The organism is Paraprevotella clara YIT 11840, assembly GCF_000233955.1.
GTDB classification, from domain to species: domain Bacteria; phylum Bacteroidota; class Bacteroidia; order Bacteroidales; family Bacteroidaceae; genus Paraprevotella; species Paraprevotella clara.
The window spans coordinates 115,344-173,014 of the sequence record NZ_JH376618.1 but is presented as its reverse complement, the minus strand read 5'-3'; the positions used below and the strand labels follow the sequence as shown (position 1 = coordinate 173,014).

Here is a 57,671-nt window from a genome sequence, read left to right as displayed (position 1 = left end):
GTCATCGAAGAACACTGATTCATGACGGACAAGCCAAACAGCGAAAAGATAATCCTGGGCATAGACCCAGGCACGAACCTCATGGGATATGGCGTGCTGCGTGTGACCGGAAACAAGGCAGTCATGGAAACCATGGGCGTCATCGACCTGCGCAAATATGCCGGGCCATACCTGAAACTCGGCCGGATATTCGAAAGGGTGACAGGCATCATCGAATCGTACCTGCCGGACGAAATGGCCATCGAAGCGCCTTTCTTCGGCAAAAACGTACAGAGCATGTTGAAATTGGGACGCGCACAGGGGGTGGCTATCGCAGCGGCTATCCATCGTGACATCCCCATCACCGAATATGCGCCGCTCAAAATCAAAATGGCCATCACCGGAAACGGGCAGGCCAGCAAAGAACAAGTGGCAGGCATGCTGACCCGTATGCTCCATATCCGCGAGGAAGACATGCTGCCGTATATGGACGCCACGGACGGACTGGCTGCCGCCTACTGCCATTTCCTGCAGATGGGGAAGCCGGCCGTGGCCCAGCCTTACCACAGTTGGAAAGATTTCATCCGGAAAAACCCGGATAAGGTGAAAGGACAGATATAACACGAACACAATGCAACACATCATCGAAATCACGAACGGGGTGCCTCGTCATCCGCTTTACCGCATGAACCATCCGGTAAACCTGACCATCGCATCCGGGGAACAGGTGGCCATCGTAGGAGCCAACGGGAGTGGTAAATCACGACTGGTGGACATCATCACCGGACGCTATCCGCTTCTGTTGAACGAAGTCCGTTACGACTTTTTTCCCTCACCGTTGAAATTAGTCAGCGAAAATATCAAATATATCACTTTCCGCGATTCTTACGGAGACAGCGACGGCAGTTACTACTACCAACAACGTTGGAACCAACACGACATCGACGAGAAGACACCGACCGCCGGACAAATGTTGGAGGAGGCTTTCACCGCAGCCGAAAACAGTACGGGATACGGCATGGACGAAGAGGAAAAGCAACAGATGCACGAGCGGCGCACGATGCTGCGAGATAAACTTTATGAGATGTTCCACCTCTCCACCTTATTGGATAAATATATCATTACCTTGTCCAGCGGAGAGTTACGGAAATTCCAGCTCACCAAAACGTTGCTTTCCGGCCCAAGGCTTTTGATTATGGACAATCCTTTCATCGGACTGGATCCACAGACGCGGGAGCAACTGGCCGGACTGCTCCAAACGCTGATCCGCGAAACGGACCTGCAAGTCATATTGGTCCTGTCGAAAACCGATGATATTCCGGAGTTCATCACCCATGTCATTCCGGTGGAACATCTGGACATCCTGCCCAAAGTACCGCGTACGGAATACATCGGACAACGTCCTCGCATCCCGGTACGTGTGCTCGAAGAAGACAAAACCGCCCGCATCCTGGCGTTGCCGGAGAAAGAAAACCGCCTGACCACTACGGACACGGAGGGTTGCATGCTGCGGTTCAACCACGTGAGCATCCGCTACGGACAGCGCACCATCCTGAAAGACTTGGACTGGACGGTGAAGCAAAACGAGAAATGGGCTTTGGGCGGCGAAAACGGTGCCGGGAAATCCACCCTCCTCAGTCTGGTATGTGCCGACAATCCGCAAAGCTACGCCTGCGACATCGAACTGTTCGGACGGAAACGAGGTTCGGGAGAGAGCATTTGGGACATCAAACGGCATATCGGCTATGTCAGCCCGGAAATGCACCGCGCATACCTGAAAGACCTTCCGGCTATAGACATCGTAGCCAGCGGACTGAACGACTCCGTAGGGCTTTACGTACATCCTCGTCCGGAACAGCGAGCCGTCTGCGAATGGTGGATGGACATTTTCGGTATCGCTGGACTGAAAGACCGTACTTTCCTGAAACTCTCCAGCGGAGAGCAACGGCTCTGTCTGCTGGCCCGCGCGTTCGTCAAAGACCCGGAATTACTTATCTTGGATGAACCGTTGCACGGATTGGACGACCGTAATCGTCAGTTGACGCGTGAGATTATTTCGGCTTTTTGCCGACGAAAAGACAAGACCATGATTATGGTAACGCATTATGCCGAAGAGCTGCCCGATGTCATTACGCATAATCTGTTCCTGAAAAAGAACAAGTAGCATGCAGTTCGTCACAAAAAAGCAACGAAATGTAAGCAAAATACGTTTTTTCATGTTACTTTATCCCATCTGTCAACTAAAATTAGTATATTTGCAGACATCAAAAAAAGACAGAGTATATTAAAAGATGAATGTAGCCATCGTAAAGTATAATGCAGGAAACATCTATTCCGTAGTCAACGCACTGAAACGGTTGGGGATTACGCCGGAACTGACCGACGACGCAGAGCGGTTGTCGAAAGCCGACCGTGTGCTTTTTCCGGGACAAGGAGAAGCCGGTAGTACGATGGCTTACCTGCGTTCGCGGGGATTGGACCGTCTGATACGCGACCTGAAGCAACCCGTTTTGGGCATCTGTATCGGCCAACAACTGATGTGCAGCCATTCCGAAGAAAGCGATACGGACTGTTTAGGCATTTTCGACACGGAAGTCCTGAAGTTCCGTCCGGAAAAGCACGAAGACAAAGTGCCCCACATGGGATGGAACACCTTGACACGTACAAGCAGCCCGCTGTTCAAAGGCCTCGGCACGGACGAATTCGTTTATTTCGTACACAGCTATTACGTGCCGGTCAACCCGTACACCATAGCCGTGACCGATTATGTCGTGCCGTTCAGTGCCGCCTTGCATAAAGACAATTTCTACGCCACGCAATTCCATCCGGAGAAAAGCGGAAGCGTGGGTGAACGCATATTGAAAAACTTTTTAGATTTGACTGTATGATCGAACTGATACCGGCCATAGACCTGATAGACGGCAAATGCGTACGGCTGACCAAAGGAGATTACGCCACGCAGAAGACCTACAACGAAGACCCGGTAGCCGTGGCGCGGGAATTTGAAAGTTACGGCTTCAAACGTTTGCACGTCGTGGACCTCGACGGGGCACGTTCCAAACATATCGTCAACCACAAAGTACTGGAGCGTCTGGCTTCGGCCACCGGCTTGACGATAGACTTCGGTGGCGGCATCAAGGCCGACGAAGACCTCCGCATCGCCTTCGAAAGCGGTGCCGCACTGGTCACGATAGGCAGTGTGGCAGCCACCCGTCCGGAATTATTCCTCGGATGGCTCGGGCAATATGGGTCAGACCATATCATATTGGGCGCAGATGTCAAAGACGGACTGATTTCCATCAACGGTTGGAAAGAGGAAAGCACGCAGGAGTTGCTTCCTTTCCTCCGTCGTTATATGGACGAAGGCGTGCGGCATGTGCTCTGTACGGACATCAGCAAGGACGGCATGTTGCAAGGCCCCTCCACCGACCTCTACCGGAAAGTCATGGCAGAGTTTCCGGACTGCGGACTGATAGCGAGCGGAGGGGTCAGTTGCCTGCAAGACCTCATCGGCCTGAACGAAGCCGGCATCCCGGCCGTAGTGTTCGGAAAAGCCATCTACGAGGGCAGAATCTCATTAAACGAATTGGCCGAATGGGCTGAAAACAAAGGATAAGTATGGCATTGGCAAAACGTATCATCCCCTGTCTGGATGTCAAGAACGGACAGACGGTAAAGGGAACTAATTTCGTGAACCTGCGCCAAGCCGGAGACCCGGTGGAACTGGGCAAGGCTTATAGCGAACAGGGGGCGGACGAATTGGTATATTTGGACATTACGGCCAGCCACGAGGGCCGTAAGACATTCACGGAAATGGTACAGCGCGTAGCAGCAGAAATATCCATCCCCTTCACCGTCGGCGGCGGTATCAATGAACTGGCCGACGTGGAACGGTTGCTGAATGCCGGAGCCGACAAAGTGAGTGTCAACTCGGCAGCCTTGCGTAACCCTGGACTTATCAATGAGATTACGGGACATTTCGGGTCGCAAGTCTGCGTGGTGGCCATTGATGCCAAAGAGACCGAAGAAGGTTGGTTCTGTTATCTGAACGGCGGACGCATACGCACAGAACGCGGTCTGTTCGAATGGGCGTGCGAAGTATGCGACCGGGGAGCCGGTGAAATCCTGTTTACGTCCATGGACCATGACGGAGTGAAAAACGGCTACGCCAACCAAGCTCTTTCACGTCTCGCCGAAGAGTTGAGCATTCCGGTTATCGCCTCGGGAGGAGCCGGAAGCAAAGAGCATTTCCGGGACACTTTCATCGAAGGAAAAAGCGATGCCGCATTGGCTGCCAGCGTCTTTCATTTCGGAGAGATTTCCATCCCGGAACTGAAAACGTGGCTAAAGTCGGAAGGCATTAACGTTAGAATTTAAAAAAGACATATCAAACACCTATTATATATATGGAAATAGATTTCGACAAGATGGACGGCCTCGTACCGGCTGTCATCCAGGACGCCGAGACTAAAAACGTCTTGATGCTGGGATTCATGAACCGTGAAGCCTATGACAAGACGCTGGAAACCGGAAAGGTAACATTCTTCAGCCGCAGTAAAAACCGGCTATGGACCAAAGGTGAGACCAGTGGAAACTTTTTGCATGTCGTTTCCATCAAAAACGACTGCGACCATGATACGCTACTCATTCGGGTACATCCCGAAGGCCCGGTGTGCCATACCGGCACCGATACTTGCTGGGGAGAGAAAAATGAAGCCAATCCTTTGACGTTCCTTAGCGAGTTACAGGATTTTATCGAAACCAGACATAAGGAAATGCCCGAAGGGTCATACACTACGAGTTTGTTTAAGGACGGTATCAACCGTATGGCACAAAAAGTGGGCGAAGAAGCCTTGGAGGCTGTCATAGAAGCCGTTAACGGCACAGACGAACGCCTCATTTATGAAGGTTCGGACATGCTGTACCATCTCATCGTCCTGCTTACCTCCAAAGGATTACGTATAGAGCAGATGGCAGCAGAATTACAGGCACGCCACAAGCCGGGGTGGAAAAAACATTAATCTCCTAAAAGAAACATATATGCGCATCGAATATCAAAATGTGGATATCGCCCAAGAAGAACATGTCATTCTGAAAGGCGTGAATTTCCAGGCGGAAGCTGGGGAATTCGTTTACCTGATCGGTAAAGTGGGTACCGGTAAAAGTTCCCTGCTGAAGACGTTCTATGGCGAACTGGATGTGCATACGGGAAGTGCGCGTGTGCTCGATCGCGAAATGACCAAAATCAAACGCAGGCACATCCCGGCACTACGCAAACGGCTGGGTATCGTATTTCAGGATTTCCAGTTGCTCAACGACCGTACCGTACGGGCCAATCTGGATTTCGTACTCAAAGCGACCGGATGGAAAAAGAAGAAGGAACGGAACACGCGCATTCATGAAGTGCTTGAACAAGTGGGCATGACGGCCAAAACCGACCAAATGCCCTATCAGTTGTCGGGTGGAGAACAGCAATGCGTGTGTATCGCAAGAGCCATCCTGAACCACCCGGACATTATCCTGGCTGACGAAGCGACCGGAAATTTAGACAAAGAGAACGGTCGTCGGGCCGCCGCAATATTGTACGACATCAGCAAAGCGGGTACCACCGTCGTGCTGAGCACGCACAACGAAGAACTGATATCCGAATTTCCGGGCGTAGTCTATCGTTGCGGAGAAGGACGCTTGCAGGAATGCACAGACGCCTACACTCCCCTGCTGGCTCCTGACGCCATCGAATCGAAAAGCATTGAAGAAAATATAAATGAGAATAACTAAAACCCAATATTCGATATGAAAGTAATGAAGTTCGGCGGAACATCTGTGGGTTCCGCACAAAGGATGAAAGATGTATGTCGGTTGATTACGCAGGACAGTACGCCCAACATGATTGTGCTTTCCGCCATGTCCGGTACAACGAATACGTTAGTCGAAATATCCGATTACCTTTATAAAAAGAATCCGGAAGGTGCAAACAACGTCATCAATCAGTTGGAACAAAAATACCGCCAGCACGTAGATGAATTGTATGCCACGGAAGAATACAAACAGAAAACATTAGACTTTTTGAAAGACGAGTTCGACTATTTGAGAAGTTTCACTAAAATCCTGTTCACTTCGTTCGAAGAAAAAGTAGTCTTGGCCCAAGGAGAGGTCATCAGTACCAACATGGTGACGAATTACTTAAAGGAATGTGGTGTAAAGACTATCCTGTTGTCGGCACTCGACTTTATGCGTACGGACAAAAATTCCGAACCGGATTTCAATTACATCAAAGAGAAGATCAACGAATTGTTGGCGGCCAACCCCGGATACCAGATTTACATCACACAAGGCTTCATCTGTCGTAACGCATACGGCGAGGTGGACAACTTGCAACGTGGCGGTTCGGACTATACCGCCTGCCTCATCGGAGCGGCGATAAAGAGTGAGGAAATCCAGATATGGACGGATATCGACGGCATGCACAACAACGACCCGCGCATCGTAGACAAAACGAAGCCCGTGCGTCAACTTCATTTCGAAGAAGCGGCGGAATTGGCTTATTTCGGAGCCAAAATCCTGCATCCGACCTGCATCCAACCGGCTAAATTCGCCGGAGTACCCGTACGCCTGCTAAACACCATGGACCCGTCGGCTCCCGGAACGATAATCAACAACGAGTTTCAGGAAGGAAAAATCAAAGCCGTTGCGGCCAAAGACAACATCATCTCCATACAAGTACACTCCAGCCGTATGTTGCTGGCCTACGGTTTCTTACGCAAAGTGTTCGAAATCTTCGAAAGCTACAAAACGAGCATCGACATGGTAAGCACCTCGGAAGTTGGTGTGTCTGTTACGATCGACAACAAGTCGTATCTGAAAGACATCGTGGCCGACCTGATGAAATACGGAACGGTGACCGTCAAAGAGAATATGTGTATCATCTGTGTAGTAGGCGACCTTTCACGAGACAACGTCGGTTTTGAAAGTCAGGCTGCAAAAGCGTTGAAAGACATCCCCGTACAAATGATTTCATACGGTGGAAGCAATCATAATATCTCATTCCTGATTAACGAAGAAGACAAGAAAAGTGCACTTCAGGCGCTCAGCGACACGTTGTTCAACAATTAATATGAGGATATGAAAGGCTCATTTCCGATAGAAAAATTCAATACGGTAAGAACACCGTTCTATTATTACGACACGGAGTTGCTCCGTAAAACACTGGATACCATCAAGGCAGAAACGGGCAAAAACGATAATTATCATGTACATTATGCCGTAAAAGCCAATGCCAACCGCAAACTGCTGCGCATCATCAGTGCGGCTGGATTCGGAGCCGACTGCGTAAGCGGCGGAGAAATCAAAGCCTGTCTGGACGCCGGATTCCCGGCGGAGAAAATCGTGTTTGCCGGCGTAGGAAAAAGCGACTGGGAAATCAATGTAGGCCTGGATGCCGGTATAGCCTACTTCAACGTGGAAAGCATACCGGAACTGGAAGTCATCAACCAGTTGGCTGGCGAAAAAGACAAAATCGCCCGCGTCTCATTCCGTATCAATCCGGACGTAGGAGCACATACCCATGCCAATATCACGACCGGACTGGCCGAAAACAAATTCGGCATAGCCATGGCCGACATGGAGAAAGTCATAGAAATCGCCGCATCGTTAAAACATGTGGAGTTCGTCGGGCTGCATTTCCATATCGGTTCACAGATACTTGAAATGGGAGATTTCGTGGCATTGTGCAACCGCGTCAACGAACTGCAAGCCCAGTTGGAACGTCATCACATTACGGTGAAGAACATCAACGTGGGTGGCGGATTGGGCATCGACTACCAACATCCGAACGAAGTGCCGGTTCCCCATTTTGCAGACTATTTCCAAACCTACCGCAAGCATCTGAATCTGCGACCGGACCAACAGCTCCATTTCGAACTGGGACGGGCCGTCGTGGGGCAGTGTGGCAGCCTGATTACACGTGTACTCTATGTCAAACAAGCCACATACAAGCAGTTTGCTATCGTAGACGCTGGCATGACAGACCTCATCCGCCCGGCCCTCTATCAGGCTTTCCATTCCATTGAGAACCTGAGCAGCGACGAGCGCAAGGAAACCTACGACGTTGTAGGCCCTATCTGCGAGTCGAGCGATGTATTTGTCAAGGCATTCGACCTCAACCGTTGCCATCGCGGCGACCTTTTGGCTCTGCGTTCGGCCGGGGCTTACGGTGAAATCATGGCTTCAAGATATAACTGCCGCGAATTGCCGGTCGGATATACTACTGAAGATTTCGTATAATGTACCCACTCATAACTTTCCTTTTGGAAAATGCTGCCTACGCCGGTTTCGCACTGACGTGGGCAGCACATTTCTGTACCGCCCGTTCCTATAAACGGACGGCACGCATGGTAAGACAGCAAGAAACGGAGACACAAACCTCGGACAGCCGTCCGAAAGAGGCCATTTCCGTCGTCATCGCCACGCACAACCAAGCCGACGCGTTACGCCGCAACCTTCCCCGGATACTGGAACAGGAATACGAGCGTTTCGAAGTTATCGTGGTGAATGACGCATCGACCGACGACACGGAAGACATACTGAAAACCTTGGAACTGAAATACGCCAACCTGCATCATACCTTCACCCCGTCCGGTGCACGCCATATCAGCCATAAACGCCTGTCGCTGACCATCGGTATCAAGGCCGCCCAATACGAATGGCTGCTGCTGACCGAGCCGGACAGCCATCCGTGTTCTCCTCATTGGCTTTCCACTATGGCCGAACATTTCCACGACGGCGTACAAATCGTATTGGGATATGCCAACTATATGCCGGACAAGCGCCTGCTTTCCCGTAAAGCCATTTTCTTCAACCTCTTCCACCAAATGCAATACCTGCCTTGGGCCACTCGGCATAAGGCCTACCGTTGCAACCCGGCCAATATAGCCTATCGCAAAAGTCTGTTCATGGCTCATAAAGGATTTGCCGACGACATCAACCTTATCGGCGGAGTGACGGAACTGCTGGTCAACCGCCACAGCCGTATCGGAAATACCGCCGTCTCCCTCCATCCGGACAGTAAAGTGGAGTGTGAGAACATGACGTCCGGAAAACAATGGAGGCTCAAGCGCACTTTTTATATGGAAACCCGGCGACATTTCAAGAAAACATGGCGTTATCGACTGACATTCAACTTGAAACAAGCCGTCGTACCTTTATTCTATTGCGCCACGGCCCTGTCCCTCGGATGGAGCGTATGGCGGCAGCAATGGGCAGCCACGGCCATCATATCCCTGTTGTTCGTCCTCCTCTGCGTGTGCAAGACCGTATGGTTCAACCGTTCGGCACGTGCATTGGGAGAACGCCCCTACCGCCTGTCTTTCCTCTGGTACGAAATGCGGCTGCTCGGATGGCACGCTTGTTCGTGGATGGACTACCGGACCGCTCCACGCACACGGTTCTACCGCAAAGCTTTCTGAAGCAGAACAGAGGAATCGTTTGCACATAAGCCTGATAAATCGTAACTTTGCGGCCTAAAATCACGACTTATGCAAGCATCCGATCAGGCTATCACGTACGGCAGGCACATCCGTGCCTTGGCCATATTAGGCATTCCCATCATTGTAGGGCAGTTAGGTACCATCATACAAGGACTGGCTGACACCATCATGGTGGGTCATTTCAGTGCGCACTCCTTGGCCGCCGCAGGCTTCGTCAACAACATCATGGTGTTGGTGTTGATTTTTGCCTTGGGTTATTCTTACGCCATCACTCCGGTCATAGGCCCCATGCACGCCCGGGGAGAATTCGAGAATGCCGGCAAGGCATTGAAAGCCGGACTTCAAGTCAACGGCGCATTGGGCATGGTGCTGTTCCTGCTGATGGGGATACTCTACTTTTTCTTGGGGCACATGGGACAGCCCGAAGAGCTTCTCCCCGAAATCCGGCCGTACTACATCGTCGTCGTGCTTTCCATACCCATCCAATCCCTTTTCAACGCCTTCAAACAGTTCTTCGACAGCATCGGCAACACCCGTACGCCGATGTGGATCATGATCAGTGCCAACCTGTTCAACATCGTGGGAAACTACCTGTTGATTTACGGTATAGGCCCCTTCCCGCAACTCGGACTGTTGGGCGCCGGCATCTCTACCACCCTGTCGCGCATCCTCATGTTGGTTGTCATTTACGGCATATTCATCTCGAACGAAAAGTATAAAAAATATCACTCCGGCTTCCAAGCCAAAGGCGAAACCACCGACATGCGCCGTTTGCTGCATAAATTGGGCCGGCCGCTCGGCCTGCAAATGGGTATGGAGACAGCCTCATTTTCTTTGTGCGCCGTAATGCAAGGTTGGATTGGTGCCGATCCCCTCGCCGCCCATCAAATCATGACGAGTGTCGGTTCTACCTGCTTCATGATTTATTATGGCATCGGGGCAGCCGTAGCCATACGGGTCAGCCATTTCCACGGAGTAAACGACATCAGGAACGTGCGCCGCAGTTCCCTCACCGGTTACCTGATGATTCTGGCTATCGGACTGACATTGGCCATTACCATCAGTACTTTTATCAACGAGATATGCGCCTTCTTTACCAATGACACGAACATACGGCATATCGTCGTCAGTCTGGTCATCCCGTTCGTATTATATCAATTCGGCGACGGTCTGCAAATCAATTTCGCCAATTCACTACGGGGCATTGCCGACGTACGCCCGCTCATGCGTTACGCGTTCCTGTGCTACATTGTCATTTCCCTGCCGCTGAGCTATCTGCTGGGCTTCACATTCCATGGAGGACCGGCCGGAATATGGATGGCTTTCCCTGTGGCATTGACGTTGGCCGGAGCACTCTTCTGCCGCCGTTTCCTCCGTAAAACACGTACGGTGGCCGCCGGATGAAAATAAAACGAAACATCAAAGTTGTGAAATGCTTGACATGGCCATACTTAAAAACAGTCTAAGTGATATGCTTTAAATTGAAAACAAATAAAATTGGATGTATCCCCGAAACAATCCTAACCATTATATCCAATTTTTAAAGTATATTTCTTATCTTTGTTTATCAAACTTATTTTATGAATCAAAAATTAAATACAAAACACTTAATAAAAAGTGCAAAAGAATTTTGTGCCACACAAAGTAAGGTCTACCGCACTGAATTATATGGCATAACTGATGGGAAAGCAGTGGGAACATTCGTAGAGCATTTATTTAAAGACTTTTTAGCACAACGTTATGATTTAACGATTGGTAACTCTGCGAGTGGTTTGGACTTACCTTCTATAAATACGGATATCAAAGTGACTTCAATTAAACAGCCTCAATCAAGTTGTCCGTATAAAGATAGCAAACAAAAAATTTACGGTTTAGGTTATAATCTCATTATCTTTGTATACAGAAAAGAAGATGATGATATACAAAGAAAAGGAATGTTGGATTTCCTCTCTTGTACATTTGTAGATTCAAAACGTACTGCCGACTACCAAACCACAACAGGGTTACGGAATATAATCAACAATAAAGGGAACGTCGACGATATTTATGCTTTTCTATCCGACCATAAAATACCTGCAGATGACGTGACGCTATATAACATGGCGGAAGATATTCTAAAACGACCTCCAGAAATAGGCTACCTAACGATTTCCAACGCTTTACAATGGCGGCTTCAATATGGAAGAATTGTATCTTTAAATGAAAACATTCCAGGTATCACCCGCATTATATAATATGACAGCAAACAGTTGTATAGAAACCATAAGAAATCTACCCCAAGCATCGGCCAATGCCCACATGCAAAGGCTTTGCGGCATCTCTCACTTCTTTGAAGACGGCTATGATTTTCATTCAATCATACACTCCCCTGCCATTGTAAGAGAAGACAAAGAAGAATACGGTGACTGGCAAACCAATCAAGACTTGGCATTGTCCATATGCCATCTGTTAAAAAAACAAGGTATCCGTCCACAAGTTATTATAGAACCGACATGTGGAAAAGGACACTTCATATTGGCTGCCTTACAAACATTTGACAACATCGAGGAAATATATGGAATAGAAATATATAAACCCTACTTACAAACTTTGAAATTGGATATTCTCCAACATTACCTTGACCATCCGCAAGCCAGCAAATCCACCATCCATTTACTGCACCGGAATTTTTTTGATTTTGATTTCCAACCTATCAAAACATCCTTCAAAGGAAAGGATATATTGGTCATAGGAAATCCCCCTTGGGTTACAAACAGTAAATTAGGAGAGATACAAAGCAACAACCTTCCTCCTAAAAGCAACTTTAAAAAAGCCAAAGGTTTGGAAGCAATAACAGGAAAGGGAAACTTCGATATTGCCGAATACATTTGTATTCAAATGATAAAGCTTTTATCTGGAGAACAAGCGCATTTGGCTTTGTTACTAAAGAATTCTGTCATTAAAAACATAGTTGCCGGACAAAATCAAGAACAATTCCCCATAAGGCGTATCGAACAATATAACATAGATGCCAAAAGGGAATTCGGTGCCACTGTGGCCGCTTCCCTTTTGCATCTCACAATGGGAGACAATGGTGCCCAACGCTGCCAAGTGAATGACTTCTACACATCAACCCCTTCACATGAATATGGATGGGTAAACGGATGCTTCGTTGCCGACGTATCCTCCTACGAACAATACAAATACATAGATGGCACTTCACCTTTGAAATGGTGGTCCGGAGTAAAGCACGACTGCGCAAAAATCATGGAACTGACGTTACAAGACGGAAAGTGGGTAAACGGATTCGGACAAGTTGCAGATATAGAAGATACAGCCGTCTATCCGTTAATCAAAAGTTCCGATATAAAAAAAGATAAGACATCCACATCACGTAAATTTATCATCATAACGCAAAAATCCACATCAGAAGAAACCGAATGGCTGAAATCCAAATGCCCTAAGACCTATCAATATTTAATCGAAAACGCAGAACTTTTAGACAAAAGGGGCAGTAGTATATACCGAAACCGACCACGCTTCTGCCTTTTCGGCATTGGAAAGTATTCCTTCAAAAGATACAAAGTCGTAGTTTCCGGACTTTACAAACATACCTATTTCACTTTGGTTGAAAGTCCCAATGGAAAACCTATGATGTTGGATGATACTTGTTACTCCTTAGGATTTGACGAATACGATAATGCATTTGCGGCACAGTGCCTGTTAAACAGCATTCCCATACAAGCATTCATCCGTTCTCTACTTTTTTCTGATGCAAAACGGGTTATTAACAAGGATTTACTAATGCGTATCGACCTATTAAAAGCGGCACAACACTTAAAGGGAAAAGACATTGGACTAAATGAATCCATTTGGAACCGTTTTATTTCCTTTCTCAAACTGAATGCCATCCCCAAACAACATTCTTTGTTTTGACAGCTTCATATAAATGTATTATCTGCCAAAATGGCAGTCTGAATCCTTACAAGAATCCCGTATTTCCACCCTTTCGGCTCACCGGACGGAAATACGGGATTCTCGTGAAAGAACACTTTGACATAAAGAAAGCATTCGACACTTCCCTCGGACAAACCGACACGAAACCGAAGCCTCTATCCTTATGGCAAGAGACAAACGGTCAGCAAAAAGCAAAAATCACTTTCTTCAGGCAAAGAAATCTCGCATGGAAAAAAGAAGCAAATAGAAAAAACAAAACTGAGAAACGAGGCTTTCCTTCCCGTCACAGCCCGTTTTTATACCATTTGAGGCGCCCCCGAAAATCAATCTCAGCCAAACGAAAAATCGCTTTCAGCCGAACGATTTTTCGTTTGGCGCAGAAAAGCGGAGATACTTACGCCGGAAAACAGCATAAAAACCGTATAAAAATTCATTTTGAAGCATTTTTTCTTTCCAGAACAACCTTTTTCCCGTTTTTTTAGCGCCTAAAAACAATAAAAGTCTGCCATTTTGGCAGACTTTGAACATCCTTTTATAAAATCCTGTCGCTAATCACTCCCCTTCCACATCCACCACCAAACCGTCGTAAGCCATCCGTACGCCTTCGGGCAGGCGGTCATCCTCCACGGCATGCAAATCGATATGGTGCCCCATGTGGATGAGGTAAGTGCGCGGCACACATAAGCGGCGGGCAAACGCACAAGCCTCCTCTATCGTCTGGTGGGAATAATGAGGCTCGTGACGAAGACCGTTCAGGATGAGCAAATCCAACCCTTGAAGGTAATCCAACTCGCTGTCCGCTATCGTTTTCATGTCCGTAATATAAGCCATGCGCCCCACACGGTAGCCCAATATGGGCAGCCGGGCGTGCATCACTTCTATGGGAGTGACCTGCAATTCCCCCACCCGGAACGCTTCGTGCGGACGGACGGCATGAAGCCGGAGCTGGGGCACGCCGGGATATTTATGCTCCACAAAACAATAAGGCAGGCTTTGGCGCAACTGCCCGCCCGTACGCTCCGACGCATAAAGCTGCACGTCGCCGAACACGCCGAAAGGGCGCAGGTCGTCTATCCCTCCCACATGGTCGTAATGTTCGTGGGTAAGCAACACGGCGTCTATACGACGGAAATCCAACGGCAGGATTTGTTGGCGGAAGTCCGGGCCGCAGTCCAACAGGATTCTTGTCTGCTCCGTCTCCACCAATACGGAAGTCCGCAAACGTTTGTCACGGGCGTCCGTACTGCGGCACACCTTGCACGAGCAACCGATTTGCGGCACTCCCGTACTCGTCCCCGTACCCAAAAACGTGATTTTCATGCGCATCCTCCTATAATGTTTACTTCCGGACTGATGGAAATGCCGAAGCGGGACAGCACGTCCGCACGCACGGCTTCGCACAACGCCAGGATGTCGCGCCCCGTCGCGCTGCCCTTGTTCACCAACACCAATGCCTGCCGGTCGTGCACCGCCGCCCGTCCGAGCGACCGCCCCTTCCAACCGCACCGCTCGATGAGCCATCCGGCCGGTATCTTCACCCGTTCCGCGTCCACCTCATAATGGGGCACGTCGGGATAATCCCCTTTTATCGCCTCATAGACCTCGCGCGGAACCACGGGATTCATGAAAAAGCTGCCGGCATTCCCCTGTACCTTCGGGTCCGGAAGCTTGGCCTTGCGTATGGCAATCACCACACGGCGCAAATCCTGCGCCGTGACCTCCTCCGGACGAATGCCCTCGGCACTCAAAGCCTCACGTATCCCCCCATAATCCAGGTTCGGGCGAAATGTGGCCGACAACCGGAAATGCACGTGCGTCACCGCGTAACGTCCGCGCCACTCTTCCTTAAAGATACTTTTCCGATAAGCGTAACCGCATGCCGAAGCATCGAACATCCTGACTTCGCCGTCCCGTAAACCGACGGCCTCCACCGCTGTAATCACATCTTTGGCTTCCGCCCCGTACGCACCGATATTCTGCACCGCAGAGGCACCCACTTCGCCCGGTATGAACGAAAGATTTTCCAGGCCGTAGAACCCATGCTCCACGCAGTAGGCCACCAAATCATCCCACACAACGGCCGCCCCCACACGAAGCCGTATCCCGTCCGGCCGTTCCTCACACTCGATTCCGCCGATGGCGGAATGCAGCACCACGCCCTTGAAATCGGACAGGAACAAAAGGTTGCTCCCGCCGCCGATATGCAACACCGGCACGTCGGGACAGTCCGCCCGCAGGCGGCGCACGACTTGCCGCAGGTCTTCTACGCTGTCGTATGCGACAAAACGGTCTGCATACGCTTCGATGCCGAACGTGTTATGAGAAAGTAACGGATAATTATATTCTATTCTTGCCATAAAGCGGTTTAATTTTCGTACGAAACCAGTTTCCACTCCCCGTCTTTCTTCCTGAAGTCGAGGATGTCCATCAGTCCATTAGAGATTCCGGCCTTCACCAGAATCATACCATCCGAATTGTCATACGTCTGGCCGTAACGGATATTGGTAATGACCCCATCCGGCAACTGGGGTTTGAAGGCATCCCACTGGTCGTGATCCAACGTGCCCTCTATCGTATTGAAATCATCATCGGGGTCTGTCGTGACGTAGCGCAAAGGATTCGACACGCTTCTTTGCTGAAAGGCGGCATCCGACACAAATCTCCTGTAGAAATCCATGAACTTATCCAAGGGTTCGGCGGCCGTGAAATCACGTATGCTCTCCTGCGTCAACCGCCATTCCCCTTTCAGCCGTTGGAAACGACACGTCTTGACCAACCGTTTTTCCAAATGGATTTGTTCTACATCCACCCGGTTCAGATCCGTACGTTTCTCCAGTTCCATCTGTTCTTCATCATTATAAAATACGGTATAATAATCCTGGTTCATGAAAAGCGATTCGTATTTCCACTGCTTCTCCGTGAGCCACGCCGTATCTCCCCGTACAATCGAAAGCAATGGAAATTCGACACGTTCGAGCTGGACTTTTTTAAGACGGGCAAACTCAAAAATAAAATCATCAAAAAGTTCATCAGCCCTTTTAGGCAATTCCTCGTCCGACGACCCGGATGAGAAAATAAGTGAATCTGGCGAATCAAACAATGAGTCGATAACCGAGTCGTCTGCATAGTCTACTTCCGAGACCGCCTTTTTTCGGTCGCATGCCGCCAGCACAGCCGACAACACCACGCACCACACAAAATTTTTTCTCATACCAACACAGGATAAAATCCTCTTTAAAAAACATGCAAAAGTACACTTTTATTTTCAATACCGGCAAGTTTTTGGGGATAAATGATTACCTTTGCAGAGTTTTTTAAAGCGAACAATATCTTAGAAGATTATGATAGCAAAAATCCAAGAACTTCTGGAAGAAGTCGAGAAACTGAAAGCCTCAAATCTTGAAGAAGTAGAAGCGTTGCGCATCAAATACTTGAGCAAGAAAGGAAGTCTGAACGCCCTGATGGCGGACTTCAGAAATGTCCCTGCCGAAATGAAGAAAGAGGTGGGAATGAAACTGAACGACCTGAAGGCCAAAGCCCAGGAAAAAATTGCGGCTTTGAAGGAGGCTGTGGACACGCAAGACTGCGGCACCGGCGAATTGGACCTGACCCGCACGGCTTACCCCGTCTCGTTAGGTACGCGCCATCCGCTCACCATCGTGAAGAATGAGATTGTGGATATCTTTTCGCGCCTCGGCTTCACACTGGCCGAAGGACCTGAAATCGAGGACGACTGGCACGTGTATTCGTCGATGAACTTCGCCGACGACCATCCTGCCCGGGACATGCAAGACACCTTCTTCGTAGAGGCTCGTCCGGACATCGTGCTCCGTTCACACACGTCCTCCGTACAGGCCCGTGTCATGGAAAGCCAGCAGCCTCCCATCCGCGTGATTTGTCCGGGACGCGTGTACCGCAATGAGGCCATTTCAGCCCGTGCACACTGTTTCTTCCACCAAGTAGAAGGACTGTATATCGACAAAAACGTCTCATTCACCGATTTAAAACAAGTCTTGTTGCTCTTCGCACAGGAAATGTTCGGCAAAGACACGAAAATACGTCTCCGTCCGTCTTATTTCCCCTTCACGGAACCGTCTGCCGAAATGGACATCAGTTGCAACATCTGCGGCGGAGAGGGTTGTTCCTTCTGCAAGCATACCGGATGGGTGGAAATTCTCGGATGCGGCATGGTAGACCCGGCCGTACTCGAAGCCAACGGCATAGACAGCAGCGTCTATACAGGATATGCTTTCGGCATGGGTATCGAACGTATCACCAATCTGAAATACCAGGTGAAGGATTTGCGCATGTTCTCTGAAAACGATACCCGTTTCCTGGAAGAGTTCAAGTCCGCCAACTAAAGCCACGTGGGAGACAGATTAGTCACACGCAGCTTCATTTGTATACTTGCAGCCAATTTCCTGCTTTATTTCGGATTTTGGCTGCTTGTTCCTGTTTTGCCTTTCTATCTGAAAGAAACTTTCTCTTGCGGAGAGGCGGCCGTCGGTACCATCCTAAGTTGCTACACCGTGTCGGCCTTGTGTACGCGCCCCTTCATGGGATATCTGTACGACGGATTTGCCCGCAAACCCATCTACATCATGGCCTATCTGCTGTTTACGGCCATTTTTGCCGGTTATGTCCTGACAAGCCTGCTGGCCGTATTCATCCTCTTGCGTGCCGTCCACGGCGTGGCATTCGGCACGGTTACCGTAGGCGGCAACACGTTGGTCATCGACATCACGCCTTCCAATCGCCGGGGAGAAGCCCTCGGATATTACGGACTCACCAACAACGTGGCCATGAGCATCGGACCGATGACAGGCCTGTTCCTGCACGATTCCCATTTAAGCTATGAACATATTTTCAGCATCGGACTGCTTACCTGTGTCCTTGGTTTTCTGGCAGCCGTTTCCGTCAAAGCGCCGCGGAAGGTTCCGGTCAAACGTCCGCCGGTTTCGCTCGACCGCTTCATCCTGCTGAAAGGCATTCCCGCCGGCATTGCCTTGCTCCTGCTTTCCATTCCCTATGGGGCGACAACCAATTATGTGGCCGTTTATGCCCGCGAAATAGGGCTTCAGGTACCCACCGGTTTCTTTTTCACCCTCATGGCTGTGGGGATGGGTATCAGCCGTATCTTTGCCGGAAAGTTCGTGGACCGCGGATACATCACCCAGACTATTTCGTATGGTTTTTATGTAGTCATTGCGGCATTCTTCCTGCTCTCCTGCTGCTCTACGGTCATTGCTTACAGCGAAGCATGGTGTTCTTTCATATTCTACCTCGTACCCTTCATGCTGGGCATCGGGTTCGGTGTGATGTTCCCGGCCTACAACACACTGTATGTCAACCTCGCCCCTAACAACCAGCGGGGAACCGCAACCAGTACTTATCTGACTTCATGGGATATAGGTATCGGTCTGGGCATTTCCACGGGCGGTTACATCGCACAACAATATGCCTTCGATGCCGTCTATCTGTTCGGCAGCATACTTTGCGTGGCTTCCATGCTGTTTTTCAACCTTTACGTCAGCCCTCATTACCATCGCAATAAAGTACGTTAAAACCGGTTTTGCCCTATTTTCATGCCATTTTGTCAGCAATCACTGTCATTCTTGTCGTCTTTGTAACCATAAAGCAACAAACGGGATATAATTTCTTGATATACGTCAATTATTTCCTCTTATTCTTCAAATATAGGAGGCAAACTCTTGACCTGCGGCCTTTTTGGTTATAACTTTGCAGTGTCATAAGAAGAAAAAAGGTTATTAGAAAGATTAAAAGAACTCTCTGAGGTAGAGGTTTTGAAAGGTAAAAAAGATTGTTTAATTAAAAAGGTAAAAAGATTATGATGACAATGGGTATTATGCTGTTTGCCGTAATACTTATGGCAGCAGTACTTTTGGTACTTTTCGCTGTAGTAATGTTGGCGGGTATGCACAAAGAATCCAAGTTAAACCGGGACTTCTTTATGTCCAGCACGTCCATGCAATTCGGCAAGGGCGGTTTCCAAACCGGAACGGCTTGCTAAGTGCCACTAAAAAAGAAAATGTAGAAAAAGCAAATCTCGATTAAAAGTAAAGAAACGGGTTACAGGCGGATGAGGATACAGGTTCTTCATTCGCCTGTAATCGGTTTTATCCCTCCCGTCCTTCCACTTTTCTATAAAAACACACTCCGGATTTTATTTTAAATTCGTATTTTTGTCCTGTCATTATCAAACAGCAAAAACAAATGGAAATAGGATTGACACACACCAGTACACTCACCGTCGAAAACAAACATCTGGCTATCCAGGCAGGTAGCGGAGACTTGGAAGTCCTGGCCACGCCCGTTATGATGGCCTTAATGGAGAATGCGGCCATGCTGGCTGTAAAAGAGGCTTTGGACGAAGGTATGACAACCGTAGGAGGACATATCAGTTCCTCTCACCTCAAACCTACGGCTTTGGGCAAGACCATTACGGCCACGGCCGTACTAACCGGAATTGAAGGACGTAAACTGACTTTCAAGGTCATAGCCGAAGATGAAACAGGAACCATCGGAGAAGGAGAACATCTTCGCTTTATAGTAGACCGCAAGAAATTCATGGCCAAATTGCAAGGATAAGGCAAACGTTCCGAACCGTACAGACGGACGAAACACACGTTTCTCTTTGACATAAAATAAAAGCGCAGAAGTCCTTTCCCGAACTTCTGCGCTTTGCTTTCCGAACAAATTAAAATCACTTGCTGACTTGCATGAGAGAATCTACATTTACAGTTCTCACACATTTCGGAATCTTCTTATAAACTTGTACGCTGTCACTCCGGACATCGGCACCGTTACGATAAGAATAGCCCGCACTCCAATATCCATAATCATTCCAATAACGCTCATAGTTACGCAACGTAAACCATGTGGACGAATACACCCCATCCATATAGCCCTCGAAATAATCGGGAGACAAACTGTAATCACGGATATTGCAATCAAGTTCCGGATTATCGAAATGCAGGTAAATAATGCCGTCTCTTACCGTCCAAGTAAAGTAATGCTCGACAATTTCCACCCGACCCCGCCAGCCGTAATAGTAATCCGTTTCGTAACCATAGCCTTCGGTGTAACCTCCATAGTCCTGAGGAATAAATTCCAAGTCGGAACCAATGGCCGGCTGACCGTCCACCATCATTCCCAAATTACCGAACCAACGTCCTGAAAGCATGTATCCCCGGTAATCATCGTCTTCTTCGCACCCGCTGAACACTGCTACCAAGCAGCAGACCATAAGGAATTTGCAATATTTGAACCATCTCATAATTATGCTTGTTTAAATGTTTATAATGCAAATATACATATAAGTCTCTTTATTATGCAAAGAAAAACCCGACGGGAAGATAGGGAAAATCCTATTTACTCTCCTAAAGCACCGATAATTTCACGTACACTGCGACAACCGTGCCGTTCCAGATATTCATCTATCCCTCGGGCTACCTTTACCGTTACAGCCGGATCTATGAAATTAGCCGTCCCGATTTCTATGGCCGAAGCTCCCGCCAAAAGAAATTCTATGGCATCACGCGCATTCATGATTCCCCCTAAACCTACTACGGGTATCTTCACCGCTTGGGCTACCTGCCATACCATACGTAAAGCCACGGGCTTCACAGCCGGACCACTCAGCCCCCCGGTGGCTATGGACAATACCGGGCGGCGTTTTTCGATGTCGATAGCCATTCCCATCAACGTATTGATAAGACTCACGGAATCCGCTCCGGCGTCTTCCACACTACGAGCTATGTCTGCCACATTCGTCACATTCGGAGACAGTTTGACAATCAAAGTCTTGTCATACGCCTTACGCACGGCTTTTACCACAGCCGAAGCCCCTTCGGCTGTCACGCCGAAAGCCATCCCCCCTTGCTTCACGTTCGGACAGGATATGTTCAGTTCTATGGCCGGAATGCGCTCCAGTTCGTTAATGCGTGCGGCACACTCCGCATAGTCCTCGCAACACGAGCCGGAGACATTCACGATCATGTTCGTACGGATGTCTTTAATTTGGGGATAAATATGCTCGCAAAAATAATCCACGCCCTTGTTTTGCAGCCCCACACAGTTCAACATCCCTTGAGGCGTCTCTGCCATGCGGGGATAAGGATTACCTTCACGAGGCTTCAATGTCGTACCTTTTACAATGATTCCGCCGATATCTTCCAAGTTCACAAAGTCTGCGAACTCAAGACCGTACCCGAAAGTGCCGGAAGCGGTCATTACGGGATTTTTCAGTTGTAACTTCCCTATATTTACACTTAAATCTGCCATAACAATCTATTCGTATTGAAAACGGGTCCCTCTTTACACACACACAAATGCCCTTCCGTAGTATTCTCCACGCAACACAAGCAGGCACCCACTCCACAAGCCATCATATTCTCCAACGAAACTTCGCACGGTATGCCTTTTGACTTTGCATATCGCGCTACGGCCATCATCATCGGTTTGGGGCCGCAGGTGGCTATACGGTCAAAATGTTCACGTTGCCACACGGAATGCTGCGTTACAAAACCTTTCTCTCCCTCGGAAGCGTCCTCAGTCGTGATATACACATCACCCAATGCCCTGAACATGTCCAACTGCATCAAGTCTCCCGCCGAACGGCCGCCCAATAAGAAAGCAGGCCGACAGCCAAGCTTCACCATCTCTTTTCCCATGAAAAGCAATGGAGCCGTACCGACACCGCCTCCCACCAACAGCACTTTCTCATCACCGGACGAAGGCATCGTAAAACCGTTCCCTAAGGGCATAACCACATTGAGTTTGTCTCCTACTTCCAGAGCTCCTAAGTTACGGGTTCCGTCTCCTATTTCATGAATCAGAAACCAAACCTCATTTTTCTCTTCGTCTACGTAATTGACAGAAATAGGACGCCGTAAAAAGGTCGTTTCCGAACCGTCTACCTTCAACTCGGCAAACTGGCCGGGACACATCTTCGGCAGAGGTTGCTCATGCGTAAGCTTCAACAACGCATATCCTGCCCGTAAATGCTCATTAGCCGTCAGCGTCAAATCCAAAATATATTTTTTCATCTTATAAAATAGGTATATTCCAAATGGTATATCAAACTCCTGCAAAGATAGTGAAAGGTGAGTGCAGAGACAAATGAAAACGAAGTTTTCTCATTTGGCTTTGCCGAACCGAATCCCATCTTCGCGATAGCAAAGATAACGCAAGGTGAGTGCAGAGACAAATGAAAACGAAGTTTTCTCATTTGGCTTTGCCGAACCGAATCCCATCTTCGCGATAGCAAAGATAGGCAAGATGAATGCTGAAACAGATGAAAAACAAGGATAGAAATGTGTATTTTATCCTAAAGGCAGAAGCCATAACAAAGAGATGGCTATAAAATTGTCCTGATTCTTCTTTTCAATCAACTAAAAACTTCAAAAGTTCCATCATCGAAGAAAATTCTTATCTCCGTAATCTTACGTTGAGGTTTGTCTACATACTTTACCACCTCGCGCATCACGGGAATTTGCCGATTCTGGTCATCCACGTCTTTGATATCTTCCATTCGTGCCCATGCGGCATAGTGTTCAGGATCTGAAATGTCGAAGAGCATAGGTTCCCCCTTCGTATCTATAGGAGCTTTTTCCACATCGCTTCTAATCGTACTTTCCCCTCCGTCGGCACCATCTTTAGTTTCATCCGAAACAGTTGTATACATATCACCTTCTCCAAACATCAACCAATTTATATTGATATCAGGAAAACGGCGGTGAATCGCACTCACATGATTGTTCGTCGGGTTGGTTTTACCATTGAAGATATTTGACAGGGATGCAGGAGACACCTCAATAGCTTTAGCAAACTCTTGTTGAGTCATGTTTTCCCTTCTCATGATTTGCAATATTCGTTCCTTCATCATTTTTTCTATTGCCCTTTGTTTTTCTCTCTCAACAAAGGCGTTCTTTACGTTTACAAAGGTAAAAACAATAATTGGAACAAGCAATAAACATAAACCATAAAATTAAATTCATCTCTATAAATATTTAAAAACAGAAACATTTATCTTTATAAACCCTATAAGGATATTCTTGATATTTATAAACATGAAAGCCCATTTTCTCATTCATCTAATTTATAGAAAACCTTCATTTACCTGAACTAAAAAACTGGCTACTCACAGCTTATTACACATATATTGTGGCACGACATGCAGATTCAGAATCTCTATGCATAAAATGCCGTCATCTATTATAATACCCTCACAGCAAACACACATAATCAAATGGTTTACAATAAAATAAACAACAAATCATCTTAGTGAATAAACATACATTTATAAAATCAAAACCCAAATTACACTTATATAAATATCTGTTATTCTCAATATAAATTCAGAATTTACTATCGTAAATCCACATACAAACTATAAAAACATAAATCATAAATACGAAACCAATAAATTAAATTCACACTCATGAATACTAATAAAACATAATGTAAATCACCGGAAAATGAAAAAATGCTCTTTTTTTCAATACTAAAAAATTCCGACCCGATGGCAAGGACGGGCCGGAATTTTGAAATCTCAGGAAGCGAAAAACGAGCTAACCTCCTATAATCAAATACTATAACTTACTTTTTAACAGTTTCGGAAAAGCTTCAAATAAATTAAAAACAGCCGTTTTAGTGCAAAATAAAGTAGGCTAACTCCTTCAAAAGATCGCCGGGAGTGGCGATTGTATTACCCAAACCTTTCGATTTAGCGTCCGTTTCACGTAGTTTCCCAATTATCTGCATCACTTTCACCCCCGAATACTTTTGCATGGCGGGAAGTATATTCCGCGCCACCTGCCAACGAGGTTGCTCTACCCAATCGGCTATCCCCTCTTCCGTACGTTGCGGCGCATAATAGGCAACCATCAGGTTGCTGAAAAAACCGAACATGACGGAAAGCGTAAGCTGCAAAGAAAAGTTTTTGGGATTGTCGTTAAAATATTTCACGATACGGTTTACTTTAAGTACATCCTTGGCAACCAACGCAGACACCAATTCAAAGTTGTTAAAATCCTTGCTTATACCGACATGCTGCTCCACAAAGGCAGCACCGATACGCGTCTCCCCTTCCGGCAAAGCCAACATCAGCTTGTCCAACTCCCCCGAAAGGCGGGACAGGTCACTCCCCACAGACTCACAAACCATCATCACGGCATTTTGTTCCATCGCCACCCCCTTACGGCGCAAATAGGTCGTGACAAATCCCGGGAGCTGGCTATCATACAATTTTTTGGACTCAAACAAGACTCCTGTCTTCTGTATATCCGCCGCCAACTTTTTCCTTTTATCCAAAACGCCATGTTTATGGCAAAAAATCAGCACCGTAGAGGTCTGCGGATGCTCCAGGTAAAAGGAAAGACGCTCTTTTCCGGGTAAACTCTGTGCCTCCCTCACCAAAACCACCTGCCGTTCCGCCATCATCGGGAAACGCTTTGCCGCATTGATGACTTCGTCGGCCGTCACGTCCGTGCCGTAACAAACCGTGAGATTAAAATCCTTCTCTTCCTCCTTCAATGCCGTGTCTACGATAAACTCGCTCACCTTATCTATATAATAAGCCTCCTCGCCCATCAAATAATAAACGGGCGCGAAATTGCCCGCCCTTACGGAACGTACGATTTCATCATACGTCACCCCTTCTTTCTTCACTGCCATCTGCTTTTCTCTTTTGGATTACCAATCATATTTCAGGTGTTTCACTGTTTTCCGTTCACCTATTATCAGTTTCAACGCCTCTATTCCTATAGTGACATGCTCCGGCGCAAAGTTATGCGTCACTTCCCGGTCGCTCTCTGCCGTTTTTACCCCCTCGGGCATCATCGGATTGTCCGATACGAGCAGCAAAGCCCCGGTCGGGATGTGGTTGGCGAAACCGCATGTGAACAGCGTAGCCGTCTCCATATCCACAGCCATGGCACGGGTGTCTTTCAGATACTCCTTGAACTTTTCATCATGCTCCCATATCCTACGGTTCGTAGTGTACACCGTGCCCGTCCAATAATCGCGATGGGCATCCCGTATGGCTGTCGACACCGCCCGCTGGAGCATGAAAGCCGGCAACGCAGGCACCTCGGGCGGATAATAATCGTTCGATGTCCCCTCTCCGCGGATTCCCGCCAAAGGAAGAATCAAGTCTCCCAGTTTCGTTTTAGAAGAGATTCCCCCACATTTGCCCAAGAACAGGCAGGCTTTCGGCTCGATTGCACTTAGCAAATCCATAATAATGGCCGCATTCGGGCTCCCCATTCCAAAGTTAATGATAGTGATATTCTCCGCCGTAGCCATCCGCATGTTCGCCCCATAACCGGGCTGAGGAAGCTTAAACTGTTCACAGAATATATCTACGTAATTATTGAAATTGGTCAGCAAAATATACTCCCCGAAGTCGGACAAGGGATGTTGTGTATAGCGTGGCAACCAATTTTCCACGATTTCCGCTTTCGTTTTCATTGTTTTTGCGTATTTTTGTTTCCACTTTACCCCGCAAAAGACAGAGGGGTATTCCATGCAAAGTTAGCAAATGATTACGTTAAACCTTCCACAATATCCCATAAAAGTGACAAAGCGGGACGGCCGGACGGTCGTCTTCGATGAATTGCGCCGCAAATATGTGGCTCTCACCCCGGAAGAATGGGTGAGACAACATTTCGTGCATTACCTCGTCACCCACAAACATTACCCACCAGGCTTGGTGGCCAATGAAATCTCACTCATGTTGAACGGCACGGCCAAGCGTTGCGACACGGTGGTCTACGACCGGCAAGCCCGTCCGCGCGTCATTGTGGAATACAAAGCCCCACACATCGAAATCACCCAAAAGGTATTTGCCCAGATTTCGCGTTACAACATGGTGTTACGCGTAGACTATCTCATTGTCTCCAACGGCCTGCAACATTATTGTTGCAGGATGGATTACGAAACGAACTCCTGCAAGTTCCTGCCGGACATTCCTGAATATGGAGAGATTTTATAAGGGCTTTCCCTCACGATAGGAAGCATAAAAAATGCCTTCCACCTTGTTTGCTTCATTGAATGGCAAAACAAAGGGGAAGGACTTCGTTGCAGCACAATCAACAAAATGCGCCCGAAGATTACAAAGTGGACTCGGAAAAGTCCAATTCGTATATGACTTTGCCGGACTTGTCGCGGCTGAACTTGCCTACGGCAATAAGTTCCGGAAAATCCTCCGTCCAAAATGGGACTTCTACCTTTCCGCCTTCCGACACATCCAATGTAGCCAGAAGCTTTTCAGCCTTCTCGCAGCACAACGTTTCCAACGTCTCCATGCTGTCCGTTACCTTGCCGCAATGGACAGCCATTTCCTTTTCCAAATTCATTCCTTTCATAAAATTCTCTTTTTAAATCGGTTATTATAAATCTTCACCATCGGCATGATTGTATTCATTATCATAATATATCACAATACGGTAATCATTGGCATCCTTAGAAATCATAAACCAAACCATTTTTTTTGACCAGTACTTATCTGCCATGTAATATACCAACACGGGGGTTTGCTCTATCTTTTCTTCCAAAGTCAGACTGTCCCAAGATGTATCTTTCAGCCCTGCCTCAGATAAAGCAAGCGTTCTTTCCTCCTCCGACAGTGTAATCACATCTTTTGGTGACTGGTAATAAGCAGATTGGTATCTTTTATTATTCACCAACATCTCATAACCTATTTTCTCTTCTTCTGGTAATTCCGGATTATCATTCAAAGGCGCATACTTCTCATTTTTAGAGAACTGCCTACACAAGTCATTAAAACGAAATTTTATATTCGCCTCATCTGTCGCCCATTTATCCCTTACCGCAACACGCCACACCTTATTATTATTGGTGGCAATAAGCAAGACAACCTCACGGCCATTAAACTCCCCTTCCATCCAACCCAACAAACTGTTTCGCTTAAAACCTTTGGCTTGTAGTTTCCGTACCATTTCTGCCTCAGTCCCGTCCACAGGAATACCGAGAAACTGCGTCACGTCCTTCTGTGCGAAAGCGTACACGCCCAACATCAAAAACATCAAGAAAGAAAAACACCTCATTTTCATGATTTCCACATTTTAACTTTCCGCCCAACTCCCCTGCCGGAATCCATAAAAAGTTTGATTGTGTACATATACGAAAAAAGCGCGGGAGTCTGTACCTGTTGCTCGTTCCGCTACTCAAGGCTCTCGCATTGCCCATCACTGTCTGAACGAGCAACGCAGAAGCCCACGCCGATATGTTTATATATACGTCCCCTCTATCCATGCAACACACATGGATACAATAGAGGCTTATATAAAACACACCCACAGGGCATCTACCGTTGCTTTGTCTTCGACAGTGATTAGAACTTGCGAGATTCTGAGTAGCCAAAGAATCAAAGCGTCAAGTAAACGCCTTCTTTATATATGCAGTCCCACGCTACTCCCACCTCCGACGAGGCTTCCGCATGGATACGCACGACAAATATACGGAAAATAATCCAACAATCTGAGATTTTCTTTCCCGGAAATTCAGTTATCCGATTAAGATATTGTATTACAGTATTTTACGAACAACAAAAGAATACAAAATCATTCACCGCAGAACGGTAAATCAATCTCAGGCGAATGAAAAATCGTTCGCCTGAGATTGATTTTTCATTCGCCTGAGAGTAATTTTGCACACTCCCGGAACCCGGATTCCAAGCGGGAAACCATGCTTTTTGTTTTACAAACTAAAAATATTTTCCTTCGCCCAACCCTATTACGCCCCAGGAACATACGCGCCCGTCATCTTAACTCCGCCCTTATCCGGCTCAGGCTGACCGGCGTAATGCCCAAATAGGAGGCAAGGCATTCCAAAGGCAGACGGAGCAGCAGCTCCGGATTGTCGCGAAGCAATTTACGGTAACGCTCCGAAGCCGTGGTGAACAACAAGGGAATAAGGCGTTCCTCGGTCTTCAACAATTCCTTCTCCGCAAACTTCCGCCCCCAGTTGGCAATGTGAACGTCTTCTTCAAACAAACGGTAGAGCTGTCCCCGTTCCAACATGTACAACACGGAGTCTTCCATCAATTCTATGGTTTCATACCCTTTTTCATCGTTCACAAAACTTTTCATCGACATTAGCGTGCTGCCTTCCGCACCTATCCAGAAAGTGACCTCTTTCCCGTCTACGGGAAGATAAGCACGGGCTATGCCTTCGGACAAAAAGAACACATTACTTTCCACCTTCCCTGTTTCCGTCAACCGGAAACCTTTGGGACGGTCCACACGGGTAAGGCTCTCTTCCAGTTTCTCCAACGATGATTCCGGCAAGGAATGTATACGACTGATAATGGTACGAATATCCATAAACACGAACAACTGAAATTAAATCTTGGGTAAAGATAGGGAAAAACATGCGTTTCCTCCCACTTTACGGTCATTTCTTATCAAATGTAAAGTAGATTTCCGGATGCAAGCCTTACCTTTGCGCGTCTAATAAAAACATTTTTAAGATATGAACTGGATTGCATTGATTGGAGCCGGATTATGCGAAGTGGCTTTCACTTTTTGCATGGGCAGACTAAAAGGCGTTTCCGGCTGGGAGTTTTATTCGTGGCTGCTGGGTTTTCTCTGCTGCATGTCACTCAGCATGTATTTACTAATCAAGGCTATACAAACGATTCCAATAGGAACCGCCTACCCGATATGGACTGGTATAGGAGCGGCCGGGACGGTCTTGTTGGGCATTCTTTTCTTTCATGAGCCGGCTACGTTCTGGCGTCTTTTCTTTATCTCCACCCTGGTGATTTCCGTAGTAGGACTGAAAATGGTATGAGGGTTTGGAAACGGGAAGAAGGACGGCCGTATTAAAAAACGCGCCTGCGACACGATTGTCGCAGGCGCGTTTGCAAATCTTTCCTGAATATGCCCAAAGGCGATATACTTACTCCTCTGTAGCAGCGGCAGCCCGACGGCGACGCTTCGGCTTTTCTTCTACCGCCTTGCTTTCGATTTCCACTCCGGCCAATTCCGGGTCTATCATGATACGGCCGCAGTATTCGCATACGATAATCTTCTTGCGCATACGGATATCCAACTGACGCTGGGGCGGGATTTTATTGAAACAGCCACCACAAGCATCGCGCTGCACGTAAACGATACCCAATCCATTACGGCTGTTCTTACGGATACGCTTGAACGCCAACAACAAACGAGGTTCGATAGTAGCTTCCAGATTCTTGGCACTTTCGCGCAGCTTCTCTTCTTCCGACCGCGTTTCGGAAATAATATCGTCCAACTCGGATTTCTTCACATCCAAATCCGCACGCCGGTCGTCCATCAGCTCCGTGCAATGGGCGATTTCCCCGTTCTTGTGTTCAATGGCACTGTAAGCCTCGCGGATGCGCTTCTCGTTCAGCTCCACGTCCAAGGTCTGGTATTCGATTTCCTTGCTCAAAGACTCGTACTCACGATTGTTACGCACATTGTCCAACTGCTGGCTATACTTTTCGATAGAGGCTTTGCTGGCTTCGATATTGGCTTTACGCGTGGCAATGTCCGCATTCAGTTCCCCTATCTCTCCGTGTATTTTTTCAATACGGGTAGACAAGCCTTCTATCTCGTCTTCCAAGTCCTGTACTTCCAACGGAAGCTCTCCGCGCAACGTCTTGATTTTGTCGATTTCGGAAAGCATGGTCTGCAACTGGTACAGGTTCTTCAACTTTTCTTCAATCGACAGGTCCGTCGCGTCTTTCTTCATGTCTTTTGCCATAGTGCTTATTACAAATATTTTATGGGATTAGTGTCTACCGCCGTCATGTAAAGCGGCAGTTCGGGACAAATCTCACCTATGATGGAATAAAAAATTTCTTTCGTGTATTGCTCGCTCTGGTAATGCCCCATGACGGCAATCTGCAACTCCTGATCGTGGCCGAAGTACTGATGATAGTGCATCTCCCCTGTCAGGAAAGCATCGGCTTTCTGGTTGAGCGCCTCTTCGAGCATGAAATCGCCCGCCCCTCCGCAAAGTACGACTTTGCGCACCGGACGCTGCAACAGCTCATTGTGCATCAGGCATTCAATATGGAATACGGACTTGATGCGCTGGAGAAACTTCAGGGAATCCTCCGGCTGGGGCAACACGCCGATGACTCCGCTGCCCGCCATGACGGTGTATTCATGCCCGCCGTCCTTCACCTTCACGGGATGCGGCAGAAGCAATCCCACCTGCTCCAGTTCCAACTTTTCGGCGATTTTGAAGTTCACGCCATCCTCGGCATTATCCAAGTTCGTATGCGCCGCATAGACCGTCACGTCGTTTTGGATGGCCTTCCGTACGCACCGCTCCACGTAGTTGCGGTCGGACACGGTCTTCAGCCCGTGGAACAACAACGGATGGTGTGACACGATGAGATTGCAACCCAAAGAAACGGCTTCGTCTATTACCTCCTCGGTCACGTCAAGACACAATAAAGCCCCTGATGCTTCCACCTCCGTCAATCCTACTTGCAGACCGGCATTGTCATAGCTCTCCTGCAAGGGCAAAGGCGCGAATCTTTCAAGGGCAAAAACTACTTCCTTAATTTTCACGTCATAGAAAATTTTCACAAAGATAGGGATAAGACGGGAGGTTTCCAAAGAAACCCGGTGGATTTTATCATTTATTTAGTATTCCGGCCTTTTCTGAATATCGGCTTCAGTCGCCCGAACTCATCGAACGTGCGGCGCACGGAAAGCGAAATCGTGATAACCAAGGACAGCATGGAAGCCACAACCGTGATGACGCTTATCATCAACTGGTATTTGATGGCTACTTCAGGCATTGAGCCGCCGAGTATCTGTCCTATCATCGTCCCCGGGAAAGACACGATGCCCAGCACGGCCATGTTGGCGATGCACGGGGAAAAGGATTTGATGACGGCCGAACGGAGGAAAGGCAATGTAGCCTCAAAACGGGTTGCCCCGTTACCCAACAGGTAATAATACATATCCTGTTCGCGCTGCAACTCGCTGTAATAGACATTCACGGCCATGATATTCACCGTCAGCATATTGCCGAACAACACACCGGCCACCGGAATGAAGAAACGGGCGGCAAACACATCGTCGGCACGCACTACGAAGGCCAGGAAATACAACGACACCAACAAGACCGTAGCCAGAAAGCCCGTGAAAACCGGCAGGAGCAGCACCTCGCGGCGCAAGGCTGTGCGACTGACAGCCGTATGGGAAGCGATGACGGCCATGACGGCCATCCACAGCACGTTGACCCATTCGTTGTCCCATTGAAACAAGAAACGCAAGTACACGCCGATGAGCAACAGTTGCACGGTCATCCTCACGGTTCCCCACAAAGCCGACGAAAGCAGTCCGGTGCGGAAACGCCACAGAAAATAAAAAGGTATCAGCATCAGCAACATGCCGATGGCCAATCCCGTATAAGTCAAATCCACCGTTCCCATCGCTGCCCGTTCAAAGTTTTACCACCCGGTCGCAGGCTTCCAGAAAAGCCCGGTTGTGCGACACGCTCAATACGGCCGTTCCGCCGGCCGTCAGACGGCGGAAAAGGGCTGACACCCTCCCCACACTATCCTCGTCGAGCGCAGAAGTCGGCTCATCGGCCAACAAAAGGCGTTTGCCCAACATGGCCGCCATCGACAGAATGATACGTTGCCGCTGTCCGCCGGACAACTGGACCACCTTACGGTGAAGCAAGTCCCGCTCCAACCCCAATAACGTCCAAAAACGGAACAGCTTTTCTTCCGAAAAGTCTCCGCCCCGGTTCGCTTTCAGGTGAAAAGGAAGGTGCAACATCTCGTCTACCGATTCAGCCGGAAGGAACAGTTCCTGAGGCACGTAGGCCGTGCGTTTCCGAATACGCTCCACCGTATGCTCCGTCAACTCCTCCCCGCCGACAGATACCCGCCCAGCCTCCAACGGGAGGAATCCCAACACCGCACGCAGCAGCGAGGTCTTGCCGCAACCGGACTCGCCGGTCACACAAACCCACTCGCCTGCCCGTACCTCCAGACTGAAATCCCGGAAGAGCAAACGTCCCCCAAGCCGTAACGCAGCCGATTCTATTTTCAACATCTCGCTCATTCTATGCACAAAGTTAATAAAAATAAAGCCATTATTATCGGAAGATTCGTATCTTTGTACACATAATTATACACGAAACATAAGATTGATGTATGGGATTGCAATATAAAGTCAGAAGTTCCAGTACATTAGAACGCTGGTACGAGTTGCGTTTCGAGGAGGTGAACGGACCGGAACAGACCGAAATCCGCGGCACTTTCCTGCCACCGGAGTGGTTTCCCCAAAGCGGCGTACAGTTCACATGGCCACATGCCGGAACGGATTGGTGCCACATGTTGGAGGAAGTAACGGACTGCTACGTGCGGATGGCTTACGAAATCGCCTCGCGCGAACCTTTATTAATAGTGACTCCGGAGCGCACCAAAGTAGAGACCTTGCTGAAAGAGAAACTTCCGGCACAGGCTTTCGCGCAAATACGATGGGCGGATTGCCCTACCGACGACACGTGGGCACGCGATCATGGATTTATTACCCTGATAGACGAAACCGGCCCTCTCCTTTTGGATTTCTGTTTCAACGGATGGGGAAAGAAGTTCTCCGCCGACCAGGACAACCGTATCAACCGAAGCCTGATGAAGCAAGGCGTATTGAACGGGACGTACACGGACCATTTGGACTTCGTACTCGAAGGCGGTTCCATCGAAAGCGACGGCCACGGCACGCTCCTGACCACTTCGGAATGTCTGCTTTCGGCCAACCGCAACGACCGCCTGAACCGCGCCGACATCGAAGAACGGCTCAAATCGTTCCTGCATGTCGAGAGGGTGTTGTGGCTCGACCACGGCTATTTGTCCGGCGACGACACGGACAGCCATATAGACACTTTGGCCCGTTTCTGCCCCGACCAAACCATCGCTTACGTGAAATGCGAGGACCGTACGGACGAGCACTACGAGGCACTCGCACGCATGGAAGAACAGCTTCGCACGTTCCGCACGCTTCAGGACGAACCCTACCGGCTCGTCGCCCTACCCATGCCGGAAGCCATTTTCGACGAAGACGGGCAACGGCTTCCGGCCACATACGCCAATTTCCTGGTGGTCAACGGAGCCGTACTGATGCCGACTTACCATCAGCCTGCTTTAGACGAACAAGCCCGGAAAGCCTTGCAAAAAGCCTTTCCTCAGCATGAAGTGGTCGGTATCGACTGCCGCCCGCTCATCCGACAGCACGGTTCGCTGCATTGCTGTACGATGCAGTTTCCCGTACCCGTACTCAAATAAACGAATACCCTCATGAGAAAGATAAAAGTAGGACTGGTGCAACAGTCCAATACCGCAGACACCAAGGCCAACCTTTACAAGTTGGCACAAAACATAGAAGACGTATGTAAGCGCGGCGCACAGCTCGTCGTGCTTCAGGAGTTACACAACTCGCTCTATTTCTGCCAGATGGAAGATACGCAGAATTTCGATTTGGCCGAACCGATTCCCGGTCCGTCCACAGGATTCTTCGGCGAACTGGCCCGGCAATTCGGTATCGTGTTGGTCACGTCTTTATTTGAACGGCGAACAGCCGGCCTGTATCATAACACGGCGGTGGTGTTCGACACCGACGGCTCCGTCGCAGGAACCTACCGCAAGATGCACATCCCCGACGATCCCGCTTATTATGAGAAATTCTATTTCACCCCGGGCGACCTGGGCTTCCACCCGATATCGACATCGCTGTGCAAGTTAGGCGTGCAAGTATGTTGGGACCAGTGGTACCCCGAAGGTGCGCGTCTCATGGCACTGCAAGGCGCAGAACTCCTGATCTACCCTACGGCCATCGGATACGAAAGCAGCGACATCCCCGAAGAGCAGGAACGCCAACGCGAGGCATGGACCACGGTGCAACGGGGGCATGCCGTTGCCAACGGCCTGCCGGTCATCGCGGTGAACCGTGTGGGACATGAGCCGGACCCGTCCGGACAAACCCGTGGCATACGGTTCTGGGGCAGCAGTTTCGTGGCCGGTCCGCAGGGCGAGATGTTGGCACGTGCCAGTCGCGACGCGGAAGAAAACATGGTGGTGGAAATTGATTTGGAACGCTCGGAAAACGTGCGCCGTTGGTGGCCTTTCCTGCGCGACCGCCGCATCGAAGAGTTCGCTCCGCTCACCCGCCGTTTTATTGATTAAACATTTAAATAACCCATAATACAAAAAGGTATATGTCATCCTCACTAAGATTTGAAGTTGTAGGCGAAGCTTTCAAGAAGAAAGCCGTAGAAGTTCCGGCCCCGGCCGAAAGACCGTCCGAATTCTTCGGCAAATATGTATTTACCCGCCAGAAGATGTTCAAATATCTCCCGGCCGACGTATATAAAAAGATGTGCGATGTGATAGACAACGGTGCGTCGCTCGACTTGCAAACGGCCGATGTCGTGGCTGCCGGTATGAAGAAATGGGCCATGGAGTTGGGCGTGACCCACTGTACACACTGGTTCCAACCGCTCACCGAAGGCACGGCCGAGAAACATGATGCTTTTGTGGAACACGACGGCAAAGGCGGCATGGTGGAAGAATTTTCCGGCAAGCAGCTCATCCAGCAGGAAACCGATGCCTCTTCGTTCCCCAACGGGGGCATCCGCTCCACGTTCGAAGCGCGCGGCTATTCTGCCTGGGACACCGCTTCGCCCGTCTTCGTTCTCGGCGACACCCTGATGATTCCCACGATTTTCATCTCTTATACCGGTGAGGCGCTCGACTACAAGGCTCCCCTGAAAAAGGCCATCCATGCCGTAGACAAGGCGGCCACCGACGTATGCCGCTACTTCTATCCGGACGTGAAAAAAGTCATTTCCAATCTGGGTTGGGAGCAGGAATATTTTTTGGTGGACGAAGGGCTCTACGCCACGCGCCCCGACTTGCTCATGACCGGACGCACGCTGATGGGGCACGAATCGGCCAAGAACCAGCAAATGGACGACCATTACTTCGGTTCTATCCCCGAACGGGTGGCCGAATTTATGAAGGATTTGGAAATACAGGCCTTGGAACTGGGCATCCCCTGCAAGACGCGCCACAATGAAGTGGCTCCGAACCAGTTCGAGCTGGCTCCCATCTATGAAGAGACCAATCTGGCAGTGGACCACAACATGCTGCTCATGTCGCTGATGAAGAAAATAGCCCGTAAACACGGATTCCGTTGTTTGCTGCACGAAAAACCGTTCGCCGGTATCAACGGGTCAGGTAAACACAACAACTGGTCACTGGCTACCGATACCGGAATCCTGCTGCACGGGCCGGGCAAAACGCCGACCGACAATCTGCGTTTCGTCACCTTTATCGTGGAAACGCTCATGGCAGTCTATCGCCATAACGGGTTGCTCAAAGCCTCCATCATGAGTGCCACCAACGCCCATCGCTTGGGAGGGCATGAGGCTCCGCCGACCATCATTTCCTCGTTCCTCGGTCAGCAACTGAGCGACATACTTGAACATTTGGAACATTCTACGGACGACGAACTGATAGACGTAGCCAGCAAACACGGCATGAAGCTCGACATCCCGCAAATTCCGGAACTGCTGTTCGACAACACCGACCGCAACCGTACGTCTCCCTTCGCTTTCACAGGCAACCGGTTCGAGTTCCGCGCCATCGGTTCACAAGCCAACTGCGCCGCCGCCATGATAGCCCTGAACGCGGCTATGGCCGAAGCCCTTATCGACTTCAAGACGCGGGTGGACGCTTTGATAGCAAACGGCGTAGACAAGACCAAAGCCATCCTGCAAGTGGTACGCGAGGACATCAAGACGTGCAAGCCCATCCATTTCGACGGTAACGGCTATTCCGAAGAATGGCAGGAAGAAGCCCGACGCCGCGGACTGGATACGGAACGCAGTTGTCCCCTTATCTTCGACCGTTATTTGGACGAAAGCAGCGTGAAAATGTTCGAGACGACCCATGTGTTCACACGCAATGAAATCGAGGCACGCAACGAAATCAAATGGGAAACCTATACCAAAAAGGTACAAGTGGAAGCACGCATCTTCGGCGACATGTGCATGAATCACATCATTCCCGTGGCCACACGCTACCAAAGTGCCTTGATAGACAACGTGCACAAAGTACAGGAGGTTTTCCCTGCTGAGACCGCGGCTCGACTGAATGCCAAGAACCTGGAACTGATAGAAAAGATTTCGGAACACACAAGCTTCATTGCCGAAAATGCAGACCGGCTGGTGGAAAACCGGAAGGTGGCCAACCGCATTGAAAACGTACGCGAGAAAGCCATTGCCTACCACGACACGGTGGCTCCCATGTTGGAAAGCATACGCTACCACGTAGACAAACTCGAACTCATCGTGGACGACGAGATGTGGCCGCTTCCGAAATACCGCGAACTGTTGTTCATCCGATAACCATACGACATGGAGTATTTCTTTCCGGACCATCCGGTTCCGGCAAGAATACTCCTTGTTTATTTATAAACCTCAACCCTACACCCAATGAAAAGCTCTTTGTTTAAATTTACCGCAGGACTCTATCTTATCCTACTCACAGCCTGTTTCGGCGACCGCGACGGCAAGTATCCCGTCTTCCCGGAACAGCCGACGCAAAAAGCGCGCCAAGGATTCAAATGGGAAATCGTATCCGGCGCAGGACTGCAATTCTGGGCACAACGCGACAGCCAGACTTGTGTCGTCACGGACGGGATGCTCGAAGGGGCAGTCGTCAAACACACAGGCCGCTCCCGCTCCGACGGCCGTCCCGTCATCAAAATCTTCCATATCGAAGACGGCGACATCGACGACGTACTGGACCAATTGGAAGAAAGCCCGGGATGGAACAGCGAAGAAACCTGCAAGTTCAAGGAAGAAGATTGCGAACGCAAGGGAGTGACGCGCTACGTCCTCGTACCCACCGGCGACTATGCCGACCGAATCGAAGCCGCCATGGAAGCGAAAGAGGCCATCCCCTCTACTTGTAACGGTTGGGGCGCGGGCAACAGCGGACGGAGGTATTTTGAAATCCACGACAGCCATCCGGACAAAGCCATCTTCATGGAAATAGGACAAGAGCAGCCTCTCTTCGATCCGGAAAGCATCGTCCTCACGGATATTCCCCTACAAACAGTCCGGGGAGAATTGGTCATAGGACACGAAGTCCGCACTTTCACCTCTTGCGGTGACACAATGGTATATTGGGTCAAGGACCTGACCGGAAAACTCCTGCCCACTTACGACAACGCCACCCAAGGAACCCGGAACGGCTACCCGGCCTATGCCGAACTGCAAATCCGGAATATGGGAAAAAGCTACGAGGGTTTTGCCGCCGGATACGCCGGTGTGTACGAAGTGACAGAGGTCAGGGAAGTCAAGACCGTGGCACTCACGGCAGGAAAGAATTACGATAGCCGGAAAATTTCGGTGGACAGTCTGAACACTCTTGTCACGTCGGCTTCCCTCGACATCATCTATACCCCCACTCCCGGTGAAAAAGACATAGAACTCAATGCGCCGGAAAACGTATTGCCATTTTTGGAAGTCTACGTCAACAAGAATGGAACACTCCTTGTCAACATGAAACATTTCGCCGACATCTCTTCGGATACCCCGTTCAGCATCGAACTGAAAGCTCCTCCCATGGACACGTTCCACAATAAAGGAACCGGCACACTCATCCTGAAAGACGGGGCATATAGTGACGGCGACGTTCGCGTCACAGCCGATGGTCCGGTAATATGCGGCCCCATCACTTGCCGGGATCTGTACATTTCCGCCACGTCCGACAAAAGTTTCCATGCCGACCAGCAGTTCACGTGCCGCGACATGACACTACATGCAAAAGCAAATGCTTCCATCGACCTGACCGGCGGTATCACTTGCCACCTCCTGAATGCGCAAGCCGAAGGGGGAAGCAGCATCAACGCCAAGGAAATAACGGCTACCGACGTTGCGGCACAATCCTCTTCCTCCGGAACCGTCACCCTCACGGGCAGTTGCACAAAGGCCGCACTGGCCAATACGTCGCGCGGAAGCATCGAAGCCGAAGGGCTGCAAGCCATGGATGCCACAGCTACGGTGACCGGCGAAGGGACGGTCAGTTGCCATGCCACCCGCAAGATAGAGGGGGAGGTGAACGGCACGGGCAGCATATCCTACAAAGGACGTCCGCGCATCGTTTGCAAGACACCCTCGGGAAGAGACCACATTAATCCTATAAAATAAAAAGTATGAAAAAACAGATTTTTCTTCTTCTCGTCTCAGCCATTGCCTACTGTAGCTGCACAAAGAGCCCTGCCCAATCCCTTTGTGACGGGGAAACCGGGGCAAGCCCCAAAGACATACAGACCCAGAAAGTGACCGTCGGCGACTTCAACGCCATATCAGCCACGTCGTCTGTCGATGTGGTTTATATCCCATCTGAGGATGAAACGTCCGTGGAAATCCGTGCGAGCAAGGCCGTCCTGCCTTACATCAGTGTACAAGTGGATGCCCACGGGACATTGGTCGTAGGCATGAAAAAGCCCAAAGACCCCACAAAAACCAAAGGGATAAAGGAAGTACATGTCAAGGCACGCCCGGTCGGCAGTTTGTCTGCCTCCAGTTCCGGGGACATTTTCGTAAAGGACGGCCTGCACGTAAAGGGTACCCTCCGTCTCACGGCAGGCAGCAGCGGTGACATCTCGTGCCAAGACATCAGTTGCAAAGACCTGCATGCCACATCCAACAGCAGCGGTGACATATCAGGCAAGTCCGTTTCCTGCGGCCTCCTCACTGCGGCCTCCAACAGCAGCGGCGACATCTATTTCGGTGGTTCAAAATGCCAACAGGCCGACTTGCAATGTAACAGTAGCGGGGATTTGCACATCAAAGGGTTGGAGTGCACGCATTTGATAGCCACAGCCACCTCCAGCGGAGACCTTCGTCTGCAGGGTAAATGTGAACAAGCCAAATATACAGCCTCGAGCAGCGGCGACATCGATGCCGGCAATATGGAAGCCCAGCATGTGGATGCCAATGCCTCTTCGGCAGGAGACATTTCGTGCCACGCCTCGGAATCGCTGAATGCCCACACAAGCGGCGGAGGGAGCATCGCCTATTCGGGGAATCCCGTGCAAGTATCCGCTTCAGGCAAAAACATACAAAAGCGTTAACCTCCTCCCCCAGACAGCAAAGGGACTGTCACCGGCCAATCCCGGGACAGTCCCTTTGCTGTTTTCCATACAAGCCGACACGAGCTTTATCCAACCGTCCGCTTATGCCACACGGCCTTGAACCGCAACCATCCGCGCGGCCCGACTACAATCAGCGTCACGGCAAAAAGAATCAGCAAGATGCCGACCACATTACCGCCCGTAAGCCTCTCGTGGAATACCATGACACCTACGAACAATGCCGTAAGCGGCTCCAACGCCCCGAGAATGGCAGCCGGCGTGGCACCGATGTTCCGGATGGCTTTCGCAATGGTCACCATGGATATCAGGGACGGGAACAAAGCCAGTCCCAACGCGTTCATCCATTGCGTTCCTTCCGTAAGCCATTGCAAATCCATCCCTCCGCGCAGACGGACGATATAGACCAACGAACCGAACAAAATGGCATAAAACGTGAGTTTCAATCCCGGCATCTCTTTTAAGGAAGAACGGTTCACGCCTACGATATACAGTGCGTAGGTCAACGAGGACATCAGCACCAGACACACGCCCGTCATGCTCAGCGTGGCACCGCCTTCGCCTTTATAAAGCATGGAAATACCTACAAAAGCCGTGGCAATGGATGCTATTTTCACCACGCTCAACCTTTCTTTGAAGAACACGGCCATAATCACCGCCACCAGCACGGGATACATGAACAAAATGGTAGAAGCGATGCCTGCATCCATGTAGTTGAAACTCTGGAACAAGAACAACGACGAGAAGGAGAACAGCAATCCCATGACCGCCACCGGAAGTATCTCATTCCGTTTCAGGGCAAACGACTGTCCGCTCATCTTCATCATCACGGCCAGGAACAGCAAGGCAAACACATAACGGTAGAACAACACGGAATCCACCCTGATGCCCGAAGCATAAAGCGGAAGGGCGAACAACGGATTCAGCCCGTAACTTACCGACGCTATGACACCATAGGCATAGCCTTTCACTTTTTTATTATCCATGATTCCCGTATTAATATTGGTTCCAACTACTCATCTCCTCCAACGACTTGCGCGCTTTCTTGCGGGTCTCCCCCGCCGGATAGCCCAACGAGATGAGCAGAGGTACGCGCTTTCCTTTGATGCCGAGCAGCTTTTTCACTTTCTTTTCGTCGAACCAGCCCATGATACAAGTCCCCAAACCCAACTCGGCCGCCTGCAAACAAAAATGCTCCACTGCGATGCCTACGTCGAGCAAAGAGTATTCCTTGTCTTTGATGACACTACCGATACGGGCCGTCAAGTTCATTTTCTCCAGCACCACAGCTACGATGACGGGCACCTCACGGGCAAACCCGTTCATCCCCATCCCGGCAGCCGCCGCTCCCATTTGCGGCAACAACGCCACATCGTCCACGACAACAAATTTCCACGGTTGTGAATTACAAGCCGAAGGAGCAAGCCGTGCAGCTTCCAGACATTTCATCACCATTTCACGGCTGACAGGGCGCGACTCGTATTTCCGGTCACTTTGCCGTTTCTGTATCAGTTCAGACAAATTCATACTTACATTTTTTATTTACGCTGCAAAATTAGATATTTTATGGGAAATACGTTTTCCCCTCATCTGTTTTTAACAGCTTTCTTACGCATAAACCGGAATAATTTCCTTTTTTCTCTTGTATCTCATATACCCGATACATATCATCAGCGAAACCAAAGTGGACAACGGAGGAGCAAACCCCATGAGAAACAAAGAAGAAGAACTCACCAGACTGAAGCCGTAAGACAAAGGTATGCGGAAGAGGAAGGTGGAAATCACGCTGTGTACCATGGGAAACACGGAATTGCCCTGCCCGCTGAAATAGGCATTGATGCAGAACACGAAACTCACCATGATGCAATCTATGCTGTATCCCCGCAGATAGCCGGAAGCCATCTGCACCACCTCGCTGTCGCGGGTGAAGATACCCGTCAGCGTGTCCGGCAGGAATTGTGAATAGAGGCACACCGAAACGCCGAAGACCAACGCCATGCCGATGCCCGCATACAGGCAACGGTTCATGCGCACACGCAGCCCGGCACCGTAGTTTTGTGCCGTCATGGCCGCCACGGCCGACGATATGGCCATCGGCGGCAACATGGCAAAGACTATCAGCTTCTCTACGACTCCCAAAGCCGCCGAAGCCACCACGCCCATACCGTTGACAATGACCGTAATCAGCAAAAAGGAAAAATTGACCAACAAATCCTGCAACGCGATAGGTGCTCCCAGCAGCAGCACACGCCTGCAAAGCTGTCCGTCCAGACGGATATCGCGACGCGTAAACTCAAAATGGAAACCTTTCCGGTACAGATACCACAAGGCCGTAGCAAAGCTTACCCCTTGCGAAGCGACCGTGGCTATGGCCGCTCCCGCCGCCCGCAGATGGCAGCCACCCACCAGAATGAAATCCAGCACGATGTTCAACGCACAAGCCAACGCCACGAAATAGAGCGGCGTGCGCGAATCTCCCAGTCCGCGCAAAATACCGCACACGACATTATATCCTATAATAAAAGGAATGCCCAACGAACAAATCCACAGATAGGCTTCCGTATCGGACAACGCCTCGGGCGGAGTGTGCATCAACTGCACCGTCCGGCTATGAAAAGCTACCATCAGAAAGGTCAGTACCGCACCGACTGCGGCAAACAGCCCGATGGAGGTTCCGATAATGGACGCCGTTTTCCGGTAATCTTTCGCTCCCGTGGCGATAGCAATCAACACGGTCGTCCCCGTGGTAAGCCCGAGAATGACGCCCGTCACAGTCTGCATCACCTGACTTCCGATGGCCACGGCGGCCACACTCGCAGCATCGTCATACTGCCCCACCACAAACAAGTCGGCTCCTCCGTAGAGTGCCTGAAGCACATTGGCCAATAAAAACGGGACTGCAAAATGTAGCAGAACCTTCGGCACGCTCCCTTGTGTCAAATCCAATTCTTTCATTTCTACGTCTTTTTTATTTTACCACACATAAAATGCCGGATAAGTTGATTGGTTTTACCCAGTCATCTTATCCGGCATTTCATTGTTGCCCTCCGATGAGGATTACAAAACATTACGAATATTATTTCGGCTGCAAAGGTAGGACTTATTTTTCATCCGGCCAAAAGAAAAATGTCATAAAGGCATTTTTTCAATAAATATGACATCCTGCGCATCCCGATTTCCGAACTTTACAAACGTGATGTACCGCCTTTCCTTTCGGAAGAAAAGAACAGCCCGTTTTATCCTAACGCTGCATAAACTTCTGTAAAACAATAAAATAAATCAGCATTCCCCAAGCAGTCATTCCACTTTTAGCACTTCATTTCCACGTGTTCATCTTATCGGTTTTTCACCTTCAAGAGAAACGAAAATCATTTGGCGCAGAACGAAAAATCGCTTGCCTGAGATTGAAAAATCATTTGGCGCAGAAAAATCCGCCGATGAAAGCCAACCTTTTTAGAAGTACACGATATTTACAAACCCACCTTCTTGGACTCTGAAAAACACCAAACGCCCCGGACATTACGGCCACAACCGAATGCCCGGGGCGTTTCCTTATGATGTACGTTCCGGCCTACTTGAAGAAACGGAACGCTTGTTTGCCTTCACCGGTAACCACCTGAAGCAGATAGGTGCCGGAAGCCAGACGCGCCAAAGAGATTCTGCCCGAATGTCCCTCGCGCCGGTATTCCGTGGAAAGCACGCGTCCGGAGGGATCCACGATGCTTAAACCGCATTCGCTGTCCTCAGGCAGACCTTCAATCCACAGGTCGTCGCCGACGCGGTGCACCGACATCTGTCCGGCATTCACTCCCTCTACTCCATCACCGGAGAAACCTTCCTTATGGAGGGTCAACTCGCCGTACACGGAAGTGTCCTCCAAAGAGGTAGCACGCACCACGATGTCTCCGTTGCCCGTTTCGGTCGGGGTCAGGATGCCGTCTTCATCCAAGGTGGCCAGACCGGCTCCCTGTACCACGCTCCATGCTACGAGTTGGGAGGCATTCGCGGGTTGCACGGATGCCTGCAAGTGCAACCGCCCAGTGAGGGGAGTCAACTGCGTCGTACCTTCCACCGTGGTCACTGTGACCGACTGCGGCAGGATGCCGAAATCCTTTTTCACGACGGTCACACGGGCCTCGATGCCTGTTCCGTCCACGGTCGTGGCGCATACCACGATTTCACCGTTCTCCTTTCCCCGGGCCGTCAACACACCGTTTTGAGTCAGCGAAGCCAGTTCGCCGCCTTCCAGAATCTGCCAGTTCACCGTACGGATGTCCGCCATGGCCGGCAGGATTTCGGCCTGCAAATGCAACGTGGGCCGTGAAGGTGTCAGCACGAGTTCCTTCTCTATGGCCAGCACGTTCAACTGTTCGGCAGGTACCACTGTCCATGCCCCGTCCGTGCATACCACATTGGAGCGACCGCTTCCGGACGACCTCTCCTTGGATGTCCTCGTCATCGGTTGCCATTCGTCGGAATAGGTCTCGTCATACTCCAAGGCGTAGAAATACGTCCCGTCCCCGGCGTTCAGGTCGGTGTAGGCCGTATGGGCACCCGACACCTCGGCCAACAGTTCCAGACGGTCGGCAGACGTTCCGCGCAAGACGCGGTAACTGTCCACAATGCCACCCTCGTAGGCGTTCCATATCAGGTTGACGGCACCGCCCACTCCTTTGTTCAGCATCAGGTGCGTACCGCTGTGCACACGGCTGGCCGGACTTTCCACACCGAACGTCGTGCCCAACTTGATGCAATAGCGGTCGGACGAGACAGAGGGATTGGAGGACGTGTCTACGAACTCGCCCGCTCCGGGAGCCACCTGCGCAATGCAGTCAAAGGCATTGTAGCGTCCGCTCTCCTTATATATATTCACGGTAGTGACGAAATCCGGCATGCCGGGCATGTCCCACGTCACTTTGTTCTTGCCGGTAGCCGCATCAATGCCTACCAAACGGATAACGGGCACAGGCACTTCGCCCACGATGCGGATGTGCTTCTCTTCCGATTCCACCACGCCGCACACGGAATCGCGCACCGACAAGCGGAAGGAATAATCACCGGCATCGGGGAACACCGCCTTGGCTTCCCGGCTCCCTACGCGGAGCAGCATCTCGATACGTTCGTCCGACAGCTTCACGTCGATGTCCTCGCGGGAAGCCTGTGCAAAGGCTTCAGGAAGCGTGAAGGTAATCTCCGTCCCGGCCAGTCCTTCGGCGGGGAAGTCGAACGAAAGGTCGATGTCGCGCACCATCACATTTTTGGTAGCCGTTTCGCCATCTGCCGTGCGGACGGTCACGGTTTTCAGCCCCGGCTCATTCCATGCCACTTCAAACCGTTTCCCTTCCTGACCGAGAAGCGTCCCGCCGTCCCAGTCCCACTCGGCGGTCTGCAAAGCGGCATCGGGCACATTATACGTCAAAGCCACAGCCTTGCGCGGTGCCGTCACCGTAGGTCCGGCGATGAATTGCTCGCTCACCTTAAAGGAATAGGTCTCCGACATGGGCGAATGGGCATCCCACAGGTCTATGGCCTGTACCTGCACCTCATATTCCTGTCCGGCCTCGAACCGCTCGATGGGAATCATCTTGCGCGTGGCTTTCTGGTAATATGCCCCGGGGATGACCGCTGCCTTGCCGTTTCCGCCGTTCAGCGGTGAGATGATATAAGCGCCTTCGCCTTCTGCCCCTTTCTTCTTTACGCTCACATTGTAGCGCATCTGCATGGACGGGGTTTCCTTGTCGTAAGCATCATCCCATTCCAACAATATGCCGAGGCCTTCCTGGGTGGCTCGTACGTGGGTCGGAGCTTCGGGAGCGGTGTTCTCGATGCCGGTGCGGAGCATAGTTGGCCCGTCATTCCATCCATAATAAAAATCAGGAACACCGTCGTGGTCTACGTCGGCCATGCCATCTATATACCCAAACTCCTGATTATGCAACACTTCCACCCGTCCCGATCGGTCGCGTTCCATATAAAGTATGGCGTATTCCGTCTTGTTCACGTCCGCTTCATAAAAATCATAGTACACCAAGATGTCCGGACAGCCGTTGTTGTCGAAATCGGCTATTTGGAGCACATTCACGGCATAACGGGTGCTGTGGGCATTCCCGAAAACATACTCGACCGGCGAGGAGAAAGTGTAATCCTTGTTTCCGAAACATACCACAATCCTATCCATCATACTTCTATTGCCATATACCATCACCTTGTCCGGCATGCCATCGCTGTCCATGTCTTCCAAGAAGATGCGGTAAGGGTTATCACTGCCGTCGTCTATGGAAACTATATGATAAGTGAAATCCATCCCGCCTTGGTTGATGGCAATAGCCTCGCATCTGTACCAGGCATTGTCGATGACTCTCGATGCATTTTGAGAATAAAAGTCAGGGTAACCGTCCCTGTTAATATCATACATCAAACCTTTTTGGTAATTGAAGCTAAAATTGTACTCATCCCCGGTTTTGGGAAATTGGAACTGTTCAAAACGGACGTTATCTCCCGTATTCACACAAATCCCGTCGAATTCACCATAAGCATTGGAATCGTAATACAATTCATTGAAGCCGTCGTTGTTCAAGTCCGGCATCACTTCGCTTGTGTATCCGGAATTGACACAAAACCAAGAGCTGCTTTCCTGCGCTTCGAACGAGTTGTTCCCGTTATTGAGTATCAGGTTGCCCTTATTGCTCTTTAACACGATGTCAGCATCCCCATCCATGTCGAAGTCGAGGAAAGGAGGCAATCCATCTCCCCTATAGGGTATCTGCAAATTGGAGTTGAATATCGTGCCCAATTTCTCATAACGCCCCGCACCGTCGTGCACATAAAAGCCGTTTTTGTCTATCACATCCAACACACCATCCCCATCCATATCCCAGAAATGTCGAGATTCGGTGAACCCGAAAGCCGCAGCTTCGCGACGCTCGAATGAAACACGCTGCACCGTCACTACCTTTTCGCGTATATCCTCCGTGCCATCCGCCGGATTCGTCACCGTCAGGCGGAGATGCTTCTCGCCGGGCACGCTGAACGTCAGCCATACCTGTGCGCTGTCAGCCGAGGCCTTTATGGCTTTTCCTCCGTCGAAATCCCAAGCGTAGTCCAACCCGTCGGCACGGGAAGCTGCCGTCAGTACCAACGTGTCTGCCGCTGCCAACTCATCATCCGACACCGTGAACGCTGCTTGTACGAGGTCGTGCCTGTACACCACCTCGTCCGACCACGCCGAGCCTTTGCCCATCGGATCCACCGTCTGTATGGCAATGTAATACGTCCCCTGCTTCCAACGGCTCACATCCAACGTGGCATCCAGATTTGCTCCCATGTTGCCGGGACGGAAATCGCGGCGGCTGCCGTCGGCATTCGCCCCCGAGAAATAGATGTCGTCCTTACCGGGCGCACTGCCGATGCGGAGGGCATAGGTCAAATCCACGGTAGAAGTCTCCTTGTCTTTTCCCTGCTGCCAAGCAATCTTCAGTTTGCCGCTCTTGCGGTCGAGGTTTACTGAAGGGGCAGACATGCGTTGCGGGGCTTCGTTGGCCGGGATGCCCTGCAAAAGGGGTAAGTCTTTGGTGGCCCAATACCCTACAACCTCATTCGGTTCATAATGATTTCCGAAGAGGCGCGACGTATCAGCCAAGATGTCCAGATAACCATCATTGTCTATATCTGCCAATATGACATTTTCGCTCAATCCGCTGATGACGGTTTCTTTCCAGTCGGTTGCACTGCTACCACTACGGTCATAACCAAAAGTACCGGCCACCAGTATATCATTCGGTTCTTCTACATTTTTCATGTTGTCCAAGCGGAACAAATATAAACCCTCTACCGAACCCGACCTTTCTTCACCACCATAATACAATCCCTGCTTACCGGCCAAAAGTTCCATAAAGCCATCATTGTCCACATCGAGACAAGCACCGAACGCCCATTTGGAGGCAAAGGAATACTCGTGAAGGGTAAAATGCCCGCCACCCGTGTTCTCGGCAAAAAGCAGGAAAGAGAAAGAGGAAGAATACAGATAGTCGAACGTGAGCAGAATGTCCACGTCACCGTCCTTGTCGAAGTCGTAGCAATGGATGTCCGTCACGTCCAAATCCTTCACCAAGGTCTGTTCCTCGAAACGGTCACCGCCCAAGTAGGTACGGGTGTACACACGCTTGCCTTCCGTATCATTATAGATGTAGTCGGGAATGCCATCGCCGTTCAAGTCCTTCACGGTCAGCTCGCCCGGTTGCCGGGAGGCCACGAAACGGTTGTCGCCCATGTTGTAAAAAATCGTACGCGGCCCCACCAAATCCATATAGCCGTCGCGGTTCACGTCGATTGCCTGAGTGAATTTGTAGCTTTCGTCCGTCACATGGCCGCCGCCCACAAACATGCCGTCACGCAACGACGGCAGGCCACCGGTGTCGAACTTCCCGTCAGCCTCTTCCGCCTTACGGGCCACCAACGAATCGGCCTGCGTACGCGAAAGGGTATCGATGCGCGTGGCGGTAAACGTCCCGTCGGGATTTTGATAGAGGATGTCCCAGTCCGTATTGTTGAACGCGAACAAGTCCGGCAATCCGTCGTGGTTCACATCCAGCGGATAAGCAGAATTGGCTTGATTCATCAGACGGTAGGTCCCATCGGTTTCACTTATGGCAATGGGAGTAACCCAAGCATCAGAAAACACAAAACCTGAAAAGTCCGGGATGCCGTCATTATTTGCATGCAACAACATGCCATACTGCCCGTTGCCAAAGTGGGCGACATCCGGAATTGCAATCGGCACATACGCTCCATAGCAGCCGGGAGCTTTCCAATGGTAGCGTCTCATGGATTCATGCCCCAAGTCGTAATAATATTCTTTCACTCCGTCCCTGTCAGCATCATAAAACGAAGAATAGTCGGGAATGCCTATACGCTCCAGCGGGACAGGGTTCTCCGGCAGCAACTGCTGCGCTGGGGACTGGAGGAACGAAGCCGCCCCCATGGTCACCAATAATAGTCGTTTCTTCATAAAGTCTCTTTAAAACAACAATGTGCCTATCGACCTCCCAGCATCGGCATGATGATACTCTTGATGGAAAACTATAACAAAAAAGCGTGGAGATCTGTACCCGTCACCCGTCCCATGCTTCGAGGCTCTCGCATTGCCCATTGTAGTAGAACGAGCAACGCAGAACCCACGCCGATGAGTTTATATAATCTCCCTTGGGATTTGCCTCCTTCCTTCTGCCCATAGGGGCAAATGGACAAAACAATCCCTCGGGGATATTTATAAAAACATCCCATGGGCATCTACCGTTGCATAGTTCATGACTACAATTTTGAATTTGCGAGATTCGAAGCGTCAAGAACCAGCGCATGATAAACGCCTTCTTATTTATAGCGGTTCACCTCTCCCTCCTCGTCCACTCCCATTCCCCTCTGCCGCAAAGGACAGATGTTCCTGTTCGTATCGGCGCAGGTCGCCTTGCTTGGATCGGCCTACCGGTCGCTACCGGACATCACGGCACAGCAAGAATCACCGGGAACCCAATGCAAAGTTAATCTTTTTTAAGGACCAATTCCATAAAGAACGGACAAAATTTTGAAGTTTTTGTCGTCCGCCCTCCTTTTATCCTTTCATATTCAACGCTTCCATGAAACGGCGAATCACTTCGGGCTTACCTGTATGCTTGCCGTCGTCTTCGCTCAACTTACAAGTATCGTTGTAGAAAGTCCATGACTCCGTGATTTTCACGGCCACCAGTTTGATGACGATGTTCATGGGCTTCACGCCCTCGAAATCATTTGTGAAGTGCGTGCCTATCCCGAAAGAAGGTTGGCAATACTCCCGGGCGTAACGTTGTATCTCTATCGCACGGTCCGTGTCGAGCGCATTGCTGAATATGACTTGCTTCGTGCGGGGGTCGATGCCTAACGAACGGTATTTCTCCACAATCCTTTGCAGTTCCGCGCGGTTGTCGCCGCTGTCCACGCGAAGACCTTTGAACAGGTTGGCAAAGTCCTCCGAGAAATTCAGGCTGAAGATGTCCCAGCCGAAACTGTCGTAGAGATATGTGCCCAAAGCTCCGCGGAACGTGTTGCGCCACGAGTTCATGGCAATATGGTTGGCCATCTGGGGACCGTACATTCCTCCTATGGCACAGACAAACTCGTGTGCCATCGTGCCGACGGGAATCAGGTCGTACTTCATCGCCAGATAGACATTGCTGGTCCCGACAAACTTACCGCTCCACTCCCGGCTCCGGTAACAGTCTCGCATCGCCCGGACCACCGTCTCTTCCGCCTCGAAAGAGACGCGGCGGCGCGTCCCGAAATCGCTGAACACGCAACCGGCTTCCAACAAGCGGACGGCTTTCCGGTAGGTCTTCCGGTAATAATCCTCATAATCGAAACGGCTGTCTTCGCCCGTCATCCTGTAATAAAGCTCGGAAATGATGGCCAGCACTTTCACTTCCAATAGGATGGTATCGGCCCAACTCCCTTCGAACTCCACGGACAGATGCCCCTCTTCATCCTGCCGTACTGTCACCCATTCGCGACAGAAACGGTAGCCTTTCAAGTAGGTGTAGAACCAACCGGGAATGTAGCTGCACCGCCGTTTCATGAACGCGATTTCCTCGTCCGTAATGACCACGTCCTCCAACAGAATGATTTGTTTTTGCAACTCGTCGGCAAAACCCGGCGGATAGACGGTATGGTCCCGGTCGGTAAACCGGTACTTCACCTGAGCACGGGGAAAATTGTCGATGACCGCGCAGCACATGGTGAACTTATACAGGTCGTCGTCTGTAAAATGATTGATAATTCGTTCCATACAAAGTCATTTTGTTTGATTTCACCTTTCGCGAAGTTCCCACCGGTCTCCAGTCCGATACAACTTGCAGGTCTTGCCCTGCCAAACGCCTCCCTTACGGTCGAGTATCTCGTTCCGGAACGGAGACGGACGGAAAACCTCCACCCGGCTGCTGTCTGCCGCAAACACGGCATACGATGTCAAAGAGGGTTGCAAAGACGGGTCGTCCACCCGCACACCGTCTTCAAAAATGCGGATACAGTCCCGGCGGAGTTCACTCCACGTATAACCGGCCGCCGTAAGACAACCATGTTCATCCTTATTTCCCCCGATAAGTTGGGGAGCCTGCACAGACCTGCAAGCCGAAAAGCAGACCAACCCGCTCACGATAATCCAAATATTTTTTCTCATATCCTATTTTATTCAGTATAAAGTCTAAAACAAAATTCAATCCTATCCGGCATTTCACCTATTCTCGATATACAAGTTCCGCATCATGCTCCTCCTCCGGTGGGTTTCCCTTCGAACAAATCCGAATCTTTTCCCCCGGCAACCCGATGCTCTTCTATTTCTTGCGTCTCCTGCCTCAACACCTCCAGAAATTTCTCCGTCAGCAAAGAGTGCCTTTTACCTTTAAGAGAGAGAAGGCTGATGTGCATCATCTCCGTTTTCTCCTTAATCGGCACAGCCTTCAAATCCGGACTGCTCACCGTCATGTCTTGCGGCAAAATGGAAATCCAATGCCCCGTGCGCAGCATGTCAAGCAATAAAGGCGTACTATTGACTTCTATCTGCGGCTTTACCTTTATCCTATATTGGGCCAGCATGCGGTCTATGACTTTCCGGGTGTACAGCTCTTTGTCCAAGAAGATGACGGGGAACTCGTTCAAGTCCGATAAAGAGAAATGTTTCCGGATGGCCACCGGGTGGGTCTCGTGGGCTATGACGCATAAAGGCATGCAAGCGTATTCCGTGGACTCCGTAAGCGCAGAGACATCTTGCGGATTGTAACTCAACGCAAAATCAAGTTTGTTGGAATTAATCAGCTCCACCAGTTCCAATACGGAATGGGAATACACAATCGACAATTCCGCTTTAGGGAAAGCCTTCGTAAACTTCAACACGCAGATATTCAGCAAAGGGAAGAGGCTGTATATTACTCCTATTTTTATCTTTCCCGTATAGACATGCTGCATTTCCTTCAAATGCTGTACGCCATACGCCACCTCCTCTATCGCTTTACGGGAACAGTCTAAAAAATCCCGTCCGGCATCCGTCAGGTAGATTTTCTTCCCGATGCGGTCGAACAGCGTCACGCCGAGTTCCTCTTCCAGTTGCTTGATGCTTAACGACAAGGTGCTCTGCGTGATAAAAAGCTCTTTGGAGGCTTCAGTAAACGAAAGCACGTCTGCCAACTTGACGAAATATTTCAGCGGAGTCAGTTCCATAAGAAAAATCAATAGAAATCATGAATATTATTAATTCTACAAATTTACGAAAAAGAGAAATTACTCCTAACTTTGAGACAAGAAAAATGAAAACGTCTCTGGGTTAAACTATTATAAACGAAGCGAAAGAAAGAGACGATGGACATTAAATAATGTATAAGAATGTTGAGAAACCCAAGCGGTTCGCCACGTTCAACGACAGCCAGCGACAAAACAATCGGTTCGACAGGTAAAAAGGACACGGAACAAATAAAACGATTATATATAATTAAGGTATAAACATCATTTATGGCAGAGGTATTAGGACACATATCGCAAATTATCGGCCCGGTGGTAGACGTTCATTTCGAGCACAGCGAGAAAGAACAGAACGCAAACCTTCCGAGCATACACGACGCTCTGAAAATCCAACGTCCGGGCGGCAAGACATTGATCGTGGAAGTGCAGCAACACATCGGAGAAGATACGGTGCGCACCATCGCCATGGACAGTACGGACGGTCTGCAACGCGGCATGAAAGTGGTCTCTACCGGAAAACCCATCACCATGCCGGTGGGCGCACAGATTCGCGGACGGGTCATGAACGTCGTAGGCGAAGCCATCGACGGCATGCAGGCATTAAACGAAACCGGGGCATTTCCCATCCACCGGGATCCTCCTAAGTTTGAAGACCTTTCCACCACTCAGGAAGTGCTTTTCACGGGCATCAAAGTGATAGACCTGTTGGAACCCTATCTGAAAGGAGGAAAAATCGGATTGTTCGGCGGGGCGGGCGTAGGAAAAACGGTATTAATCAAGGAGCTCATCAACAACATTGCCAAAAAGCATAACGGCTTTTCCGTGTTCGCCGGTGTGGGAGAACGTACGCGTGAGGGTAACGACCTGCTGCGCGAAATGATTGAGTCCGGTGTCATCAAATACGGCGACGAATTCCTGAAAAGCATGGAAACCGGGCATTGGGACCTGTCGAAAGTAGACATGGACGAGGTGGAAAAATCCCAAGTGGCCATGGTATTCGGACAGATGAACGAACCGCCGGGCGCACGTTCTTCCGTAGCGCTTTCCGGTCTGACCTTAGCCGAGTCTTTCCGTGACAACAACAAGGGAGACGGACCGCGTGACATCCTGTTCTTCATCGACAACATCTTCCGTTTCACCCAGGCTGGTTCCGAAGTGTCCGCCCTGTTGGGACGTATGCCCTCGGCCGTGGGTTATCAGCCGACACTGGCTTCCGAAATGGGACAGATGCAAGAACGAATCACGTCCACGAAGAACGGCTCTATTACATCTGTACAAGCTGTGTACGTGCCTGCCGACGACTTGACCGACCCTGCCCCGGCCACGACATTCACGCATCTGGATGCCACGACCGTACTGAGCCGTAAAATCACGGAGTTGGGCATTTATCCTGCGGTGGATCCCTTGGAATCCACATCGCGTATTCTTGATCCGCTCATCGTGGGACAGGAACATTACGAAACGGCACAGCGCGTCAAACAAATCCTGCAACGGAACAAGGAACTGCAAGACATCATTTCCATCCTCGGCATGGACGAGCTTTCGGACGAAGACCGTCTGACGGTGAACCGCGCACGACGGGTACAACGTTTCCTGTCGCAACCCTTTGCCGTGGCCGAACAGTTTACGGGCGTGCCGGGCGTCATGGTATCCATCGAAGACACCATCAAAGGATTCAAAATGATATTGGACGGAGAGGTGGACGACCTTCCCGAACAGGCTTTCCTCAACGTGGGCACCATTGAAGACGCCATTGCCAAAGGAAAAGAATTGTTGAGCGCAGCCCAAAACTAAATCGTATGGAAGAGGATAAAATTCATTTGCTCATCGTGTCGCCGGAAAAGACTTTGTTCGAAGGCCTGGTGAAGTACGTAAGACTTCCCGGCAGTGCCGGACAGTTCGCCGTATTCCACAACCACGCGCCCCTGATTTCGTCCCTCGACGCAGGAGAAGTCGTTTACCGGAGTGGAAAAGACAAGATCTGCTTGAACATTTCAGGTGGTTTTGTAGAAGTGAATGACAACACAGTCTCCGTCTGCGTAACGGAAGCGACGGCCTGACCCCTTTCAGGTCCGGCTGCATAAAAAGATAAGTTTAAGGAATGAAGCTACTAAAATATTTATGCTGTATAGGCTTATGCCTGTTGATGTTCATGCCACGGCAGGCACAGGCTGAAGAAACCAAAGAAATAGATGTGTACGAAATCGTTTTCGGCCACATCGAAGACGCATACGAATGGCATATCACAGACATCGGAGATGCCTCCATACGCATCCCCTTGCCCGTGATTGTGAAAAGCTCTTCCGGTTGGCATATATTTTCTTCTGCCCGTTTGAGAAATCAAGCCCGATACGAAGGATTATACATCGCACCGGATGGCGAATACAAAAATAAAATCGTAGAAAAAGACGCCACGGGAGAAGAAATCCGTCCGTTCGACATCTCCATCACCAAAAACGTGCTGGCACTGTTCGTCAACAGCGCCATATTGGTGGCCATCATGCTGGGATGTGCGCGTTGGTACAAGCGTCACGAAGTGAGCGAAGGGGCACCTAAAGGCGGTGTGGGCATGATAGAGGCTCTGGTGGTCATGATAAACGATGAAGTCATCAAAGGATGTATCGGGGAAGACTACCGGAGATACGCTCCCTACTTGCTGACCGCGTTCTTTTTCGTTCTGGTTAACAACCTGATGGGTATTCTTCCTATTTTTCCGGGAGGAGCTAACGTCACGGGAAACATTGCCATTACATTGGTATTGGCATTGTGCACCTTTCTCTTCACCAACATCTGCGGAACAAAAGCCTATTGGAAGGATATCTTTTGGCCGAAAGTTCCCATGTGGTTGAAAGTTCCCGTGCCTCTCATGCCTATGATTGAGCTATTCGGGATTTTCACCAAACCATTTGCTTTGATGATCCGTCTGTTTGCCAACATCATGGCCGGGCACGCAGCCATCCTAAGTTTGGTAGCCATTATCTTCATTACGGTGAAGGCAGGTCCGGTCATCAACGGTTCCATGACGGTCATATCCGTACTTTTCGGTATCTTCATGGACATGCTGGAACTTCTTGTAGCCTTCATCCAGGCGTATGTATTCACCATGTTGTCGGCCGTGTTCATCGGACTGTCACGCGTAAAAGAAGAGAATTAAAGGAAAACTATTAGAAAATTAAGTATAACCCTTAAAAACAGAAACATTATGTTATTATCCATTTTATTACAAGCTATCGGAGGTATAGGTCTTACCAAGTTGGGTGCAGCGATTGGCGCTGGTATTGCCGTTTTGGGTGCAGGTATAGGTATCGGACGCATCGGCGGGTCGGCCATGGACGCCATTGCACGACAACCGTCGGAATCCAACAACGTGCGTATGAATATGATCATCGCGGCAGCTTTGATAGAAGGTGTAGCCCTCATCGCCATTGTCGTTTGTCTTTTGACATTGTTCCTCTAAACCGTTGTTGCTTATGGGACTGCTAACCCCGGATCCGGGCACACTGTTCTGGATGGTGATTATATTCGGAATCGTATTCTTCATCTTGGCTAAATACGCATTTCCTGTCATCACCGGAATGGTGGACAAACGGAAACAATACATAGACAGTTCGCTGGAGGCTGCCCGCCAGGCCAACGAGCAGTTGCAGCAGGTAAAAGCCGAAAGCGAAGCACTGCTGGCACGGGCACACGAAGAGCAGACCGCCATACTGAAAGAAGCTTCCGCCACGCGCGACCGCATCATCGCCGAAGCACGCGAACGGGCTCGCACCGAAGCGCGGAAAGCTTTGGATGAAACCCGCCACCAGATAGCTGCGGAAAAAGAAAGCGCCATCAACGACATACGTCGGCAAGTAGCGATACTGTCTGTAGATGTGGCTGAAAAGGTATTGCGTAAAAAACTGTCTGATGATAAGGAACAGCTTGAATTAGTGAACAGACTGTTGGACGAAGTTAAATCAAACAACAACATTGAATAATGGATATAGGAATTATTGCAAGACGTTATGCCCGCGCATTGTTGCTCTTCGCATGCGAGAACGGACACGAAACCTTGGTGTACGAACAGGCCCAACAACTCCTGTTCCAATACAACCAGCTTCCGGAGTTCCGCCATACGATAGAGAATCCGATGGTGAGCCGTACAGAGAAAATAAAGCTCTTGCACAATGCTACCGCCGGAGCGGACACATGCGAAGAGCTGACCAAATTCTTCTATCTGCTACTTGAAAAAAGGCGCGAAAAGCTATTGGCTTTCATCCTGCATTCTTTCTTATTCTTATATCGGAAAAAGAAAAAAATACGTCAGGGGAAACTTGTCACGGCAATGCCGCTACCGGAGGAAACCCTCAACGAGCTGAAAGCGCTCATCCTGAAACGCTATCGGGGACGCACGGTGGAATTCAACACCAAAGTAGACCCCGACATCATCGGTGGCGGCATTCTGGAAATCGGCTATTGGCGAATCGACGCCAGCATAGCCGGACAGTTGAAACGCGTGAAGAAACAGTTCATCGAGAAAAACAGAAGAATCGTATAATGAAAAGGAAACAAGAATATGCCAGATAAGATAAGACCCAGCGAGGTTTCGGAGGTATTGCTCCAACAGCTCAAAGGAATCAACACGTCCATCCAGTTCGACGAGGTGGGCGCGGTGTTGCAGGTCAGCGACGGCGTGGCACGTATTTATGGATTGCTCCATGCCGAGGCCAATGAATTATTGGAATTTGAAAACGGAGTGATGGGAGTGGTGATGAACCTGGAAGAAGACAACGTGGGCGCTGTCCTCTTAGGAGCCACCGGTCTCATCAAAGAGGGCATGATTGTGAAACGTACGGGACGCATCGCCTCCATACGGGTCAGCGAGAACATGCTGGGGCGCGTCATCGACCCGTTGGGCGTTCCTTTGGACGGAAGAGGCACCGTAGGAGGGGAACTTTTCGAAATGCCGCTGGAACGCAAAGCTCCCGGAGTCATTTACCGCCAACCGGTATCTGAACCTCTGCAGACAGGCATCAAGGCCATCGATGCCATGATTCCTATCGGACGGGGACAACGTGAATTGATCATCGGCGACCGCCAAACGGGGAAGACCGCGATAGCCATCGACACCATCATCAACCAACGTTCCGCATACGAGGCGGGCAAACCGGTGTACTGCATCTATGTGGCCATCGGGCAGAAAGGCTCCACCGTGGCCAACATCGTCAACACGCTGCGTGAAAAAGGTGCCATGGACTACACGGTGGTCGTAGCCGCTACGGCTGCCGACCCGGCCGCATTGCAATACTTCGCACCGTTTGCCGGGGCAGCCATCGGAGAATATTTCCGCGACACCGGCCGCCATGCCTTAGTCGTATTCGACGACCTTTCCAAACAGGCCGTAGCCTACCGCGAGGTTTCGCTCATCCTGCGCCGTCCGTCGGGTCGCGAAGCTTACCCCGGCGACATCTTCTACCTGCACTCCCGCCTGTTGGAACGTGCTGCCAAAATCATCAACCAGCAGGAAGTGGCCGAGCAGATGAACGACCTGCCGGAAAGCCTGAAAGGAAAAGTGAAATGCGGAGGTTCGCTCACGGCACTCCCTATCATCGAGACACAGGCAGGCGACGTGTCCGCCTACATCCCTACGAATGTGATTTCCATCACCGACGGACAGATATTCCTCGAAACTGACTTGTTCAACCAAGGCTTCCGTCCGGCCATCAATGTAGGTATCTCCGTATCCCGTGTGGGCGGCAGCGCGCAAATCAAGAGCATGAAGAAAGTGGCCGGTACACTGAAAATCGACCAGGCGCAATACCGTGAACTG

Annotated in this window: 56 protein-coding genes (2 of these 56 cut by a window edge); 33 read left to right on the top strand and 23 right to left on the bottom strand. The window is 50.0% G+C overall.

The features are described 5' to 3' along the window. From HMPREF9441_RS13910 to HMPREF9441_RS13840, 15 genes are all read left to right on the top strand, one after another. A protein-coding gene (locus HMPREF9441_RS13910; protein WP_008622287.1) for a DUF4286 family protein crosses the window boundary here: on the top strand, positions 1–18 show its final stretch. Its footprint begins 294 nt before the window's first position; only the last 18 of its 312 coding nucleotides appear in the window; the start codon falls outside the window, past its left edge; its stop codon occupies positions 16–18. 3 nt (positions 19–21) lie between these two features. Next, entirely contained in the window at positions 22–600 is a 579-nt protein-coding gene (gene ruvC, locus HMPREF9441_RS13905) for a crossover junction endodeoxyribonuclease RuvC (RefSeq protein WP_008622286.1), read from the top strand. Between the two features lie 10 nt (positions 601–610). After that, positions 611–2,143, top strand: coding sequence for an ATP-binding cassette domain-containing protein (locus tag HMPREF9441_RS13900; protein ID WP_008622285.1), 1,533 nt, complete (start codon positions 611–613; stop codon positions 2,141–2,143). 127 nt (positions 2,144–2,270) lie between these two features. Further along, on the top strand, positions 2,271–2,867 hold the full coding sequence (gene hisH, locus HMPREF9441_RS13895) for an imidazole glycerol phosphate synthase subunit HisH (protein ID WP_008622283.1): 597 nt from the start codon (positions 2,271–2,273) through the stop codon (positions 2,865–2,867). After that, entirely contained in the window at positions 2,864–3,595 is a 732-nt protein-coding gene (gene hisA / locus HMPREF9441_RS13890) for a 1-(5-phosphoribosyl)-5-[(5-phosphoribosylamino)methylideneamino]imidazole-4-carboxamide isomerase (protein ID WP_008622282.1), read from the top strand. Before hisH ends, hisA begins: the two co-directional genes overlap by 4 nt. Before the next feature lie 2 nt (positions 3,596–3,597). Next, positions 3,598–4,356 (top strand): imidazole glycerol phosphate synthase subunit HisF, encoded by a 759-nt coding sequence (gene hisF, locus HMPREF9441_RS13885; protein ID WP_008622281.1) that lies wholly within the window; start codon positions 3,598–3,600, stop codon positions 4,354–4,356. 23 nt (positions 4,357–4,379) lie between these two features. Continuing rightward, entirely contained in the window at positions 4,380–5,000 is a 621-nt protein-coding gene (gene hisIE / locus HMPREF9441_RS13880) for a bifunctional phosphoribosyl-AMP cyclohydrolase/phosphoribosyl-ATP diphosphatase HisIE (protein ID WP_272869427.1), read from the top strand. Between the two features lie 19 nt (positions 5,001–5,019). Next, a complete protein-coding gene (locus tag HMPREF9441_RS13875; RefSeq protein ID WP_008622279.1) occupies positions 5,020–5,757 on the top strand; it encodes a cell division ATP-binding protein FtsE in 738 nt (245 codons plus the stop codon). A gap of 15 nt (positions 5,758–5,772) precedes the next feature. Next, on the top strand, positions 5,773–7,092 hold the full coding sequence (locus tag HMPREF9441_RS13870; protein ID WP_008622278.1) for an aspartate kinase: 1,320 nt from the start codon (positions 5,773–5,775) through the stop codon (positions 7,090–7,092). 9 nt (positions 7,093–7,101) lie between these two features. Continuing rightward, on the top strand, positions 7,102–8,262 hold the full coding sequence (lysA, locus tag HMPREF9441_RS13865) for a diaminopimelate decarboxylase (protein ID WP_008622277.1): 1,161 nt from the start codon (positions 7,102–7,104) through the stop codon (positions 8,260–8,262). Then, entirely contained in the window at positions 8,262–9,443 is a 1,182-nt protein-coding gene (locus HMPREF9441_RS13860; protein WP_008622276.1) for a glycosyltransferase, read from the top strand. The genes lysA and HMPREF9441_RS13860 overlap by 1 nt, the downstream gene beginning before the upstream one ends. Positions 9,444–9,512: 69 nt before the next feature. After that, positions 9,513–10,868 (top strand): MATE family efflux transporter, encoded by a 1,356-nt coding sequence (locus HMPREF9441_RS13855; protein WP_008622275.1) that lies wholly within the window; start codon positions 9,513–9,515, stop codon positions 10,866–10,868. A gap of 176 nt (positions 10,869–11,044) precedes the next feature. Further along, the gene (locus tag HMPREF9441_RS13850) at positions 11,045–11,698 is read left to right on the top strand and encodes a type II restriction-modification system restriction endonuclease (RefSeq protein ID WP_008622274.1); all 654 of its coding nucleotides are present in this window, start codon (positions 11,045–11,047) and stop codon (positions 11,696–11,698) included. Position 11,699: 1 nt separating this feature from the next. Then, complete coding sequence (locus HMPREF9441_RS13845) at positions 11,700–13,379, top strand: class I SAM-dependent methyltransferase (protein WP_008622273.1); 1,680 nt, start codon at positions 11,700–11,702, stop codon at positions 13,377–13,379. Positions 13,380–13,483: 104 nt separating this feature from the next. After that, positions 13,484–13,882 (top strand): hypothetical protein, encoded by a 399-nt coding sequence (locus tag HMPREF9441_RS13840; protein ID WP_244949780.1) that lies wholly within the window; start codon positions 13,484–13,486, stop codon positions 13,880–13,882. A gap of 70 nt (positions 13,883–13,952) precedes the next feature. On the opposite strand, the gene HMPREF9441_RS13835 is transcribed toward HMPREF9441_RS13840, so the two are convergent. From HMPREF9441_RS13835 to HMPREF9441_RS13825, 3 genes are read right to left on the bottom strand one after another with little or no spacing between them, the layout of a single operon-like run. Beyond that, positions 13,953–14,720, bottom strand: a complete 768-nt coding sequence (locus tag HMPREF9441_RS13835) for an MBL fold metallo-hydrolase (protein ID WP_008622271.1) — start codon at positions 14,718–14,720, stop codon at positions 13,953–13,955. Beyond that, entirely contained in the window at positions 14,717–15,757 is a 1,041-nt protein-coding gene (murB, locus tag HMPREF9441_RS13830) for a UDP-N-acetylmuramate dehydrogenase (protein ID WP_008622270.1), read from the bottom strand. Before murB ends, HMPREF9441_RS13835 begins: the two co-directional genes overlap by 4 nt. Before the next feature lie 8 nt (positions 15,758–15,765). Continuing rightward, the gene (locus tag HMPREF9441_RS13825; RefSeq protein WP_008622269.1) at positions 15,766–16,611 is read right to left on the bottom strand and encodes a DUF4348 domain-containing protein; all 846 of its coding nucleotides are present in this window, start codon (positions 16,609–16,611) and stop codon (positions 15,766–15,768) included. 130 nt (positions 16,612–16,741) lie between these two features. Between HMPREF9441_RS13825 and pheS the strand changes: the two genes are divergently transcribed. The 4 genes from pheS to HMPREF9441_RS13805 all read left to right on the top strand — a co-directional run bounded on the left by pheS (position 16,742) and on the right by HMPREF9441_RS13805 (position 20,009). Next, positions 16,742–17,761 carry a phenylalanine--tRNA ligase subunit alpha gene (gene pheS, locus HMPREF9441_RS13820; RefSeq protein WP_008622268.1) on the top strand — a complete coding sequence of 340 codons (1,020 nt, stop codon included), beginning with the start codon at positions 16,742–16,744 and terminating at the stop codon, positions 17,759–17,761. 6 nt (positions 17,762–17,767) lie between these two features. Further along, positions 17,768–18,964: an MFS transporter gene (locus HMPREF9441_RS13815; RefSeq protein WP_021980598.1), complete on the top strand. Its 1,197-nt coding sequence runs from the start codon at positions 17,768–17,770 to the stop codon at positions 18,962–18,964. A 284-nt stretch (positions 18,965–19,248) separates the two neighbouring features. Next, entirely contained in the window at positions 19,249–19,431 is a 183-nt protein-coding gene (locus tag HMPREF9441_RS13810) for a hypothetical protein (protein WP_008622266.1), read from the top strand. Between the two features lie 203 nt (positions 19,432–19,634). Next, positions 19,635–20,009: a thioesterase family protein gene (locus HMPREF9441_RS13805; RefSeq protein ID WP_008622265.1), complete on the top strand. Its 375-nt coding sequence runs from the start codon at positions 19,635–19,637 to the stop codon at positions 20,007–20,009. Between the two features lie 115 nt (positions 20,010–20,124). Here HMPREF9441_RS13805 and HMPREF9441_RS13800 read toward each other — a convergent pair whose 3' ends face one another. The 6 genes from HMPREF9441_RS13800 to HMPREF9441_RS13775 form a co-directional block, all read right to left on the bottom strand. Continuing rightward, a complete protein-coding gene (locus tag HMPREF9441_RS13800; RefSeq protein ID WP_008622261.1) occupies positions 20,125–20,697 on the bottom strand; it encodes a hypothetical protein in 573 nt (190 codons plus the stop codon). 95 nt (positions 20,698–20,792) lie between these two features. Continuing rightward, on the bottom strand, positions 20,793–21,704 hold the full coding sequence (locus tag HMPREF9441_RS13795; RefSeq protein WP_008622259.1) for a dihydroorotate dehydrogenase: 912 nt from the start codon (positions 21,702–21,704) through the stop codon (positions 20,793–20,795). Further along, positions 21,692–22,468, bottom strand: a complete 777-nt coding sequence (locus tag HMPREF9441_RS13790) for a dihydroorotate dehydrogenase electron transfer subunit (RefSeq protein WP_039865351.1) — start codon at positions 22,466–22,468, stop codon at positions 21,692–21,694. The genes HMPREF9441_RS13795 and HMPREF9441_RS13790 overlap by 13 nt, the downstream gene beginning before the upstream one ends. Positions 22,469–22,809: 341 nt before the next feature. Then, a complete protein-coding gene (locus HMPREF9441_RS13785; protein ID WP_244949778.1) occupies positions 22,810–23,307 on the bottom strand; it encodes a helix-turn-helix domain-containing protein in 498 nt (165 codons plus the stop codon). Positions 23,308–24,071: 764 nt separating this feature from the next. Further along, positions 24,072–25,091, bottom strand: a complete 1,020-nt coding sequence (gene holA, locus HMPREF9441_RS13780; RefSeq protein ID WP_039865363.1) for a DNA polymerase III subunit delta — start codon at positions 25,089–25,091, stop codon at positions 24,072–24,074. Positions 25,092–25,115: 24 nt separating this feature from the next. Then, on the bottom strand, positions 25,116–25,892 hold the full coding sequence (locus HMPREF9441_RS13775) for an AMP nucleosidase (RefSeq protein ID WP_021980591.1): 777 nt from the start codon (positions 25,890–25,892) through the stop codon (positions 25,116–25,118). Between the two features lie 70 nt (positions 25,893–25,962). Here HMPREF9441_RS13775 and HMPREF9441_RS13770 point away from each other — a divergent pair, with 70 nt between their 5' ends. Continuing rightward, complete coding sequence (locus tag HMPREF9441_RS13770; protein ID WP_008622251.1) at positions 25,963–26,415, top strand: type I restriction enzyme HsdR N-terminal domain-containing protein; 453 nt, start codon at positions 25,963–25,965, stop codon at positions 26,413–26,415. Between the two features lie 118 nt (positions 26,416–26,533). Here the strand turns inward: HMPREF9441_RS13770 and HMPREF9441_RS13765 are convergent, their stop codons facing one another. From HMPREF9441_RS13765 to HMPREF9441_RS13755, 3 genes are all read right to left on the bottom strand, one after another. Next, positions 26,534–26,788, bottom strand: a complete 255-nt coding sequence (locus HMPREF9441_RS13765; protein ID WP_008622250.1) for a hypothetical protein — start codon at positions 26,786–26,788, stop codon at positions 26,534–26,536. Positions 26,789–26,812: 24 nt separating this feature from the next. Further along, positions 26,813–27,496: a hypothetical protein gene (locus tag HMPREF9441_RS13760; RefSeq protein ID WP_008622249.1), complete on the bottom strand. Its 684-nt coding sequence runs from the start codon at positions 27,494–27,496 to the stop codon at positions 26,813–26,815. A gap of 708 nt (positions 27,497–28,204) precedes the next feature. Continuing rightward, positions 28,205–28,768 carry a Crp/Fnr family transcriptional regulator gene (locus tag HMPREF9441_RS13755; protein ID WP_008622248.1) on the bottom strand — a complete coding sequence of 188 codons (564 nt, stop codon included), beginning with the start codon at positions 28,766–28,768 and terminating at the stop codon, positions 28,205–28,207. 148 nt (positions 28,769–28,916) lie between these two features. Here HMPREF9441_RS13755 and HMPREF9441_RS13750 point away from each other — a divergent pair, with 148 nt between their 5' ends. Continuing rightward, entirely contained in the window at positions 28,917–29,237 is a 321-nt protein-coding gene (locus tag HMPREF9441_RS13750; protein ID WP_008622247.1) for a DMT family transporter, read from the top strand. A gap of 108 nt (positions 29,238–29,345) precedes the next feature. On the opposite strand, the gene HMPREF9441_RS13745 is transcribed toward HMPREF9441_RS13750, so the two are convergent. The 4 genes from HMPREF9441_RS13745 to HMPREF9441_RS13730 all read right to left on the bottom strand — a co-directional run bounded on the left by HMPREF9441_RS13745 (position 29,346) and on the right by HMPREF9441_RS13730 (position 32,494). Further along, on the bottom strand, positions 29,346–30,173 hold the full coding sequence (locus HMPREF9441_RS13745) for a zinc ribbon domain-containing protein (protein ID WP_008622245.1): 828 nt from the start codon (positions 30,171–30,173) through the stop codon (positions 29,346–29,348). 8 nt (positions 30,174–30,181) lie between these two features. Further along, complete coding sequence (locus HMPREF9441_RS13740; RefSeq protein ID WP_172634970.1) at positions 30,182–30,991, bottom strand: Nif3-like dinuclear metal center hexameric protein; 810 nt, start codon at positions 30,989–30,991, stop codon at positions 30,182–30,184. A gap of 71 nt (positions 30,992–31,062) precedes the next feature. Continuing rightward, positions 31,063–31,863, bottom strand: a complete 801-nt coding sequence (locus HMPREF9441_RS13735; RefSeq protein WP_008622243.1) for an ABC transporter permease — start codon at positions 31,861–31,863, stop codon at positions 31,063–31,065. Positions 31,864–31,873: 10 nt separating this feature from the next. After that, complete coding sequence (locus HMPREF9441_RS13730; RefSeq protein ID WP_039865362.1) at positions 31,874–32,494, bottom strand: ABC transporter ATP-binding protein; 621 nt, start codon at positions 32,492–32,494, stop codon at positions 31,874–31,876. Positions 32,495–32,595: 101 nt separating this feature from the next. Here HMPREF9441_RS13730 and HMPREF9441_RS13725 point away from each other — a divergent pair, with 101 nt between their 5' ends. The 5 genes from HMPREF9441_RS13725 (at position 32,596) to HMPREF9441_RS13705 (ending at position 39,586) form a co-directional block, all read left to right on the top strand. Next, on the top strand, positions 32,596–33,726 hold the full coding sequence (locus tag HMPREF9441_RS13725) for an agmatine deiminase family protein (protein WP_008622237.1): 1,131 nt from the start codon (positions 32,596–32,598) through the stop codon (positions 33,724–33,726). 12 nt (positions 33,727–33,738) lie between these two features. After that, positions 33,739–34,623 carry a carbon-nitrogen hydrolase gene (locus tag HMPREF9441_RS13720; RefSeq protein ID WP_008622234.1) on the top strand — a complete coding sequence of 295 codons (885 nt, stop codon included), beginning with the start codon at positions 33,739–33,741 and terminating at the stop codon, positions 34,621–34,623. A 32-nt stretch (positions 34,624–34,655) separates the two neighbouring features. Then, positions 34,656–36,848: a glutamine synthetase III family protein gene (locus HMPREF9441_RS13715; RefSeq protein WP_008622232.1), complete on the top strand. Its 2,193-nt coding sequence runs from the start codon at positions 34,656–34,658 to the stop codon at positions 36,846–36,848. 87 nt (positions 36,849–36,935) lie between these two features. After that, on the top strand, positions 36,936–38,657 hold the full coding sequence (locus tag HMPREF9441_RS13710; RefSeq protein ID WP_008622231.1) for a GIN domain-containing protein: 1,722 nt from the start codon (positions 36,936–36,938) through the stop codon (positions 38,655–38,657). A 5-nt stretch (positions 38,658–38,662) separates the two neighbouring features. Further along, complete coding sequence (locus HMPREF9441_RS13705; RefSeq protein WP_008622230.1) at positions 38,663–39,586, top strand: head GIN domain-containing protein; 924 nt, start codon at positions 38,663–38,665, stop codon at positions 39,584–39,586. Positions 39,587–39,672: 86 nt separating this feature from the next. Here the strand turns inward: HMPREF9441_RS13705 and HMPREF9441_RS13700 are convergent, their stop codons facing one another. The 7 genes from HMPREF9441_RS13700 to HMPREF9441_RS13670 all read right to left on the bottom strand — a co-directional run bounded on the left by HMPREF9441_RS13700 (position 39,673) and on the right by HMPREF9441_RS13670 (position 51,844). Next, positions 39,673–40,590: a DMT family transporter gene (locus tag HMPREF9441_RS13700; RefSeq protein WP_008622228.1), complete on the bottom strand. Its 918-nt coding sequence runs from the start codon at positions 40,588–40,590 to the stop codon at positions 39,673–39,675. A gap of 10 nt (positions 40,591–40,600) precedes the next feature. Beyond that, positions 40,601–41,131, bottom strand: a complete 531-nt coding sequence (locus HMPREF9441_RS13695; RefSeq protein WP_008622226.1) for a nitroreductase family protein — start codon at positions 41,129–41,131, stop codon at positions 40,601–40,603. Between the two features lie 81 nt (positions 41,132–41,212). Continuing rightward, the gene (locus HMPREF9441_RS13690; RefSeq protein ID WP_008622225.1) at positions 41,213–42,559 is read right to left on the bottom strand and encodes an MATE family efflux transporter; all 1,347 of its coding nucleotides are present in this window, start codon (positions 42,557–42,559) and stop codon (positions 41,213–41,215) included. A 616-nt stretch (positions 42,560–43,175) separates the two neighbouring features. Next, entirely contained in the window at positions 43,176–48,611 is a 5,436-nt protein-coding gene (locus HMPREF9441_RS13685; protein WP_008622221.1) for a T9SS type A sorting domain-containing protein, read from the bottom strand. A gap of 600 nt (positions 48,612–49,211) precedes the next feature. Continuing rightward, complete coding sequence (gene pncB, locus HMPREF9441_RS13680; protein WP_008622219.1) at positions 49,212–50,417, bottom strand: nicotinate phosphoribosyltransferase; 1,206 nt, start codon at positions 50,415–50,417, stop codon at positions 49,212–49,214. A gap of 21 nt (positions 50,418–50,438) precedes the next feature. Further along, on the bottom strand, positions 50,439–50,807 hold the full coding sequence (locus tag HMPREF9441_RS13675) for a hypothetical protein (RefSeq protein ID WP_008622218.1): 369 nt from the start codon (positions 50,805–50,807) through the stop codon (positions 50,439–50,441). Positions 50,808–50,890: 83 nt separating this feature from the next. Next, entirely contained in the window at positions 50,891–51,844 is a 954-nt protein-coding gene (locus HMPREF9441_RS13670; RefSeq protein ID WP_008622217.1) for a LysR family transcriptional regulator, read from the bottom strand. A gap of 288 nt (positions 51,845–52,132) precedes the next feature. Between HMPREF9441_RS13670 and atpD the strand changes: the two genes are divergently transcribed. The 7 genes from atpD to atpA all read left to right on the top strand — a co-directional run. Further along, positions 52,133–53,656, top strand: coding sequence for a F0F1 ATP synthase subunit beta (atpD, locus tag HMPREF9441_RS13665; protein ID WP_008622216.1), 1,524 nt, complete (start codon positions 52,133–52,135; stop codon positions 53,654–53,656). A 5-nt stretch (positions 53,657–53,661) separates the two neighbouring features. Then, positions 53,662–53,922 carry an ATP synthase F1 subunit epsilon gene (gene atpC / locus HMPREF9441_RS13660; protein WP_008622214.1) on the top strand — a complete coding sequence of 87 codons (261 nt, stop codon included), beginning with the start codon at positions 53,662–53,664 and terminating at the stop codon, positions 53,920–53,922. Between the two features lie 86 nt (positions 53,923–54,008). Next, positions 54,009–55,016, top strand: coding sequence for a F0F1 ATP synthase subunit A (atpB, locus tag HMPREF9441_RS13655; RefSeq protein WP_008622213.1), 1,008 nt, complete (start codon positions 54,009–54,011; stop codon positions 55,014–55,016). Between the two features lie 48 nt (positions 55,017–55,064). Then, complete coding sequence (gene atpE / locus HMPREF9441_RS13650; protein WP_008622212.1) at positions 55,065–55,319, top strand: ATP synthase F0 subunit C; 255 nt, start codon at positions 55,065–55,067, stop codon at positions 55,317–55,319. Positions 55,320–55,332: 13 nt separating this feature from the next. Beyond that, positions 55,333–55,839 carry a F0F1 ATP synthase subunit B gene (gene atpF / locus HMPREF9441_RS13645; RefSeq protein ID WP_008622211.1) on the top strand — a complete coding sequence of 169 codons (507 nt, stop codon included), beginning with the start codon at positions 55,333–55,335 and terminating at the stop codon, positions 55,837–55,839. After that, positions 55,839–56,399: a F0F1 ATP synthase subunit delta gene (locus HMPREF9441_RS13640; protein WP_008622210.1), complete on the top strand. Its 561-nt coding sequence runs from the start codon at positions 55,839–55,841 to the stop codon at positions 56,397–56,399. The genes atpF and HMPREF9441_RS13640 overlap by 1 nt, the downstream gene beginning before the upstream one ends. A gap of 18 nt (positions 56,400–56,417) precedes the next feature. Beyond that, a protein-coding gene (gene atpA, locus HMPREF9441_RS13635) for a F0F1 ATP synthase subunit alpha (protein ID WP_008622209.1) crosses the window boundary here: on the top strand, positions 56,418–57,671 show its 5' portion. Its footprint extends 333 nt past the window's final position; the window shows 1,254 of its 1,587 coding nt (coding positions 1–1,254); it begins with the start codon at positions 56,418–56,420; the stop codon falls past the right edge of the window.

Coding starts and splice junctions, on each gene's coding strand:
- ruvC (WP_008622286.1), top strand. CDS start 22: ATGACGGACAAGCCAAACAGCGAAAAGATAATCCTGGGCATAGACCCA.
- HMPREF9441_RS13900 (WP_008622285.1), top strand. CDS start 611: ATGCAACACATCATCGAAATCACGAACGGGGTGCCTCGTCATCCGCTT.
- hisH (WP_008622283.1), top strand. CDS start 2,271: ATGAATGTAGCCATCGTAAAGTATAATGCAGGAAACATCTATTCCGTA.
- hisA (WP_008622282.1), top strand. CDS start 2,864: ATGATCGAACTGATACCGGCCATAGACCTGATAGACGGCAAATGCGTA.
- hisF (WP_008622281.1), top strand. CDS start 3,598: ATGGCATTGGCAAAACGTATCATCCCCTGTCTGGATGTCAAGAACGGA.
- HMPREF9441_RS13875 (WP_008622279.1), top strand. CDS start 5,020: ATGCGCATCGAATATCAAAATGTGGATATCGCCCAAGAAGAACATGTC.
- HMPREF9441_RS13870 (WP_008622278.1), top strand. CDS start 5,773: ATGAAAGTAATGAAGTTCGGCGGAACATCTGTGGGTTCCGCACAAAGG.
- lysA (WP_008622277.1), top strand. CDS start 7,102: ATGAAAGGCTCATTTCCGATAGAAAAATTCAATACGGTAAGAACACCG.
- HMPREF9441_RS13860 (WP_008622276.1), top strand. CDS start 8,262: ATGTACCCACTCATAACTTTCCTTTTGGAAAATGCTGCCTACGCCGGT.
- HMPREF9441_RS13855 (WP_008622275.1), top strand. CDS start 9,513: ATGCAAGCATCCGATCAGGCTATCACGTACGGCAGGCACATCCGTGCC.
- HMPREF9441_RS13850 (WP_008622274.1), top strand. CDS start 11,045: ATGAATCAAAAATTAAATACAAAACACTTAATAAAAAGTGCAAAAGAA.
- HMPREF9441_RS13845 (WP_008622273.1), top strand. CDS start 11,700: ATGACAGCAAACAGTTGTATAGAAACCATAAGAAATCTACCCCAAGCA.
- HMPREF9441_RS13835 (WP_008622271.1), bottom strand. CDS start 14,720: ATGAAAATCACGTTTTTGGGTACGGGGACGAGTACGGGAGTGCCGCAA.
- murB (WP_008622270.1), bottom strand. CDS start 15,757: ATGGCAAGAATAGAATATAATTATCCGTTACTTTCTCATAACACGTTC.
- HMPREF9441_RS13825 (WP_008622269.1), bottom strand. CDS start 16,611: ATGAGAAAAAATTTTGTGTGGTGCGTGGTGTTGTCGGCTGTGCTGGCG.
- pheS (WP_008622268.1), top strand. CDS start 16,742: ATGATAGCAAAAATCCAAGAACTTCTGGAAGAAGTCGAGAAACTGAAA.
- HMPREF9441_RS13810 (WP_008622266.1), top strand. CDS start 19,249: ATGATGACAATGGGTATTATGCTGTTTGCCGTAATACTTATGGCAGCA.
- HMPREF9441_RS13805 (WP_008622265.1), top strand. CDS start 19,635: ATGGAAATAGGATTGACACACACCAGTACACTCACCGTCGAAAACAAA.
- HMPREF9441_RS13800 (WP_008622261.1), bottom strand. CDS start 20,697: ATGAGATGGTTCAAATATTGCAAATTCCTTATGGTCTGCTGCTTGGTA.
- HMPREF9441_RS13795 (WP_008622259.1), bottom strand. CDS start 21,704: ATGGCAGATTTAAGTGTAAATATAGGGAAGTTACAACTGAAAAATCCC.
- HMPREF9441_RS13790 (WP_039865351.1), bottom strand. CDS start 22,468: ATGAAAAAATATATTTTGGATTTGACGCTGACGGCTAATGAGCATTTA.
- HMPREF9441_RS13785 (WP_244949778.1), bottom strand. CDS start 23,307: ATGATGAAGGAACGAATATTGCAAATCATGAGAAGGGAAAACATGACT.
- HMPREF9441_RS13775 (WP_021980591.1), bottom strand. CDS start 25,892: ATGAAAACGAAAGCGGAAATCGTGGAAAATTGGTTGCCACGCTATACA.
- HMPREF9441_RS13770 (WP_008622251.1), top strand. CDS start 25,963: ATGATTACGTTAAACCTTCCACAATATCCCATAAAAGTGACAAAGCGG.
- HMPREF9441_RS13765 (WP_008622250.1), bottom strand. CDS start 26,788: ATGAAAGGAATGAATTTGGAAAAGGAAATGGCTGTCCATTGCGGCAAG.
- HMPREF9441_RS13760 (WP_008622249.1), bottom strand. CDS start 27,496: ATGAAAATGAGGTGTTTTTCTTTCTTGATGTTTTTGATGTTGGGCGTG.
- HMPREF9441_RS13755 (WP_008622248.1), bottom strand. CDS start 28,768: ATGGATATTCGTACCATTATCAGTCGTATACATTCCTTGCCGGAATCA.
- HMPREF9441_RS13750 (WP_008622247.1), top strand. CDS start 28,917: ATGAACTGGATTGCATTGATTGGAGCCGGATTATGCGAAGTGGCTTTC.
- HMPREF9441_RS13745 (WP_008622245.1), bottom strand. CDS start 30,173: ATGGCAAAAGACATGAAGAAAGACGCGACGGACCTGTCGATTGAAGAA.
- HMPREF9441_RS13735 (WP_008622243.1), bottom strand. CDS start 31,863: ATGGGAACGGTGGATTTGACTTATACGGGATTGGCCATCGGCATGTTG.
- HMPREF9441_RS13730 (WP_039865362.1), bottom strand. CDS start 32,494: ATGTTGAAAATAGAATCGGCTGCGTTACGGCTTGGGGGACGTTTGCTC.
- HMPREF9441_RS13725 (WP_008622237.1), top strand. CDS start 32,596: ATGGGATTGCAATATAAAGTCAGAAGTTCCAGTACATTAGAACGCTGG.
- HMPREF9441_RS13720 (WP_008622234.1), top strand. CDS start 33,739: ATGAGAAAGATAAAAGTAGGACTGGTGCAACAGTCCAATACCGCAGAC.
- HMPREF9441_RS13715 (WP_008622232.1), top strand. CDS start 34,656: ATGTCATCCTCACTAAGATTTGAAGTTGTAGGCGAAGCTTTCAAGAAG.
- HMPREF9441_RS13710 (WP_008622231.1), top strand. CDS start 36,936: ATGAAAAGCTCTTTGTTTAAATTTACCGCAGGACTCTATCTTATCCTA.
- HMPREF9441_RS13705 (WP_008622230.1), top strand. CDS start 38,663: ATGAAAAAACAGATTTTTCTTCTTCTCGTCTCAGCCATTGCCTACTGT.
- HMPREF9441_RS13700 (WP_008622228.1), bottom strand. CDS start 40,590: ATGGATAATAAAAAAGTGAAAGGCTATGCCTATGGTGTCATAGCGTCG.
- HMPREF9441_RS13695 (WP_008622226.1), bottom strand. CDS start 41,131: ATGAATTTGTCTGAACTGATACAGAAACGGCAAAGTGACCGGAAATAC.
- HMPREF9441_RS13690 (WP_008622225.1), bottom strand. CDS start 42,559: ATGAAAGAATTGGATTTGACACAAGGGAGCGTGCCGAAGGTTCTGCTA.
- HMPREF9441_RS13685 (WP_008622221.1), bottom strand. CDS start 48,611: ATGAAGAAACGACTATTATTGGTGACCATGGGGGCGGCTTCGTTCCTC.
- pncB (WP_008622219.1), bottom strand. CDS start 50,417: ATGGAACGAATTATCAATCATTTTACAGACGACGACCTGTATAAGTTC.
- HMPREF9441_RS13675 (WP_008622218.1), bottom strand. CDS start 50,807: ATGAGAAAAAATATTTGGATTATCGTGAGCGGGTTGGTCTGCTTTTCG.
- HMPREF9441_RS13670 (WP_008622217.1), bottom strand. CDS start 51,844: ATGGAACTGACTCCGCTGAAATATTTCGTCAAGTTGGCAGACGTGCTT.
- atpD (WP_008622216.1), top strand. CDS start 52,133: ATGGCAGAGGTATTAGGACACATATCGCAAATTATCGGCCCGGTGGTA.
- atpC (WP_008622214.1), top strand. CDS start 53,662: ATGGAAGAGGATAAAATTCATTTGCTCATCGTGTCGCCGGAAAAGACT.
- atpB (WP_008622213.1), top strand. CDS start 54,009: ATGTTCATGCCACGGCAGGCACAGGCTGAAGAAACCAAAGAAATAGAT.
- atpE (WP_008622212.1), top strand. CDS start 55,065: ATGTTATTATCCATTTTATTACAAGCTATCGGAGGTATAGGTCTTACC.
- atpF (WP_008622211.1), top strand. CDS start 55,333: ATGGGACTGCTAACCCCGGATCCGGGCACACTGTTCTGGATGGTGATT.
- HMPREF9441_RS13640 (WP_008622210.1), top strand. CDS start 55,839: ATGGATATAGGAATTATTGCAAGACGTTATGCCCGCGCATTGTTGCTC.